Annotated in this window: 55 protein-coding genes (2 of these 55 cut by a window edge); 31 read left to right on the top strand and 24 right to left on the bottom strand. The window is 68.6% G+C overall.

Annotated elements, in window-relative coordinates:
- Window positions 1-632 carry the 5' portion of an acetyl-CoA carboxylase carboxyltransferase subunit alpha gene (locus tag QO015_RS15205; protein ID WP_266278417.1) on the bottom strand. The gene continues 322 nt to the left of window position 1, outside the view, so the window shows 632 of its 954 coding nt (coding positions 1-632); its start codon is at window positions 630-632; its stop codon lies beyond the left edge, outside the window.
- 469 nt (window positions 633-1101) lie between these two features.
- Here QO015_RS15205 and QO015_RS15200 point away from each other — a divergent pair, with 469 nt between their 5' ends.
- A complete protein-coding gene (locus QO015_RS15200; RefSeq protein ID WP_266278419.1) occupies window positions 1102-1515 on the top strand; it encodes a DUF2794 domain-containing protein in 414 nt (137 codons plus the stop codon).
- Between the two features lie 2 nt (window positions 1516-1517).
- On the opposite strand, the gene QO015_RS15195 is transcribed toward QO015_RS15200, so the two are convergent.
- From QO015_RS15195 to QO015_RS15180, 4 genes are all read right to left on the bottom strand, one after another.
- On the bottom strand, window positions 1518-2057 hold the full coding sequence (locus QO015_RS15195) for a GNAT family N-acetyltransferase (RefSeq protein ID WP_266282325.1): 540 nt from the start codon (window positions 2055-2057) through the stop codon (window positions 1518-1520).
- A 72-nt stretch (window positions 2058-2129) separates the two neighbouring features.
- Window positions 2130-2882: a Bax inhibitor-1/YccA family protein gene (locus QO015_RS15190; protein WP_266278421.1), complete on the bottom strand. Its 753-nt coding sequence runs from the start codon at window positions 2880-2882 to the stop codon at window positions 2130-2132.
- 182 nt (window positions 2883-3064) lie between these two features.
- Window positions 3065-5587: an ABC transporter permease gene (locus tag QO015_RS15185; RefSeq protein WP_266278423.1), complete on the bottom strand. Its 2523-nt coding sequence runs from the start codon at window positions 5585-5587 to the stop codon at window positions 3065-3067.
- A complete protein-coding gene (locus tag QO015_RS15180; protein ID WP_370877465.1) occupies window positions 5584-6315 on the bottom strand; it encodes an ABC transporter ATP-binding protein in 732 nt (243 codons plus the stop codon). The genes QO015_RS15185 and QO015_RS15180 overlap by 4 nt, the downstream gene beginning before the upstream one ends.
- A 60-nt stretch (window positions 6316-6375) precedes the next feature.
- On the opposite strand from QO015_RS15180, the gene QO015_RS15175 reads away from it, so the two are divergent.
- The 4 genes from QO015_RS15175 to QO015_RS15160 all read left to right on the top strand — a co-directional run bounded on the left by QO015_RS15175 (window position 6376) and on the right by QO015_RS15160 (window position 9098).
- Window positions 6376-7020 carry an arylesterase gene (locus tag QO015_RS15175; RefSeq protein WP_370877423.1) on the top strand — a complete coding sequence of 215 codons (645 nt, stop codon included), beginning with the start codon at window positions 6376-6378 and terminating at the stop codon, window positions 7018-7020.
- A 57-nt stretch (window positions 7021-7077) separates the two neighbouring features.
- Window positions 7078-8127 carry an aldo/keto reductase gene (locus QO015_RS15170; RefSeq protein ID WP_266278429.1) on the top strand — a complete coding sequence of 350 codons (1050 nt, stop codon included), beginning with the start codon at window positions 7078-7080 and terminating at the stop codon, window positions 8125-8127.
- A gap of 132 nt (window positions 8128-8259) precedes the next feature.
- A complete protein-coding gene (gene thpR, locus QO015_RS15165) occupies window positions 8260-8802 on the top strand; it encodes an RNA 2',3'-cyclic phosphodiesterase (RefSeq protein ID WP_266278431.1) in 543 nt (180 codons plus the stop codon).
- On the top strand, window positions 8799-9098 hold the full coding sequence (locus tag QO015_RS15160) for a 4a-hydroxytetrahydrobiopterin dehydratase (RefSeq protein ID WP_266278433.1): 300 nt from the start codon (window positions 8799-8801) through the stop codon (window positions 9096-9098). The genes thpR and QO015_RS15160 overlap by 4 nt, the downstream gene beginning before the upstream one ends.
- On the opposite strand, the gene QO015_RS15155 is transcribed toward QO015_RS15160, so the two are convergent.
- The 4 genes from QO015_RS15155 to QO015_RS15140 form a co-directional block, all read right to left on the bottom strand.
- On the bottom strand, window positions 9090-10772 hold the full coding sequence (locus QO015_RS15155) for a bifunctional diguanylate cyclase/phosphodiesterase (RefSeq protein ID WP_266278435.1): 1683 nt from the start codon (window positions 10770-10772) through the stop codon (window positions 9090-9092). The two genes, QO015_RS15160 and QO015_RS15155, sit on opposite strands and share 9 nt — an antisense overlap.
- Window positions 10773-10926: 154 nt before the next feature.
- Window positions 10927-11112 (bottom strand): 50S ribosomal protein L32, encoded by a 186-nt coding sequence (rpmF, locus tag QO015_RS15150; protein WP_266278437.1) that lies wholly within the window; start codon window positions 11110-11112, stop codon window positions 10927-10929.
- Window positions 11113-11253: 141 nt separating this feature from the next.
- A complete protein-coding gene (gene leuB, locus QO015_RS15145; protein ID WP_266278439.1) occupies window positions 11254-12366 on the bottom strand; it encodes a 3-isopropylmalate dehydrogenase in 1113 nt (370 codons plus the stop codon).
- A 101-nt stretch (window positions 12367-12467) separates the two neighbouring features.
- Window positions 12468-12848, bottom strand: coding sequence for a RidA family protein (locus QO015_RS15140; RefSeq protein ID WP_266278441.1), 381 nt, complete (start codon window positions 12846-12848; stop codon window positions 12468-12470).
- Window positions 12849-12979: 131 nt separating this feature from the next.
- Between QO015_RS15140 and sdhC the strand changes: the two genes are divergently transcribed.
- The 15 genes from sdhC to lpdA all read left to right on the top strand — a co-directional run bounded on the left by sdhC (window position 12980) and on the right by lpdA (window position 28880).
- The gene (gene sdhC / locus QO015_RS15135) at window positions 12980-13378 is read left to right on the top strand and encodes a succinate dehydrogenase, cytochrome b556 subunit (protein WP_266278443.1); all 399 of its coding nucleotides are present in this window, start codon (window positions 12980-12982) and stop codon (window positions 13376-13378) included.
- An 11-nt stretch (window positions 13379-13389) separates the two neighbouring features.
- A complete protein-coding gene (gene sdhD / locus QO015_RS15130; protein WP_266278445.1) occupies window positions 13390-13797 on the top strand; it encodes a succinate dehydrogenase, hydrophobic membrane anchor protein in 408 nt (135 codons plus the stop codon).
- A 2-nt stretch (window positions 13798-13799) separates the two neighbouring features.
- Window positions 13800-15623: a succinate dehydrogenase flavoprotein subunit gene (gene sdhA, locus QO015_RS15125; protein WP_266278446.1), complete on the top strand. Its 1824-nt coding sequence runs from the start codon at window positions 13800-13802 to the stop codon at window positions 15621-15623.
- A gap of 4 nt (window positions 15624-15627) precedes the next feature.
- Entirely contained in the window at window positions 15628-16074 is a 447-nt protein-coding gene (locus tag QO015_RS15120) for a DUF3052 domain-containing protein (RefSeq protein WP_266278447.1), read from the top strand.
- Window positions 16075-16099: 25 nt separating this feature from the next.
- The gene (locus QO015_RS15115) at window positions 16100-16879 is read left to right on the top strand and encodes a succinate dehydrogenase iron-sulfur subunit (RefSeq protein WP_266278448.1); all 780 of its coding nucleotides are present in this window, start codon (window positions 16100-16102) and stop codon (window positions 16877-16879) included.
- A gap of 90 nt (window positions 16880-16969) precedes the next feature.
- On the top strand, window positions 16970-17248 hold the full coding sequence (locus tag QO015_RS15110) for a hypothetical protein (RefSeq protein WP_266278449.1): 279 nt from the start codon (window positions 16970-16972) through the stop codon (window positions 17246-17248).
- Window positions 17249-17378: 130 nt separating this feature from the next.
- A complete protein-coding gene (locus QO015_RS15105; protein ID WP_266278450.1) occupies window positions 17379-17762 on the top strand; it encodes a VOC family protein in 384 nt (127 codons plus the stop codon).
- A gap of 198 nt (window positions 17763-17960) precedes the next feature.
- Entirely contained in the window at window positions 17961-18554 is a 594-nt protein-coding gene (locus QO015_RS15100) for an AprI/Inh family metalloprotease inhibitor (RefSeq protein ID WP_266278451.1), read from the top strand.
- A 30-nt stretch (window positions 18555-18584) separates the two neighbouring features.
- Window positions 18585-19751, top strand: a complete 1167-nt coding sequence (zapE, locus tag QO015_RS15095) for a cell division protein ZapE (RefSeq protein ID WP_266278452.1) — start codon at window positions 18585-18587, stop codon at window positions 19749-19751.
- Between the two features lie 158 nt (window positions 19752-19909).
- Window positions 19910-20875 carry a malate dehydrogenase gene (gene mdh, locus QO015_RS15090; protein ID WP_266278453.1) on the top strand — a complete coding sequence of 322 codons (966 nt, stop codon included), beginning with the start codon at window positions 19910-19912 and terminating at the stop codon, window positions 20873-20875.
- A gap of 28 nt (window positions 20876-20903) precedes the next feature.
- Window positions 20904-22103, top strand: coding sequence for an ADP-forming succinate--CoA ligase subunit beta (gene sucC / locus QO015_RS15085; protein ID WP_266278454.1), 1200 nt, complete (start codon window positions 20904-20906; stop codon window positions 22101-22103).
- Window positions 22103-22987, top strand: coding sequence for a succinate--CoA ligase subunit alpha (sucD, locus tag QO015_RS15080; RefSeq protein ID WP_266278455.1), 885 nt, complete (start codon window positions 22103-22105; stop codon window positions 22985-22987). Before sucC ends, sucD begins: the two co-directional genes overlap by 1 nt.
- A gap of 108 nt (window positions 22988-23095) precedes the next feature.
- Window positions 23096-26086 carry a 2-oxoglutarate dehydrogenase E1 component gene (locus QO015_RS15075; protein ID WP_266278456.1) on the top strand — a complete coding sequence of 997 codons (2991 nt, stop codon included), beginning with the start codon at window positions 23096-23098 and terminating at the stop codon, window positions 26084-26086.
- A 69-nt stretch (window positions 26087-26155) separates the two neighbouring features.
- The gene (gene odhB / locus QO015_RS15070) at window positions 26156-27406 is read left to right on the top strand and encodes a 2-oxoglutarate dehydrogenase complex dihydrolipoyllysine-residue succinyltransferase (RefSeq protein ID WP_266278457.1); all 1251 of its coding nucleotides are present in this window, start codon (window positions 26156-26158) and stop codon (window positions 27404-27406) included.
- A gap of 73 nt (window positions 27407-27479) precedes the next feature.
- Window positions 27480-28880, top strand: a complete 1401-nt coding sequence (gene lpdA / locus QO015_RS15065; RefSeq protein WP_266278458.1) for a dihydrolipoyl dehydrogenase — start codon at window positions 27480-27482, stop codon at window positions 28878-28880.
- 16 nt (window positions 28881-28896) lie between these two features.
- On the opposite strand, the gene QO015_RS15060 is transcribed toward lpdA, so the two are convergent.
- Window positions 28897-30231, bottom strand: a complete 1335-nt coding sequence (locus tag QO015_RS15060) for an MFS transporter (RefSeq protein ID WP_266278459.1) — start codon at window positions 30229-30231, stop codon at window positions 28897-28899.
- A gap of 230 nt (window positions 30232-30461) precedes the next feature.
- Here QO015_RS15060 and QO015_RS15055 point away from each other — a divergent pair, with 230 nt between their 5' ends.
- Window positions 30462-31712 (top strand): Hsp70 family protein, encoded by a 1251-nt coding sequence (locus tag QO015_RS15055; RefSeq protein WP_266278460.1) that lies wholly within the window; start codon window positions 30462-30464, stop codon window positions 31710-31712.
- Here the strand turns inward: QO015_RS15055 and QO015_RS15050 are convergent.
- Entirely contained in the window at window positions 31697-32503 is an 807-nt protein-coding gene (locus tag QO015_RS15050) for an MmyB family transcriptional regulator (protein WP_266278461.1), read from the bottom strand. The genes QO015_RS15055 and QO015_RS15050 overlap by 16 nt on opposite strands.
- A 108-nt stretch (window positions 32504-32611) precedes the next feature.
- Here QO015_RS15050 and QO015_RS15045 point away from each other — a divergent pair, with 108 nt between their 5' ends.
- Complete coding sequence (locus QO015_RS15045) at window positions 32612-33421, top strand: class I SAM-dependent methyltransferase (RefSeq protein WP_266278462.1); 810 nt, start codon at window positions 32612-32614, stop codon at window positions 33419-33421.
- A 6-nt stretch (window positions 33422-33427) separates the two neighbouring features.
- On the opposite strand, the gene QO015_RS15040 is transcribed toward QO015_RS15045, so the two are convergent.
- The 3 genes from QO015_RS15040 to QO015_RS15030 are packed head-to-tail and all read right to left on the bottom strand — an operon-like array spanning window position 33428 to window position 35484.
- Window positions 33428-34378: a tyrosine recombinase XerC gene (locus QO015_RS15040; RefSeq protein ID WP_266278463.1), complete on the bottom strand. Its 951-nt coding sequence runs from the start codon at window positions 34376-34378 to the stop codon at window positions 33428-33430.
- 42 nt (window positions 34379-34420) lie between these two features.
- Window positions 34421-35083: a CPBP family glutamic-type intramembrane protease gene (locus QO015_RS15035; protein WP_266278464.1), complete on the bottom strand. Its 663-nt coding sequence runs from the start codon at window positions 35081-35083 to the stop codon at window positions 34421-34423.
- Between the two features lie 14 nt (window positions 35084-35097).
- Window positions 35098-35484 carry a hypothetical protein gene (locus QO015_RS15030; RefSeq protein ID WP_266278465.1) on the bottom strand — a complete coding sequence of 129 codons (387 nt, stop codon included), beginning with the start codon at window positions 35482-35484 and terminating at the stop codon, window positions 35098-35100.
- Between the two features lie 153 nt (window positions 35485-35637).
- Here QO015_RS15030 and polA point away from each other — a divergent pair, with 153 nt between their 5' ends.
- Window positions 35638-38622 carry a DNA polymerase I gene (polA, locus tag QO015_RS15025; protein WP_266278466.1) on the top strand — a complete coding sequence of 995 codons (2985 nt, stop codon included), beginning with the start codon at window positions 35638-35640 and terminating at the stop codon, window positions 38620-38622.
- 6 nt (window positions 38623-38628) lie between these two features.
- Here polA and clcA read toward each other — a convergent pair whose 3' ends face one another.
- Complete coding sequence (gene clcA, locus QO015_RS15020) at window positions 38629-39972, bottom strand: H(+)/Cl(-) exchange transporter ClcA (RefSeq protein WP_266278467.1); 1344 nt, start codon at window positions 39970-39972, stop codon at window positions 38629-38631.
- Window positions 39973-40058: 86 nt separating this feature from the next.
- On the opposite strand from clcA, the gene QO015_RS15015 reads away from it, so the two are divergent.
- Entirely contained in the window at window positions 40059-40526 is a 468-nt protein-coding gene (locus QO015_RS15015) for a hypothetical protein (protein WP_266278468.1), read from the top strand.
- Between the two features lie 20 nt (window positions 40527-40546).
- Here the strand turns inward: QO015_RS15015 and QO015_RS15010 are convergent, their stop codons facing one another.
- The 3 genes from QO015_RS15010 to dps all read right to left on the bottom strand — a co-directional run bounded on the left by QO015_RS15010 (window position 40547) and on the right by dps (window position 42082).
- Window positions 40547-41035: a DUF992 domain-containing protein gene (locus QO015_RS15010; RefSeq protein ID WP_266278469.1), complete on the bottom strand. Its 489-nt coding sequence runs from the start codon at window positions 41033-41035 to the stop codon at window positions 40547-40549.
- Window positions 41036-41125: 90 nt separating this feature from the next.
- The gene (locus QO015_RS15005; RefSeq protein WP_266278470.1) at window positions 41126-41569 is read right to left on the bottom strand and encodes a hypothetical protein; all 444 of its coding nucleotides are present in this window, start codon (window positions 41567-41569) and stop codon (window positions 41126-41128) included.
- A 33-nt stretch (window positions 41570-41602) separates the two neighbouring features.
- Entirely contained in the window at window positions 41603-42082 is a 480-nt protein-coding gene (dps, locus tag QO015_RS15000; protein ID WP_370877422.1) for a DNA starvation/stationary phase protection protein Dps, read from the bottom strand.
- 209 nt (window positions 42083-42291) lie between these two features.
- Between dps and QO015_RS14995 the strand changes: the two genes are divergently transcribed.
- Together QO015_RS14995 and QO015_RS14990 are read left to right on the top strand one after the other, a co-directional pair.
- On the top strand, window positions 42292-42873 hold the full coding sequence (locus QO015_RS14995) for an AAA family ATPase (protein ID WP_266278471.1): 582 nt from the start codon (window positions 42292-42294) through the stop codon (window positions 42871-42873).
- 98 nt (window positions 42874-42971) lie between these two features.
- Window positions 42972-43478, top strand: a complete 507-nt coding sequence (locus QO015_RS14990; RefSeq protein WP_266278472.1) for a disulfide bond formation protein B — start codon at window positions 42972-42974, stop codon at window positions 43476-43478.
- 4 nt (window positions 43479-43482) lie between these two features.
- On the opposite strand, the gene QO015_RS14985 is transcribed toward QO015_RS14990, so the two are convergent.
- From QO015_RS14985 to QO015_RS14975, 3 genes are all read right to left on the bottom strand, one after another.
- Window positions 43483-44283 (bottom strand): TrmH family RNA methyltransferase, encoded by an 801-nt coding sequence (locus tag QO015_RS14985; RefSeq protein WP_266278473.1) that lies wholly within the window; start codon window positions 44281-44283, stop codon window positions 43483-43485.
- A 36-nt stretch (window positions 44284-44319) separates the two neighbouring features.
- The gene (locus QO015_RS14980) at window positions 44320-44877 is read right to left on the bottom strand and encodes an HNH endonuclease (protein WP_266278474.1); all 558 of its coding nucleotides are present in this window, start codon (window positions 44875-44877) and stop codon (window positions 44320-44322) included.
- A gap of 105 nt (window positions 44878-44982) precedes the next feature.
- The gene (locus tag QO015_RS14975; protein ID WP_266278475.1) at window positions 44983-45639 is read right to left on the bottom strand and encodes an alpha/beta hydrolase; all 657 of its coding nucleotides are present in this window, start codon (window positions 45637-45639) and stop codon (window positions 44983-44985) included.
- 167 nt (window positions 45640-45806) lie between these two features.
- Here QO015_RS14975 and gluQRS point away from each other — a divergent pair, with 167 nt between their 5' ends.
- Window positions 45807-46679, top strand: a complete 873-nt coding sequence (gene gluQRS / locus QO015_RS14970; protein ID WP_266278476.1) for a tRNA glutamyl-Q(34) synthetase GluQRS — start codon at window positions 45807-45809, stop codon at window positions 46677-46679.
- On the opposite strand, the gene QO015_RS14965 is transcribed toward gluQRS, so the two are convergent.
- Window positions 46658-47602 (bottom strand): AEC family transporter, encoded by a 945-nt coding sequence (locus QO015_RS14965; protein ID WP_266278477.1) that lies wholly within the window; start codon window positions 47600-47602, stop codon window positions 46658-46660. The two genes, gluQRS and QO015_RS14965, sit on opposite strands and share 22 nt — an antisense overlap.
- Window positions 47603-47834: 232 nt before the next feature.
- Here QO015_RS14965 and poxB point away from each other — a divergent pair, with 232 nt between their 5' ends.
- From poxB to cydB, 3 genes are read left to right on the top strand one after another with little or no spacing between them, the layout of a single operon-like run.
- Window positions 47835-49571, top strand: a complete 1737-nt coding sequence (gene poxB, locus QO015_RS14960; RefSeq protein ID WP_266278478.1) for a ubiquinone-dependent pyruvate dehydrogenase — start codon at window positions 47835-47837, stop codon at window positions 49569-49571.
- Between the two features lie 49 nt (window positions 49572-49620).
- Window positions 49621-51033 carry a cytochrome ubiquinol oxidase subunit I gene (locus QO015_RS14955; RefSeq protein ID WP_266278479.1) on the top strand — a complete coding sequence of 471 codons (1413 nt, stop codon included), beginning with the start codon at window positions 49621-49623 and terminating at the stop codon, window positions 51031-51033.
- 2 nt (window positions 51034-51035) lie between these two features.
- Window positions 51036-52019, top strand: coding sequence for a cytochrome d ubiquinol oxidase subunit II (cydB, locus tag QO015_RS14950; RefSeq protein WP_266278480.1), 984 nt, complete (start codon window positions 51036-51038; stop codon window positions 52017-52019).
- Window positions 52020-52099: 80 nt separating this feature from the next.
- On the opposite strand, the gene QO015_RS14945 is transcribed toward cydB, so the two are convergent.
- A complete protein-coding gene (locus QO015_RS14945; protein WP_307290368.1) occupies window positions 52100-52813 on the bottom strand; it encodes a sensor histidine kinase in 714 nt (237 codons plus the stop codon).
- Between the two features lie 211 nt (window positions 52814-53024).
- On the opposite strand from QO015_RS14945, the gene QO015_RS14940 reads away from it, so the two are divergent.
- Window positions 53025-53930 (top strand): helix-turn-helix domain-containing protein, encoded by a 906-nt coding sequence (locus QO015_RS14940; protein ID WP_266278482.1) that lies wholly within the window; start codon window positions 53025-53027, stop codon window positions 53928-53930.
- Between the two features lie 20 nt (window positions 53931-53950).
- On the opposite strand, the gene QO015_RS14935 is transcribed toward QO015_RS14940, so the two are convergent.
- Window positions 53951-54942 carry the 3' portion of an MFS transporter gene (locus QO015_RS14935; protein ID WP_370877464.1) on the bottom strand. The gene runs 205 nt beyond the window's last position, so only the last 992 of its 1197 coding nucleotides appear in the window; its start codon lies off the right edge, out of view; its stop codon occupies window positions 53951-53953.

Here is a 54942-nt window from a genome sequence, read left to right as displayed (position 1 = left end):
GCGGTCGCAATCGCGATCGCCCCGCCCGAGCCACCCTCGCCGATGATGACGGCGACGTTCGGCACGCCGAGTGCGAGGCCTGCCTCGGTCGAGCGGGCGATGGCCTCGGCCTGGCCGCGCTCCTCGGCGTCGATGCCGGGAAAGGCGCCGGCGGTGTCGACCAGCGAGACGACCGGCAGGCCGAAGCGCTCGGCCAGTTCCATGATGCGCACGGCCTTGCGGTAGCCCTCGGGGCGGGCCATGCCGAAATTGTGCCGAAGGCGCGTCTCGGTGTCGTGCCCCTTCTCCTGGCCGATGACCGCGACGGGCCGGCCGCGCAGGCGCCCGAAGCCGGCGATGATCGCCTGGTCGTCGCCGAACTTGCGGTCACCGGCGAGCGGGGTGAAATCGTCGATGATGGCCTTCACATAGGCCATGAAATGCGGCCTGTCCGGATGACGGGCGACCTGCGTCTTCTGCCAGGGCGTCAGCTTGGAATAGATGTCCGCGAGCGCCTGGCTGGCCTTGGCCTCGAGGCGCTGGATCTCCTCGCCGATGGCGACGGCATCCCCGCTCTCGCCCATGGCGCGGAGCTCCTGGACCTTCCCCTGGAGATCGGCGACGGGCTTCTCGAATTCCAGAAAGGTGCGCATTGAAACCTGAACGCCGGACCAAGATCACGGGACACCACGCGAATGCGCGGGGTCCGAAAGCGCGCGCACACTGGCGGCAAGGCCATGGGCTGTCAAGCCGAAGGCGGCGCGACGAGGAAGCGGAGCTTTTGGGGAAAGGTTCCTCTGCCGCCGCATCGGGCTGAGGAGGGGTGGTCCGGCTCGAACCTGGTACCCCGGGGGGCTGGGGGGCTGAGAAATTCCGAAGTCCCTGCCGAGCCGGACCGTCTGTATGGAGACAATACTACCCCGCAATGCGGCTGGTGGCAGGCCGAAAAAGGGCGAAAGCGTGAAAATCCTCGCCGCTGCATTCACGCCTTCGTGAGGCCGCGACACACGGGCGCGAGCGATCATTTCCGTTACAAGGACGCCTCCCGCCTTGCCAGCCCGACCGATCGGGGCGATCATGACAGGACTGCGACACGCGTCGCGCGACAGGCAGGAGGCGCTGTTGTCCGACAGCGAGGAGGAAGCGAAGAACCGCTCGGCGGCGACGCTGGTGCCCTTCACCGCTTCGCCGCCCGAACTGCACGCACCGCTCCATCACCAGCCGTCGCCAGGCCCCCGCCAGATCGCCTTCAACAGGCACGAGCTCAACCAGATCCTGCGCGTCTATGGCCGCATGGTCGCCGCCGGCGAGTGGCGTGACTATGCGATCGATCATCTGAAGGAAAAGGCCGTCTTCTCGATCTTTCGCCGAACGGCCGAGATGCCGCTCTACCGCGTCGAGAAGGACCCGAGCCTCGCCCGCCGCCAGGGTGCTTATGCCGTGATCGCAGCCGGCGGCTATGTCATGAAGCGTGGCCACGACCTGCATCAGGTGCTGTCGGTGCTCGACAAGAAACTGAAACTGGTCGACGGCTGAGGTCAGGCCGGCGGAGTCTCCGCGCCGGAACCGAGCACGCGCTGCATCAGAACCGTGTCGAGCCAGCGGCCATGCTTGAAGCCGACATCGGCGAAGGTGCCGACGAGGCGAAAGCCGAGGCCGAGATGCAGCGCGACCGAGGCCTTGTTGGCCGAGTCGCCGATGACGGCGATCATCTGCCGGAATCCGGCATCCGTCGCAGCTCCGATCAGGGCAACCAGCAGCTGGCGGCCGATGCCGCATCCGCGTGCCTCCGCAGCGATGTAGATCGAGTCCTCGACCGTGGCGGCATAGGCCGGTCGGGGCCTGTAGGGACCGGCATAGGCATAGCCAGCGACCGCGCCGGCGTCTGAGACGGCAACCAGATAGGGATGGCCGCCTCCGGCGAGCACGGCGTGGCGACGCGTCATCTCCTCCAGCGACGGTGGTTCGAGTTCGAAGCTCGACGTCCCCGCTTGGACCGCCGCGCCATAGATGGCGGTGATCGCGGGAAGATCGCCGATCGTCGCGGCGCGGATGAGGATGGAGGGCTTTCCGGTCATGGTCACGGGCGGCAGCGCGACGAAAAAGGGCGCGGCTTTCGCCGCGCCCTCGCATTCAACCAGTCGATCCGCTCAGCGGCGGTCGCCGAACAGGCGAAGCAGCATGAGGAACAGGTTGATGAAGTCGAGATAGAGCGTCAGGGCGCCCATGATCGCCTTGCGGCCGGCCACGGTGCCGTCGTCGCCCGCATAGTACATCTCCTTGATCTTCTGCGTGTCGTAGGCGGTGAGGCCCGTGAAGATCAGGACACCGAGGACCGAGATGGCGAAGCCGAGTCCCGAGGAGCCAAGGAAGATGTTGACGATCGACGCGATCACGATGCCGATCAGGCCCATGAACAGGAACGAGCCCATCCCCGTCAGGTCGCGCTTCGTCGTGTAGCCATAGAGGCTCATGGCGCCGAAGGTGGCGGCGCTGATGAAGAAGACCTGCGTGATCGACTGCGCCGTGTACATGACGAAGATCGTCGTCAGCGACACGCCCATCAGGGCCGAATAGACCCAGAAGGTGAACTGCGCCGCGCCGACCGACATCCTCTGGATGCCGAAGGACAGCACGAACACCAGCACGACCGGCGCGAAGACGATCACCCACATCAGCGGGCTGCCGAATAGCACCTGGCCGAGCGCGGTCGGCTGCAGCGCGCCACCGGTCTCCACGAAGGCCAGCTTGAACATGCCGATCGACGCCGCAGCGGTGATCAGCAGGCCGATCGCCATGTAGTTGTAGACCTGCAGCATATGCGTGCGCAGGCCCTGATCGATAACACCCGTTTCGGCACGCGCTGCGCCAAACGGTGAGACGCGATTGTCGAAATCTGCCATCGAATTCCCTCTCCCGTACAAAGTCCGCGTTCTCGCGCGACGCCCCGTCGGTCCGAACCTCCGAAAGGACCTCGGAACCGGCCGGCCGGAATGCAGTTTGCGATATGGCCCCTGCAAATCTCGCATGCAAGGGTCCCCGACGATAACGCGTGGCAAATGGTAGCTGATGCGTAAGGGAGCGCCTACAGGTTTCTGAGGACGGGCGCCGCCTTCTGGCCGAGCAGCCGCCATGTGCCGGCGAGGCCGAGCACCACTGTGACGACCACGGCGGCGACGGCAGCGCCGACCGCGCTTGCCGCGGCGAAGTAGAAGCTCTGCTTCATGACGCCGGCGACGACGCCGTATGCGGCCAGCGAGCCCGCGAGAACGCCGAAGATCGCCGTGGCGAGGCCGATCAGCCCGTATTCCAGCGAGAAGGCCGAGACGAGCTGCCGGCGCGTGGCGCCGAGCGTCTTCAGGATGACGGCGTCGTGCAGGCGGCGCCGATGTCCGGCCGCCAGCGCACCGGCCAGAACCAGGACGGACGCCGCCACCGCCACCGACGACGCGATGCGGATGGCGAGCATCAGCTGACCGAGAATGTCGGAGACGCGATCGAGCGCCTCGCGGACGCGGACGGCGGTGATCGCCGGGAAGGCGCGTCCGGCATCCTTCATCAGCGTCGCCTCGCGGGCCGGATCGCCGCCACCCGGATAGGCGAGCGTCGTCAGAACCGTGTAAGGCGCGCCGGCGAAGGCGTTGGGCGAGAACACCATCACGAAGTTGATGGCGAGGCTCTCCCAGTCGACCTGGCGGAGATTGGCGACCTTCGCCGTCACAGGCCTGCCGAGCACATTGACCTCGATGCTGTCGCCCAGCGAGACGCCTAGCCCCTCGGCGACGCGCGATTCGAGCGAGACGAGCGGCTCGCCGGAATAGTCGGCGAGCCACCATTCGCCGGCGACGAGGCGTGAATTGCGCGGAAGCGTCGCCGAGAAGGTCACGCCGCGATCGCCCTGCAGCACCCAGGCCTGGTCGGGCGCCGGCTTCAGGTCCGCCGCCCTGACCCCGGCGACGCTGACGATGCGCCCGCGCAGCATCGGCACGCTCTCAATCGTGCCGCCGGGCACCTCCTCGGCGAGGAAGTCCGTGAAGCGCGCCTGCTCGGCGCTCGGAACATCGAGGAAGAAGAAGCTCGGTCCATTGTCCGGCATCGCTCCGGTGAGCTGCCGGCGCAGGCTGCCGTCGATCAGCGCGATGGCGACGAGCAATGTGAGGCCGAGGCCGAGCGAAAGCACCACCGACGCCGTCAGCGCACCGGGACGATGGATGTTGCCGATCGCGAATCGCCATTCCGTCGAGCGCGCCCGCGGGGCCATGCGCGCGCCGCGCATCACCAGCCAGCCGACGAGGCGCAGCAGCAGGAAGGCACCGGCGATCGCGACGACGAACATCAGCGCGATCCGGCGGTCATAGGCGAAGAAGACGGCGAGACCGGCGGTGAGCGCGGCAGAGAGAATGGCGGCGGCGAGGTAGGGCCATCGGATCCGCGCCGGAAGCCCGGCTCCGATGTCGCGGAACAGCGCCGCCGGCTGAACGTCGCGGATCCGCCCGAGCGGCACCAGCGCGAAGGTCAGAGCCGTCATCAGTCCGAAGAGCGCGGCGATGGCGAGTTCGGCCGGATAGAAACCGGTTTCGGCTCCGACCGGTAGCACATCGGCGAGCAGGCGCACCGCGAGGAGCGGAACCACAGCACCGATCGCGAGGCCGATGACGACGCCGATCGCCGCGAGGGCCATGATCTGCATGAAATAGACGGCGACCACGAAGCGGGACGAGGCGCCGAGGGCGCGGAGCGTCGCGATCACCGGGCGCTTCATGTCGATGAACGAGCCGACGGCATTGGCGACGCCGACGCCGCCGACGATGAGCGCCGCCAGGCCGACGAGCGTCAGATATTGCGTGAACTGGTCGATGTTTCGCCGAAGGCCGGGCGATGCGTCGTCGCGTGTACGGATCTGCCAACCCGCCTCGGGAAACTGCTCCGTCGCGCGCTTCGAAACCGCGAGCGGATCGGCGTCGCCGGCGAGACGCACGCGATACGACCACTGCACGAGGCTGCCGGGCTGCAGGAGCTGCGCGGCGTCGAGCGCGGCACGGGTGACGAGCAGTCGCGGGCCGAAGCCGAGGCCGGTCGCGAGCTTGTCGGGCTCGCTGACGATCGTGCCCGCGATCGTGAGGCGCGCCGCGCCGAGATCAAGCGCGTCGCCGACCGCGAGGCCGAGCCGGGTGAGCAGCTCCGGATCTGCGAGTGCCTGCAAGGGTTTCGCCGCATCGAGGCTCTGCCCCCCGGGGGCGACCTCCAGGCTGCCGGTGAGCGGATAGGCGCCGTCGACCGCCTTGATCTCGACCAGGGCCTGATCGGCGCCGTCGGTGCGCCGCGCCATGCCGCGCAGCGACGCAATCTCGGAGACCGCGCCCTCGCCCTCCAGGAAGGCACGCTCCTCGGGCGTCGCCTGACGCTGGACGAGCGTCACCGCGCTGTCGCCGCCGAGAATGACGGCGCCTTCACGGGCGAGCCCTTCCGTCATGGCGCGCGAGACGGAGCCGACGGCGGCGATGGCTGCGACGCCGAGCGCAATCAGCGCCAGAAAGACGAAGAAGCCGGAGAGCCCGCCGCGAAGCTCGCGGAGCGCAAAACGGCCGGCACGGGCGAGCATGATCATTCGGCGGCGCTCCGCACCGGCTCCGCACCGTCGATGATGCCGGAATGGATGCGGACGACGCGGCCACATCGCGCGGCCAGCGCATTGTCATGCGTGACCAGCACCAGCGTCGTGCCGCGCCGCCGCACCGTTTCGAAGATGAGGTCCGCGATCTGCCGTCCCGTCGTCTCGTCGAGATTGCCGGTCGGCTCGTCGGCAAAGAGAACTGCCGGCTCCGCGACCAGCGCCCTGGCGATGGCGACGCGCTGCTGCTCGCCGCCCGAAAGGGCCGAGGGATAATGCGTCAGGCGATGGCCGAGCCCGACGAGGCCGAGCTCCTGCTCGGCCCGGGCGAAGGCGTCGCGCCGGCCCTGCAGCTCCAGCGGCACGGCAACGTTTTCGAGCGCCGTCATGTTGGGGATGAGGTGGAAGGACTGGAAGACGATGCCGACCGAGGCGCCGCGATAGCGCGCGAGCCCGTCCTCGTCCTGTTGGGCGAGATCGATGCCGCCGACCAAGAGGCGGCCGGAATCGATGCGCTCAAGACCTGCCATCGCCATCAGCAGCGTCGACTTGCCGGAGCCCGAAGGCCCGATCAACGCGACTGTCTCGCCGGGCCCCACATCGAGCGAGACTCTTCTGAGAATGTGGACGCGGGCGGGTCCCGATCCCAGCGACAGCTCCACGTCCGATAGCGAAATGAGGGCGGATGAAGCGGCGTCGCTGACGTTCAATGCTGCGCGTCCTATATGTCGCCCCGGAGGGAAGCCCGCTCGGCGAGCGGCACGAACCCCTGATATGGGAAGGGAATGGTGATGATAAAGACCCTGCTGCCGGCTCTGGCGCTCGGACTTGCGGCGCTTTTCGCGCCGGCTTCCACCTCCGCCGCGCCGGTCAGGATCCTCGCGCTCGGCGACAGTCTGACGGCCGGCTACGGCCTCGGTCCCGAGGACGGCTTCACGGTGCAGCTTGAAAAGGCGCTACGGGCGAAAGGGCTGGACGTCACGGTCATCAATGCAGGCGTGTCAGGTGACACCGCGTCCGGCGGCCTCGCGCGCCTCGACTGGGCGCTGGGCGACGGCGCCGACGCGGCAATCGTCGAACTCGGCGCCAACGACATGCTGCGCGGCATGGACGTAGCCGGTACCCGCGCGGCGCTCGACGCCATCCTGACGAAGCTCGGCAAGCGCGAAATTCCCGTCCTGCTCGCCGGCATGCTCGCCGCCCCGAATCTCGGGCCCGACTACCAGTCGCGGTTCGACGCCATGTATCCCGAGCTCGCGAAGGAACACGGCGCGATGCTCTATCCCTTCTTCCTTGACGGCGTCGCCGCGCAGCGGCAGCTCCTCCAGGGAGACGGCCTTCATCCGAACGCGGAAGGGGTCGCGCTGATCGTCGAACGGATGCTACCCTCCGTCGAACGCCTCGTAGCCGAAGCCTCCGCCCCCCGCTGAGGGAGGCGCGCTCGGCGCCCGCCCACCACCTACGCATCTCCCCACCGGAGTTTCTTCATGGAATACCGTTCGCTCGGTCGGACCGACCTTCGCGTGTCCGCCATCTGCCTCGGCACGATGACCTGGGGCCAGCAGAACACGGAGGCGGAAGGCCATCGGCAGATGGACTTCGCGCTCGACCGCGGCATCAACTTCCTCGATACCGCCGAACTCTACTCGATCCCGCCGCGCGCCGAGACCTCCGGCGCGACCGAACGGATCATCGGCTCGTGGCTGAAGGCGCGCGGCAACCGCGACAAGGTCGTCATCGCGTCCAAGGTGGTCGGTCGGACCGACATGGACTGGTTCCGCGGCGGCCGTTCCTCACGCCTCGTGCGCGCCGGCATCCAGCATGCCATCGACGGCAGCCTCGAGCGGCTCGGCACCGACTACATCGATCTCTACCAGCTGCACTGGCCCGACCGTACGGTGACGCAGTGGGGCAGCAATCCCGTCCGCTACAAGCACCCTGTCCCGGCCGCCGACGAGGTGCCGATCGAGGAGACGCTCGACGTGCTGGCCGATCTGGTCGCCGCCGGCAAGATTCGCCATGTCGGCCTTTCAAACGAGAGCAGCTGGGGCACGATGCGCTTCGTCGCCGCGGCCGAGGCCGGCAAGGGGCCTCGGGTGGTGTCGATCCAGAACGCCTACAACCTCCTCAACCGCACCTTCGAGGTGAACCTCGCGGAGGTCGCGCTTCGTGAGGATGTCGGCCTCCTCGCCTACTCGCCGCTCGCGCAGGGCTATCTCTCGGGCAAGTACCAGAACGGTGCCCGGCCTGCCGGTGCCCGGTCGACGCTCTTCAACCGCGGCCAGCGCTACGAGACGCCTGGTGCACATGAGGCGATCGACGATTATCTCGCCGTCGCGCGCGACTTCGGTCTCGACCCGTCGCAGATGGCCCTCGCCTTCGTCACCAGCCGCTCCTTCGTCACGTCGAACATCATCGGCGCCACGACGATGGCACAGCTCGAAGCGGATATCGCGAGCATCGACGTCGTCATCACGCCGGAGATCGAGGCGCGCCTCGACGCCGTGCACCAGCTGCGCGGCAATCCGTCCCCCTGAGGCCGGGAGGCGGTCGCCGGAAATCGGGCCATCGATCGGCCGGCGCCGCTGCTGGAGCGGCGAGGCGGCTTTACAGCCCTCCGGCAAACCGCAATGCTGTCGACATCCTCGTTTGCACCAGAGGAGATGCCGATGCCGCGCCTGTTCACTGCCCTCGAAGTTCCGGTGGAGGTGGGCGAGAGGCTGAGCCTTCTTCGCGGCGGCCTGCCCGGCGCACGGTGGATCGACGCGGACTTCTATCATGTGACGCTACGCTTCATCGGCGACATCGATTTCCGCACGGCGGACGAGGTCGCCGAGGCTCTGTCCCGCGTCCGCCGGCGGGAAATCCAGCTCCAACTCGACGGACTCAGCGCATTCGGGACGTCGAAACCGCATTCGATCGTCGCGCGAGTCACACCGAGCCGGGCGCTTGCCGAACTGCAGGCCGAGCACGAACGCATCATGCAGCGGATCGGGCTGCCGGCGGAGGGTCGGCGCTTCATGCCGCATGTGACGCTGGCGCGGCTGCGCGGGACCAGCGAGCGGGAGGTCGCGTCCTATCTGGCGTTGCGCGGCGGCTTCTATGCGCCGCCTTTCACGGCGAGCCGATTCGTTCTGTTCTCCTCGCGCGATTCGGTCGGCGGCGGCCCCTATCTCGTCGAGCACAGCTATCCGCTGGCGGTGGCGGCATGACCCGGCTCGAAGGCACCCTGCGCGACGAAGCCCTCGCGACACTCGAAGCCGCCTGGCACGAGGCCGACGGACGCGACGCGCTGACGCGGCGATTCGACTTCCGCGACTTTTCCGAAGCCTTCGCCTTCATGACGCGGGTCGCTCTGGCGGCGGAGGCTATGGGCCATCATCCCGAATGGTCGAATGTCTACCGTACCGTGACGATCACGCTCACGACGCATGATGCCGGCGGCCTGACGGACAAGGACATCGCCCTCGCCGCGGCCATCGACCGGATCGCGAGCCAGTCAGTCTGAGTTGGTCGCGGCCCATGGGGGATCGAGGCTCGCCTCGCCGGAGACATCCCCCTGGATCGCCTGCACGCCCCAGCCGGCGAGGAGCCGCACCGCCGCCTCGTCCTGAACCCATTCGGCCACGGTCTCGATGCCGAGGTCGCGCGCCAGCTCCGCGAGGCGCCGGACGAAGATCTGGTCGTCGCCGCTCGCCGTGATGGCGCGTACGAAATCGCCGTCGATCTTGACGACATCGACGGCAAGGCGGCGCAGGCTGCGGAACGACGTGTAACCGGCGCCGAAATCGTCGATCGCGACACGCGCGCCGAGCCGGTGCACGGCGTCGACGAACAGTTCCGTTTCCTTGATGTTGCGGATGGCGCTGGTCTCGGTGATCTCGACGATCAGACGGCGCCCGATATCGGGGCGGCGCTCCACCATTTCCGTGACGAGCGCCAGCCAGTCCGGCGCTGCGATGGTCTCCGGGGCGACATTGACCGAGAGCACCGCCTCCTGATGATCGGCGAGCGCCTTGAGCACGAGTTCGAGGATCGCGAGATCGAAAAGCCGCGCGAGGCCGAGCTGCTCGGCGAGGGGCATCACATGTCCGGCAGAGACGATCGATCCGTCGGGCTGCACGAGGCGCAGCAGCGCCTCATGGAACAGCGGCCGGCGCGTTGCGATATCGACCACCGGCTGGAAGGCGAGTCGCAGGCGACGCTCGGTCAGCGCCCCGACCAGCTGGCGCGACAGGGCGGCATTGGCGCGTCGCTGCTCGGCGCGCTCCGCCGACGGCGCGAAGGCGACGAAGCGGCCGCGGCCGGCGCCGCGCGCAAGGTCGAGGCTCTCCTGTGCCCGCTCAAGACACTCGGCCCGGTTTCGGCCATGGCGCGGAATGGCGACACCGCCGATCGAGACCGTGATGGCGAAGGCCGCCTCCGGCGTCACGATGACGTCCTCGCGCACGGCGGCGAGGAAGCGCTCGGCGGCGACCTGCATCTCCTGCTCGTCGCAATTCATGAGGAGGAGCGCGAGCTTGCCACCCGAATAGCGCGCGATCGCATCGCCCTCGCGCAGTCGACCACGAATGCGTTGCGCTACCGCCACGACCGCCCGGTCGCCGGCCTGAAGCCCGTAGGCGGCGTTGATGAGCGGCAGGTCGTCGATCGCGATCTGCAGGAAGGCGGCGGAGGTGCGGAACTTCCGGGCGTCCGCGATGGTGTTCGTCAGAAGATCGAGGAGATAGGCGCGGTTGAGGAGGCCCGTCTCGGTGTCGTAGCGCGTGAGAAAGGCGAGCCTCTGTTCGCGCGCGTGCCGTTCGTTGATGACGCGGACGAGCCCTTCGGCACGGACGGCGCGGCGCGATCCCTCCGCATACCAGCGGCCGATGTCCTCGATCCAGACGACCGGCCCATCCAGCCCCTCCGGGCGCAGGGCATATTCGATCCTGTAGGAAACGCCCTCGCCATTGTCGAAGCCGAGCCCCTTCAGCACCTGCTCGCGTCGCGACACCGGATTGCCGGTGTCGGAAAGCGCGTGATAGGCGGCGCCGGTCGCGATGGCGGCAGGGTCGGCGACACCGAGCAGCCGAGCGGCGCCGGCGCTCCAGGCAAGGCTGTCATCCCCGATCGTCCAGCGATAGACGGCCTCGCCGTTGCGGGCGAGAACCTGCTCGATCGAGGCGTCGTCCATCGGCATCGGCCGTCCCTGTTGCGCCGGCGAAGCGGCGGCGCGAGGCGCGACAGTGACACGCGCAATGCGCGTGGACAATGCGGCCGCCAGGCCCGCCCCCAAAAAGCAAAAGGCCGGCGCGAGGCCGGCCTTTCGAGCACTTGAGACCGGGCTGGCCGGATCAGCCTTCCGCCTTCGGCGTCAGGATCTGGCGGCCGCGATACATGCCGGTCTTGAGGTCGATGTGATGCGGACGGCGCAGCTCGCCCGAATTCTTGTCCTCGATATAGGTCGGCTGCGAAAGAGCGTCATGCGAGCGGCGCATGTTGCGCTTGGAGGGCGAAGTCTTTCGCTTCGGAACGGCCATTTCAATCTTCCTTCGTCACGTCGCCGCCTCGAGCGCGGCGTGCCGCCCGTCGGAACGGGCTGTCAATCTGGATGCGGCCGTATACAGGGTCTGCCCCGATATTGCCAGCGTCCACGCGCAAAAAACTGCCCCTCGCCCCCATCAGGTCGAGAGGATGTCGAGCTCGGCGATGATCGCGTCGCCCATGGCGGTGGTGCCACAGGGCGTAGTCCCGGCCGTGGCGATATCGGCGGTCCTGAGCCCCTTGGCGAGCACGCCGGCGATGGCCCGGTCGAGCAGGTCCGCCTCGGCGACGAGACCGAAGGAATAGCGCAGCGCCATGCCGAAGGACGCGATCATCGCGATCGGGTTGGCGATGCCCTTGCCGGCGATGTCCGGGGCCGAACCGTGCACCGGCTCGTAGAGCGCCTTGCGCCGGCCGGTCGTCGCGTCGGGCGCGCCGAGCGAGGCGGAGGGCAGCATGCCGAGCGAGCCGGTCAGCATGGCGGCGACGTCGGACAGGATGTCGCCGAAGAGATTGTCGGTGACGATGACATCATACTGCTTGGGACGGCGGACGAGCTGCATCGCGCAATTGTCGGCGAGCACATGCTCGAGCGCGACATCGGCATATTCCTCCTTGCCGACGCGCGTCACGATCTGGTTCCAGAGCACGCCCGACTTCATGACGTTGCGCTTCTCGGCCGAGGCGACGCGCTTGTTGCGGGCGCGGGCGAGATCGAACGCGACGCGGGCGATGCGCTCGATTTCCGGCGAGGTGTAGAGCTGGGTATCGACGGCGCGCTTCTGGCCGTTCTCCAGCGTCACGATCTCCTTCGGCTCGCCGAAATAGACGCCGCCGGTGAGCTCGCGCACGATGAGGATGTCGAGGCCCTCGACGAGTTCGCGCTTCAGCGAGGAGGCGTCGGCGAGCGCGGGATAGCAGATGGCAGGACGCAGATTGGCGAACAAAGCCAGATCCTTGCGCAGCCGCAGGAGCGCCGCCTCGGGGCGCACGTCATAGGGCACGCCATCCCATTTCGGACCGCCCACGGCGCCGAAGATCACGGCGTCGGCGGCGAGCGCCTTGGCCATCGTCGCCTCGGAGACCGCCTTGCCATGGGCGTCATAGGCCGAGCCGCCGACGAGGTCGTGCTCGTATTCGAAGGAGGCGACGCCGCGCGCGCCGAACCAGTCGATGACGCGCTTCACCTCGGCCATGATCTCGGTGCCGATCCCGTCGCCGGGCAGGAGCAGGAGGTTGAAGCTGGTCATGGCGCGGCTCTCCGGAAGGTTCTGGCCAAGGCTGGGCAGATGAGGCAGGGATCGGCGAGCGATAGCGAGGCGGCGCGGCCGATGCAAGCACCGCGTCCGCGTTAAGGCTTCAGCGCGGTTACCTCGATCTCGACCTTCATTTCCGGCCGGATCAGGCCCGCGACGACCATGGTGGCCGCCGGGCGGATCGTGCCGAAGACGCGGCCCGTCTCGGCGAAGACCGCGTCGGCATGCGCAGCGTCGGTGACGAAATAGTGGACGCGCACAACATCTTCGAGACAAAATCCGGCATCTTTCAACACCGCCTCGATGGTCGCGAGCGCGTTGCGCGCCTGCGCGCCGACATCGTCCGGCATCGTCATGGTGGCGTAGTCGTAGCCGGTCGTTCCGGCCACGAAACACCATGGTCCCTGCACGAGCGCGCGCGAATAGCCCGCTGCCCGCTCGAAAGGCGACCCGGTCGAAATCAGTCGTCGCTCCATGGCATTTCCCTTCCAGACGGATCGGCCAGATTGTCGCAGGGCTTTTGACCGGGCCGCACAATGGCGCTAGAACGACTCCAGCAAGCAGTGGTGAAGCTTACGTAAACGTAAGCTAGAGGAGGATCCAGCCCATGTCGAACGCCGAGGCGAAGGCGAGCCGGCCGCTCTCTCCGCACCTGCAGATCTATCGCTGGCCGATCACGATGACGATGTCGATCCTGCATCGGGCAACCGGCGTCGCGCTCTATGGCGGCACGCTGCTTCTGGCCTGGTGGCTGATCGCCGCCGCCGCCGGCCCCGGCCCGTTCGAATTCGCCAATGCCGTGTTCGGCTCGTGGATCGGGCGCATCGTGCTGTTCGGCTACACCTGGGTGCTGCTGCATCACCTCCTGGGCGGCCTGCGCCATTTCGTCTGGGATGTCGGCGCCGGCTTCTCCAAGAGCGCCCGCGACAATCTCGCCTGGGCGAACATCATCGGCTCGGCCGCGCTGACGATCCTGGTCTGGATCGTCGCCCTGGCGCTCTCCTGAGGTCATCCCGCATGTCGACGCCCAGTTCGTCCACGACCACGCCTTCGATGCGCACCCCGCTGTCCCGGGTCCGCGGCCTCGGCTCCGCCCGCGAGGGCACGGGTCATTTCTGGTATCAGCGCCTCACCGGCGCCGCCCTCGCCGTCCTCACCCTCGTCTTCGTTATCCTCGTCATCGCGCTGGCCGGCCGCCCGCATGGCGAGGTGGTCGCGGTGCTCGCTAATCCCTTCGTGGCGCTCCTGATGGTGCTGATGGTCGGCGCCGGCGCATGGCACATGAAGATCGGCATGCAGGTGATCATCGAGGACTACTTCCACGGCGCCGCCAAGGTCACGCTGCTGGTGGCCAACGCCTTCTTCTCGATCGCGGTCGGCGTCGCCGCCGCGCTCGCCCTCATCAAGATCACCTTCGGAGGCTGACGATGGCCGAGGCCAATGGCAGCGCGCCGGCCGTGAACGGCCGCGCATACACCTTCATCGATCACACCTTCGACGTCGTCGTCGTCGGAGCCGGCGGCGCAGGCCTTCGCGCGGCGCTCGGCGCCAGCGAGGGCGGACTGAAGACCGCCTGCATCTCCAAGGTGTTCCCGACCCGCAGCCACACCGTGGCGGCGCAGGGCGGCATCTCGGCTGCGCTCGGCAACATGGGCGAGGACGACTGGCGCTTCCACATGTACGACACCGTCAAGGGGTCGGACTGGCTGGGCGACCAGGACGCGATCGAATATCTCGTGCGCAACGCTCCGGCCGCCGTCTACGAGCTCGAGCATTTCGGCGTGCCCTTCTCGCGCACCGAGGCCGGCAAGATCTACCAGCGCCCGTTCGGCGGCATGACGACGAATTTCGGCAAGGGCATCGCCCAGCGCACCTGCGCCGCCGCCGACCGCACCGGCCACGCCATCCTGCACACGCTCTATGGCCAGTCGCTGCGTCACGCCTGCGAGTTCTTCATCGAATATTTCGCCATCGACCTGATCATGGAAGACGGCGTCTGCCGCGGCGTCGTCGCGCTGTCGATGGAAGACGGCTCGCTGCACCGCTTCCGTGCCGCCAAGACGATCCTGGCGACCGGCGGCTATGGCCGCGCCTATTTCTCGGCGACTTCCGCCCATACCTGCACCGGCGACGGCGGCGGCATGGTGCTCCGCGCCGGCCTGCCGCTGCAGGACATGGAATTCGTGCAGTTCCATCCGACCGGCATCTATGGCGCCGGCTGCCTCATCACCGAGGGCGCGCGCGGCGAGGGCGGCTATCTCACCAATTCCGAGGGCGAGCGCTTCATGGAGCGCTATGCGCCCTCCGCCAAGGACCTTGCCTCGCGCGACGTCGTCTCCCGCGCCATGACCATGGAGATCCGCGAGGGCCGCGGCGTGGGCAAGGGCAAGGACCACATCCACCTGCATCTCGACCATCTCGACCCCGCGCTCCTGCACGAGCGGCTGCCGGGCATTTCCGAGAGCGCCAAGATCTTCGCCGGCGTCGACGTCACCAAGGAGCCGATCCCGGTGCTGCCGACCGTCCATTACAATATGGGCGGCATCCCGACGAACTATCACGGCGAGGTGCTGACCAAGGTCGGCGGCGATCCCGACAAGGTCGTGCCCGGCCTGATGGCCGTCGGCGAGGCGGCCTGCGTCTCGGTGCACGGCGCCAACCGGCTCGGCTCCAATTCGCTCACCGATCTCGTTGTCTTCGGCCGCGCGGCGGCGCTGCGCGCCATCGAGACCGTCCGGCCCGGCGAGAAGCAGCGCGAACTGGCCAAGGGCGACGGCGAGGACGCCATCGCGCGCCTCGACCATCTGCGCCATGCGAACGGCGCCACGCCGACGGCGGCGCTGCGCCTGCGCATGCAGAAGGTGATGCAGTCGAACTGCGCCGTCTTCCGCACCGGCGAGGTGCTGGATGAAGGCCACGAGCTGATCCACCATGTCTGGCGCGACGCGTCGGACATCCGCGTCACCGACCGCTCGCTGATCTGGAACTCCGACCTCATCGAGACGCTGGAGTTCGAGAACCTGATCGTTCAGGCGGTGGCGACCATGGATTCGGCGCAGAACCGGACCGAGTCGCGCGGCGCCCATGCCCGCGAGGACTATCCGAACCGCGACGACGCGAACTGGATGAAGCACTCGCTCGCCTTCGTCGACACGGCGACGAAGTCCGTGCGCCTCGAGGACCGGCCGGTGCACACCTACACGATGTCGAACGACATCGCCTATATCGAGCCCAAGGCGCGAGTCTACTGAGGCGATGACGGTGACCGCCCCCGCTCCCGAGGCCGGCTATTCGAAGCGGCCGCTGCCCGAGAAGCTCGGCTTCCGGGACGGGATGACGGTCGCCTTCATCGGCCTGCCGGAGGCGCTGGAGCCGCTCGCCACGAGCGCCGATTTCGCCGAGGTCGTGCGGCTCGACACATGGTCCGCGCCGCTCGACTGGGGCCGTTTCGACGCGGTGCATGCGTTCACCGCCCGGCGGGCCGAGATCGAGGACCATCTCGCCGGCTTGCAGGGGGCGATCCGCCGCGACGGCATGATCTGGGTCTCCTGGCCCAAGAAGGCATCCAGGGTACCGACCGACGTGACCGAGGACGTCATCCGCGATGCCGCCCTCGCGCTCGACCTCGTCGACGTCAAGGTGGCGGCTGTCGATGCCGTCTGGTCCGGACTCAAATTGATGATCCGCAAGGATCGGCGCTGACAACAGCACTCAGCAAGGGACGATCATGGTCCAGCTCACGCTTCCCAAGAACTCGACGATCAACGAGGGCAAGGCCTGGCCGCGGCCGGCCGGCGCCAACAATGTGCGCGAGTTCCGCATCTATCGCTGGAACCCCGACGACGGCGCCAATCCGCATGTCGACAGCTATTTCGTCGATCTCGACGAATGCGGGCCGATGGTTCTCGATGCCCTCATCAAGATCAAGAACGAGATCGATCCGACGCTGACCTTCCGACGCTCCTGCCGCGAAGGCATCTGCGGCTCCTGCGCGATGAACATCGACGGCTCCAACACCCTCGCCTGCACCAAGGGCATCGAGGACGTGAAGGGCCCGGTGAAGATCTATCCGCTGCCGCATATGGCGGTGGTGAAGGACCTCGTTCCGGACCTGACCAATTTCTACGCCCAGCATCGCTCGATCGAGCCCTGGCTCAAGACGGCGACGCCGGAGCCGGAGAAGGAGTGGCTGCAGAGCCACGAGGACCGCGAGAAGCTCGACGGTCTCTACGAGTGCATCCTCTGCGCCTGCTGCTCGACCTCCTGCCCGAGCTACTGGTGGAACGGCGACCGCTATCTCGGCCCGGCCGTGCTGCTGCAGGCCTATCGCTGGCTGATCGACAGCCGCGACGAAGCGACGGGCGAACGGCTCGACAATCTCGAGGATCCGTTCCGCCTCTATCGCTGCCACACGATCATGAACTGCGCGCAGACCTGCCCCAAGGGCCTCAACCCGGCCAAGGCGATCGCCGAGATCAAGAAGATGATGGTCGAGCGGCGCGTCTGATCCGCCGCCGGGAACCTTGCCGCCTCCCCGGCGTTCGGCCCTGAGCCCTGCCTCTGCGCAGGGCGGGGGCTGGATGCGCAGGAGGATGCCATGTCGAACCCAACGGGGATGCCCGCGGAGCGCTCCGCGGCGGCCGAAGCAGGCCCGCAATCCACGACGTCCCTTCCGAACACCCATCTCGGCGCCTCGCATGCGGCCGAGGCCGGCCCGCGCTGGACGCTGGAGGCGGTGGACCGCCTCAGGGAACTCGCGATGGAAGACGTCTCGGCGGAGGTGATCGCGCAGGCGATGCACCGGCCGCTCTCCGAGATCGCGGCCAAGGCGGCTGAGTTCGGCCTGACGCTGCGCCCGGAAGACCGCTCGAGCTGACCGGGCCGACAGCCGGACGATGCGAAGAGCCGGCGACATGATGTGGGTCATGTCCGCCGCGCGCCGCCGGCGGCATTGTGAGCGCGGAAGGCGGGCCGCCCGGCCCCGCCAGAGCCTTGGGAGATGACCCATGTCCACGCTCGATCACATCGGCGTCCAGGTCGCCGATTTCGACGCATCCGTCGCCTTCTACGAGCGCGCGCTCGCCCCGCTCGGGATTGCGCTCGTCATGCGCATTCCCGAGGAGGCCGGCGTCAAGGGCGCGGGTTTCGGCGCCGGCAAGCCGGATTTCTGGATCTCCGAGGGCGGCCGCACGACGCCGCATCTCCACGTCGCCTTTGCCGCCCGCCGCCGGGCGGATGTCGATGCGTTCTATGCGGCGGCGATGGCCGCCGGCGGGATCGACAATGGAGCGCCGGGCATCCGCGCCCATTACCACCCGAACTACTACGGCGCCTTCGTCCTCGATCCTGACGGGCACAATATCGAGGCCTGCTGTCACGCCGCAGAATGAGGAACGCGCCCGTTTTTCGGTCCCTGTGTCTTTCGCGTGCCTTGTCGCTGCCTTGAAGATGCCGTATGCGCGAACCGAAGGGTGGATGTGCGACGCAGCGAAAGACTGCCGCGTCGCTTGGCGCCGCCCGCCAGGCCGGATGAAATGGTCCCTTTCCCCATGTGCGACCGGGTGCCCCGCCCGATGAAGGAGAATGCGATGCGAGTTGGCCGTCTTGCGCCGATCCTGCTCACTGCGGCGCTGGCCGGCTGCGGCTCGTTCGGCGCCGTCGGTCTCGGTCCGGTCGACCAGCAGCGCGTGGTCGACAACGACACGCTGCCGCCGGTCGCCGCCGTCCCCATCGAGAAGTCGGCCCTGCCGCCCCCGGCCGCCGACCCCAACGCGCCCGGCCTGCCGGCGACGCCGCCCGCTTCCGCGACGCTTCCGCCCGCCGACGCCGCCACGCTGCCGCCGGCCACCCCGGCCGCGCCCGCGCAGGTCACCGCCCCCAATACCAGCACGGCCCGCGCCGAACTCGGCCGCACCGACCTCCTCGGCGGCTGGTCGCTGAAGTCGGGCGGCGAGAGCTGCCAGCTCTTCATGACGCTGACCTCCTGGACCGGCGGCTATCGCGCCTCGACCCGCGGCTGCACCTCGCCGACGCTGAAGGGCATCTCGGCCTGGAGCCTTTCCGGCTCGCAGGTCGTGCTCGCCGGTTCCGGCGGCTCGCCGGTGGCCCGCCTCAGCCCGGCCGGCACCAACCGCTTCGAAGGCTCGGCCGATTCGGGCCAGCCGGTCTCCTTCTCGCGCTGATCGCGCCGCCAGCATCCGGAGGACCGCCGCGTGCGCGAGGGGCTGCCGGTTCGCGGCGCGGTCGCCGACGCCTATGAACGTCTGGTCGCGGACGGCGCCATCGAGGGGGATCCGGCGCAGCGCGCGCTGGTCGCCCGGCTCGACGCGCTGAACAGCGACCTCGCCGGCCGAAGGCTCGCCTCGAAATCGAGCGCGCTCGGCTGGCTGTTCGGCAAGCGGCAGAAGGAACGCGAGGCCGTGCGCGGCCTCTATGTCCATGGCGCCGTCGGCCGCGGCAAGACCATGCTGATGGACCTCTTCTTCGCGGCGGCCGTGCCGGAGAAGAAGCGCCGCGCCCATTTCAACGACTTCATGGCCGACGTGCATGCGCGGGTGTTCCGCGCCCGCGAGGCCATCAAGGCCGGCACCATCAAGGGCGACGACCCGATCGCGCCGGTCGCCGACGCCATCGCCGCCGAGACCGAGCTCATCTGCTTCGACGAATTCACGGTCACCGACATCGCCGATGCGATGATCCTCGGGCGGCTGTTCACCCGCCTCTTCGCCGCCGATGTCGTCATGGTCGCGACCTCGAACGTCGCCCCCGACGATCTCTATCGCGGCGGCCTCAACCGCGATCACTTCATGCCCTTCGTGGCGCTGCTCAAGCAGCGCTGCGAGGTGGTGGAGCTGGGCGCGCGCACCGACTATCGCCGCGAGAAGCTCGACGCGCTGCCGCTCTACCTGACGCCGCTCGGGCCGGAGGCGGATGCCGCGCTCGACGCCGCCTTCGCAAAGCTCACCGCCGGTGGCGATCCCGGCCCGACGACGCTGTCGGTGCTCGGCCGCGACGTCGCGGTGCCGGCCGCCGCGAAGGGTGTGGCGCGCTTCGACTTCGCCGATCTCTGCGGCCGCCCGCTCGGGCCGAGCGACTATCTCGCCGTCGCGCATGCCTTCCACACGGTGGTCATCGATCACATCCCGGTGATGGACGAGACGCGGCGCAACGAGGCCAAGCGCTTCATCACATTGATCGACGCGCTCTATGACGGCCATGTCCGCATCATCGTCTCGGCCGCCGCGGAGCCGGACGATCTCTATCGCGCCGAGACCGGAACCGAGGCTTTCGAGTTCGCGCGGACCGCCTCGCGCCTCACCGAAATGCGCTCGCGCGACTATCAGCAGGGCGCCCACAAGGGCTTCATCGCCGAGACCTGACGCAAACGTAAGCTGACCGCGAGATGGCGGATTTCCTTGCCTCGCGGGATTTGTTCGACTTGCGCCGTTCAGCTAATCGCGCTATGGCGACCCCGTTCCGGCAGCCATCCGACTGTGGACCTTACGTTTAGGTAAACCTCTCGCGGGAGACCTTTCACATGGCTCGAGCCAAGATTGCCCTGATCGGTTCCGGTCAGATCGGCGGCACGCTCGCCCTTCTCGCCGGCCTCAAGGAGCTCGGCGACATCGTCCTGTTCGACATCGCCGACGGCGTTCCGCAGGGCAAGGCGCTGGACATCGCCGAGGCCGCGCCGGTCCTCGGCTTCGATTCGGCCATCTCGGGCGCCTCGTCCTACGAGGCGATCGCCGGCGCCGACGTCGTGATCGTCACGGCCGGCGTGCCGCGCAAGCCCGGCATGAGCCGCGACGACCTGCTCGGCATCAATCTCGGCGTCATGGAGCAGGTGGGGGCCGGCATCCGGACCCATGCGCCCGATGCCTTCGTCATCTGCATCACCAATCCGCTCGACGCGATGGTCTGGGCGCTGCAGAAGTTCTCCGGCCTCTCGCCGAAGAAGGTGGTCGGCATGGCCGGCGTGCTCGACAGCGCGCGCTTCCGCCACTTCATCGCCGACGAGTTCAAGGTCTCGGTCGAGGACGTCACCGCCTTCGTGCTCGGCGGCCATGGCGACACCATGGTGCCGCTGACCCGCTACTCGACGGTCGCCGGCATCCCGCTGACCGACCTCGTCAAGATGGGCTGGCTGACCGAGGCGCGCCTCGAGGAGATCGTCCAGCGCACCCGTGACGGCGGCGCGGAGATCGTGAACCTCCTGAAGACCGGCTCGGCCTTCTACGCCCCCGCCGCCTCGGCGATCGCGATGGCCGAGAGCTATCTCAGGGACAAGAAGCGCGTCCTGCCGGCCGCCGCCCAGCTCGACGGCCAGTATGGCGTCTCGGGCCGCTATATCGGCGTGCCGATCGTCATCGGCGCCGAGGGCGTGGAGCGGATCATCGAGATCGAGCTCGACGCCAGGGAGCAGGCGATGCTCGACAAGTCGATCAGCGCGGTCGAGGGCCTCGTCGAGGCCTGCGTCAAGATCGTCCCGGCGCTCGGCGCCTGATCCCGGCAGAGCCAGCGGAGCGCATCCCATGAATATCCATGAATACCAGGCCAAGGCAGTGCTGAAGGAATTCGGTGCGCCGGTGTCGAACGGCGTCGCCATCTTCTCGGCCGCCGAGGCGGAGGCCGCGGCGCGCACGCTCGGCGGCCCCCTCTGGGTGGTGAAGTCGCAGATCCATGCCGGCGGTCGCGGCAAGGGCAAGTTCAAGGAAGCGAGCGCCGGCGAGAAGGGCGGCGTCCGCCTCGCCCGCTCGATCGACGAGGTGAAGCAGTTCGCCACCGAGATGCTCGGCGCGACGCTCGTCACCGTGCAGACCGGCCCGGCCGGCAAGCAGGTGAACCGCCTCTATGTCGAGGACGGCTCGGACATCGAGAAGGAGTTCTACCTCTCGCTCCTGGTCGACCGCGAGACCTCGCGCATCGCCTTCGTCGTCTCGACGGAAGGCGGCATGGACATCGAGGAAGTCGCCCATTCGACCCCCGAGAAGATCAAGACCTTCTCCGTCGACCCCGCGACCGGCATCATGCCGCATCACGGCCTGACGGTCGCCAAGGCGCTCGGCCTTTCCGGCCCGCTCGCCAAGGAAGCCTTCGACGTCGTCTCGAAGCTCTACGCGGCCTTCGTCGCCAAGGACATGGCGATGCTCGAGGTCAACCCGCTCATCGTCACCAAGGACGGCCACCTCAAGGTGCTCGACGCCAAGGTGTCGTTCGATTCGAACTCGCTCTACCGCCATCCGGACGTCGTCGCGTTGCGCGACGAGACCGAGGAGGACCAGAAGGAGATCGAGGCCTCGAAGTTCGATCTCGCCTATATCGCGCTCGACGGCACGATCGGCTGCATGGTCAACGGCGCCGGCCTCGCGATGGCGACGCTCGACATCATCCAGCTCTATGGCGAGAGCCCGGCCAACTTCCTCGATGTCGGCGGCGGCGCCAGCGAGGAGAAGGTGACGGCGGCCTTCAAGATCATCACCTCCGACCCGAAGGTGAAGGGCATCCTCGTCAACATCTTCGGCGGCATCATGAAATGCGACGTCATCGCGCGCGGCGTGCTCGCCGCGGTGAAGGCGGTCGGCCTCGAAGTGCCGCTGGTCGTGCGCCTCGAGGGCACCAATGTCGAACTCGGCAAGCAGATCATCCGCGAGAGCGGTCTCAACGTCATTCCCGCGGACGATCTCGACGATGCGGCCCAGAAGATCGTCAAGGCCGTGAAGGAAGCTGCCTGATGTCCATCCTGATCGACAAGAACACGAAGCTCATCACCCAGGGCTTCACCGGCAAGAACGGCACCTTCCATTCCGAGCAGGCGCTCGCCTATGGCACGCAGCTCGTCGGCGGCACCTCGCCCGGCAAGGGCGGCCAGACCCATCTCGGCCTGCCGGTGTTCGACACTGTCGCCGAGGCGCGCGTGGCGACCGGCGCCGATGCCTCCGTCATCTATGTGCCCCCGCCCGGCGCCGCCGACGCCATCTGCGAGGCGATCGACGCCGAGATCCCGCTCATCGTCTGCATCACCGAGGGCATTCCCGTCCTCGACATGGTGAAGGTGAAGCGCTCGCTCTCCGGCTCGAAGTCGCGGCTGATCGGGCCGAACTGCCCGGGCGTCGTCACGGCCGGCGAATCCAAGATCGGCATCATGCCCGCCAACATCTTCAGGAAGGGCAGCGTCGGCATCGTCTCGCGCTCCGGCACGCTGACCTACGAGGCGGTGTTCCAGACCTCGAACGAGGGCCTCGGCCAGACGACGGCCGTCGGCATCGGCGGCGATCCGGTCAAGGGCACCGAATTCATCGACATTTTGGAAATGTTCCTGGCCGATGATGCGACGGAGTCGATCGTGATGATCGGCGAGATCGGCGGCTCGGCCGAGGAAGACGCGGCGCAGTTCATCAAGGACGAGGCCAAGCGCGGCCGCAAGAAGCCGATGGTCGGCTTCATCGCGGGCCGCACGGCGCCTCCCGGCCGCCGCATGGGCCATGCCGGCGCCATCATCTCGGGCGGCAAGGGCGGCGCCGAGGACAAGATCGCGGCCATGGAATCGGCGGGCATTCGTGTCTCGCCTTCTCCGGCCCGCCTTGGAAAGACCTTGGTCGAGGTCTTGAAGGGTTAGTGGTAAGGACCGACATCAGCGGGGCAGCTTATGTCGGACAACGAAACGGCGCGGCCACCGGCGGCCGCGCGATCAGGGAGAGAGGAGCGGCGGCTCCTCGCTTGAACAATGGCACGCGAACAAGCCAACGCGGCGTTCCAATCCTCGTCTTTCCTCTATGGCGGCAACGCCGCCTATATCGAGGACCTGTACGGGCGGTACGAGAAGGATCCCGCCTCGGTGGATGCCGAGTGGCGGGATTTCTTTTCCGCGCTCAAGGATGACCCGCGCACGGTCGCGGCCGAAGCCCGCGGCGCGACCTGGCAGCGGCCCGACTGGCCGATCCACGCCAATGGCGAGCTCGTCTCGGCCATGGACGGCAACTGGGGCCAGATCGAGAAGATCGTCACCGACAAGCTGAAGGCGAAGGCCGAGGCCGCGGCGAAGACGGCGCCCGCGCCGGCCAACGGCGCCGCGCCCGCCCCCGCCGTCTCCGAGGCGGCGCTGCAGCAGGCGGCGCGCGACAGCGTGCGCGCCATCATGATGATCCGCGCCTACCGCATGCGCGGCCACCTGCATGCCGATCTCGACCCGCTGCATCTCGCGACGGTCGGCGACCACGAGGAACTGCACCCCTCGAGCTACGGCTTCACCGAGGCCGACTACGACCGCAAGATCTTCATCGACCACGTGCTCGGGCTCGAATTCGCCACCATCCCCGAGATGCTGGCGATCCTGAAGCGCACCTATTGCTCGACGCTCGGCGTCGAGTTCATGCACATCTCCGATCCGGCCGAGAAGGCCTGGATCCAGGCGCGCATCGAGGGTCCCGACAAGGCCATCTCCTTCACCAACGAAGGCAAGAAGGCGATCCTCAACAAGCTGGTCGAGGCCGAGGGCTTCGAGAAGTTCCTCGATGTCAAGTTCACCGGCACCAAGCGGTTCGGGCTCGACGGCGGCGAGGCGCTGATCCCGGCGCTCGAGCAGATCATCAAGCGCGGCGGCAATCTCGGCGTGCGCGAGATCGTGCTCGGCATGGCCCATCGCGGCCGCCTCAACGTTCTGACGCAGGTGCTGGCCAAGCCGCATCGCGCCCTGTTCCACGAGTTCAAGGGCGGCTCCTACGCCCCCGACGACGTCGAGGGCTCGGGCGACGTCAAGTATCACCTCGGCGCCTCGTCGGACCGCGAGTTCGACGGCAACAAGGTGCATCTGTCGCTGACCGCCAATCCCTCGCATCTCGAGATCGTCGATCCGGTGGTGCTCGGCAAGGCGCGCGCCAAGCAGGACCAGCGCAAGGACTATGTGCGCTCCGAGGTGCTGCCGCTGCTGATCCACGGCGACGCGGCCTTCGCCGGCCAGGGCGTCGTCGCGGAGTGCTTCGGCCTTTCGGGCCTCAAGGGCCACCGCACCGGCGGCTCGGTGCACTTCATCGTCAACAACCAGATCGGCTTCACGACCAATCCGCGCTTCTCGCGCTCGTCGCCCTATCCCTCCGACGTCGCCAAGATGATCGAGGCGCCGATCTTCCATGTGAACGGCGACGATCCGGAAGCCGTGGTCTATGCGGCCAAGGTGGCGATCGAGTTCCGCCAGCGCTTCCACAAGCCTGTCGTCATCGACATGTTCTGCTATCGCCGCTTCGGTCACAACGAAGGCGACGAGCCGGGCTTCACGCAGCCGCTGATGTACCGGACGATCCGCAGCCATCCGGCGATCGTCGATCTCTATGCCGGCAAGCTGATCGCCGAGGGCCTCGTCACGGCCGAGGAGGTCGAGGAGCTGAAGGCCGCCTGGCGCGCCAAGCTCGAGACCGAGTTCGAGGCCGGCCAGGCCTACAAGCCCAACAAGGCCGACTGGCTGGACGGCGCCTGGTCGGGCCTGAAGGCCGCGCAGGCGGACGATGATCCGCGCCGCGGCAAGACCGGCCTCGAGATCGACGAGCTGAAGCGCATCGGCGCGCGGCTGACCGACATCCCGGCCGATTTCCGCATCCACCGCACGGTCCAGCGCTTCATCGACAATCGCAGGAAGGCGATCGAGACGGGCGTCGGCATCGACTGGGCGACGGCCGAGGCGCTGGCGTTCGCGACCCTCGCCATCGAGGGCCACCATATCCGCCTGTCCGGACAGGACGTGGAGCGCGGCACCTTCTCGCAGCGCCACTCGGTGCTCTACGACCAGGAGACCGAGGAGCGGTTCATCCCGCTCAACAACATCCAGGAAGGCCAGGGCAATTACGAGGTCATCAATTCGATGCTCTCGGAAGAGGCCGTGCTCGGCTTCGAATACGGCTACTCGCTGTCCGATCCGAACACGCTGACCCTGTGGGAAGCGCAGTTCGGCGACTTCGCGAACGGCGCGCAGGTCGTCTTCGACCAGTTCGTCTCGTCGGGCGAGCGCAAGTGGCTGCGCATGTCGGGCCTCGTCTGCCTGCTGCCGCATGGCTATGAGGGCCAGGGTCCCGAGCATTCCTCGGCGCGGCTCGAGCGCTTCCTGCAGATGTGCGCCGAGGACAACATGCAGGTGGCGAACGTCACCACGCCGTCCAACTACTTCCACATCCTGCGCCGCCAGCTGAAGCGCGACATCCGCAAGCCGCTGATCCTGATGACGCCGAAGTCGCTGCTCCGCCACAAGCGGGCGGTGTCGCATATCGCGCAGTTCGGCCCGATCTCGTCCTTCCATCGTCTCCTGTGGGACGATGCCGAGTTCCTGAAGGACCAGGTCATCAAGCTCGCGCCCGACGACAAGATCCGCCGCGTCGTGGTCTGCACCGGCAAGGTCTATTACGATCTCTACGAGGAGCGCGAGAAGCGCGGCATCGACGACGTCTATCTGATGCGCGTCGAGCAGCTCTATCCGTTCCCGCTCAAGGCGCTGGTCGGCGAGTTCGGCCGCTTCAAGAATGCCGAGGTCGTCTGGTGCCAGGAAGAGCCCAAGAACATGGGCGCCTGGTCCTTCGTCGAGCCCAATCTCGAATGGGTGCTCGGCCAGGCCGGCGGCGCTGCGAAGCGCGCCCGCTATGTCGGCCGCCCCGCCTCGGCGGCGACCGCGACCGGGCTCATGTCGAAGCATCTCGCCCAACTCGCGTCCTTCCTCGACGAAGCCTTCGCCTGACGGAGGGCGGCGCAGCGCCGCCCTTCAGACAACCCCATCAACGACGATCCGAACGGCAGAGACCTGGTCATGGCAACCGAAATCCGCGTACCCACCCTCGGCGAATCCGTGACCGAGGCGACGATCGGGCGCTGGTTCAAGAAGGTGGGCGACACCGTCGCTGCCGATGAGCCGCTGGTCGAGCTCGAGACGGACAAGGTCACGATCGAGGTTCCCGCGCCGAGCGCCGGCGTGCTCGAGGCGCAGGAGGCCAAGGACGGCGATACCGTCGGCGTCGGCGCGCTGCTCGGCTCGATCGCCGAGGGCGGTGCCGGTGCTGCCGCGAAGCCCGCGGCCAAGCCCGCGGAGCCTGCGAAGGCTGCCGAGCCGGCCAAGGCCGCCGAGCCCGTCAAGGCGGCGCCCGCCGCCGCGCCGGCAAAGCCCGTCACGGCCGACGCGAACGGCCCGGCCGTCGCCAAGCTCGCCGCCGAGAGCGGCGTCGATGTCGGCGGCGTCGCCGGTTCCGGCAAGGACGGCCGCGTCACCAAGGGCGACCTGATCGCCGCCATCGAGCGCGGCCCGGCGCCAGCCGCCGCGCCGGCGCCCGCCGCTCCGCGCGCGCCCTCGCCGGCCGACGACGCCTCGCGCGAGGAGCGCGTGCGCATGACCAAGCTGCGCCAGACGATCGCGCGCCGCCTCAAGGACGCACAGAACACCGCTGCCATGCTGACGACCTTCAACGAGGTCGACATGGGCGCGGTCATGGCGCTGCGTTCGCAGTACAAGGACGTGTTCGAGAAGAAGCACGGCGCCAAGCTCGGCTTCATGGGCTTCTTCGTGAAGGCGGTGATCCAGGCGCTGAAGGACATCCCGGCGGTGAACGCCGAGATCGACGGCTCCGATCTCGTCTACAAGAACTACTACCACATCGGCATCGCGGTCGGGACCGACAAGGGCCTCGTCGTTCCGGTGGTGCGCGATGCCGACCAGCTCTCGCTCGCCGGCATCGAGAAGACCATCGCCGGCTATGGCAAGCGCGCCCGTGACGGGCAGCTGAAGATCGAGGAGATGCAGGGTGGCACCTTCACGATCACCAATGGCGGCATCTACGGCTCGCTGATGTCGACGCCGATCCTCAACGCGCCGCAGTCCGGCATCCTCGGCATGCACAAGATCCAGGAGCGGCCGATGGTGGTCGGCGGCAAGATCGAGATCCGCCCGATGATGTATCTGGCGCTCTCCTACGATCACCGCGTCGTCGACGGCAAGGAAGCCGTGACCTTCCTCGTCCGCGTCAAGGAGAGCCTGGAAGACCCGCAGCGCCTGATCCTCGATCTTTAAGCGCCGCCTTTCGGACGCCGCCCCGGCGGCACGCCGGATGTCAGCCAGCCGCTGAGCCAAGAGTCAGAAACGAATGTCCTACGACCTCATCGTCATCGGTTCCGGTCCGGGCGGCTATGTCTGCGCGGTCAAGGCGGCGCAGCTCGGCCTCAAGGTCGCGGTCGTCGAGAAGCGCGCCACCTATGGCGGAACCTGCCTCAATATCGGCTGCATCCCGTCGAAGGCGCTGCTGCATGCCTCGGAGCGGTTCGACGAGGTCGGCCATCTCGGCGCGCTCGGCGTGAAGGTCGGCCCGGCCGAGCTCGACCTGCCGGCGATGCTCGCCCACAAGGACGCGACTGTGAAGTCGAATGTCGACGGCGTCGCCTATCTCTTCAAGAAGAACAAGATCGACGGCATCATCGGCACGGGCAGGATCCTCGCGACGGGCAAGGTCGAAGTGACCAAGGCCGATGGCGCGACCGAGGTGCTGGAGACGAAGGCGATCGTCATCGCCACCGGCTCCGACTCCGCGCCGCTCCCCGGCGTCACGATCGACGAGACGCGCGTCGTCACCTCGACCGGCGCGCTGGAGCTTTCCAGCGTCCCGAAGAAGCTGATCGTCGTCGGCGCCGGCGTGATCGGCCTCGAGCTCGGCTCGGTGTGGCGGCGCCTCGGCGCCGAGGTCACGGTCGTCGAGTTCCTCGACCGCATCCTGCCGGGCATGGACGGCGAGGTGGTGAAGCAGTTCCAGCGCATGTTGCAGAAGCAGGGCATCGCCTTCCGCCTCGGCACCAAGGTCACCTCCGTCGACGCCAGCGGCGAGTCCCTCAAGGTCTCGGTCGAGCCGGTGAAGGAAGGCGGGAGCGCCGAGGTTCTGGACGCCGACGTCGTGCTCGTCGCGATCGGACGCCGTCCCTATACCGAAGGTCTCGGCCTCGCCGAGGCCGGCGTCGCGCTCGACGAGCGCCGCCGCGTCAAGGTCGACGCGCATTACCAGACGAATGTGCCGGGCATCTATGCGATCGGCGACGTCATCGCCGGCCCTATGCTCGCCCACAAGGCCGAGGACGAGGGCGTGGCGCTGGCCGAGATCCTGGCCGGCCAGGCGGGGCATGTGAACTACGGGGCCATTCCCGCCGTCGTCTACACCAATCCCGAGATCGCCTCGGTGGGCGCCACCGAGGAAGAGCTGAAGGCGGCCGGCATCGACTACAAGATCGGCAAGTTCCCCTTCTCGGCCAATGGCCGCGCCCGCGCGATGCTGCAGACCGAGGGCTTCGTCAAGATCCTCTCGGACGCCAAGACGGACCGCGTGCTCGGCGGCCATATCGTCGGCACGGGCGCCGGCGAGATGATCCACGAGATCGTGGTGCTGATGGAATTCGCCGGATCGGCCGAGGATCTCGGCCGCACGACGCACGCGCATCCGACCATGTCGGAAAGCGTCAAGGAAGCGGCGCTTGCCGCCTGGACCAAGCCGATCCACATGTGATCGGCCTTGGCCCCGCTCATTCGAGCGGGACCCCGCGTGTCTCCACATCGATGAGGCTCGCCGCCATGGCGCCGAGCGCGAGCATGGCGGCGAACATCGCCAGCGCCGCCGTGAAGCTGAAGCCGACGACGAGCCCAACGGCCGTCGGCGCCAGCAGGCCGCCGAGGCGCGCCATGGCCCCGGCCGCCCCCATGCCGCTGGCGCGCAGCGATGTCGGGTAGAGTTCCGGCGTGAAGGCATAGAGCGCGCCCCATGTGCCGAGCAGCGCGAAGCTCATGAGCAGCATCGCCGCCGCGATCGGGCCGGGATCCGACAAAACGGCATAGAGGAAGCAGCCGACCGCCGAGAGCAGCATGAAGGCGATCAGCGTCGGCTTGCGGCCGAAGCGCTCGACGCCATAGGCCGCCAGCGCATAGCCGGGCAATTGCGCCAGCGCGAGCAGCACGAGAAAGCCGTAGCCGCGCACGAAGCCGTGCCCCTCGCTGACCAGCCGGCCCGGCAGCCAGGTGAAGACGCCGTAATAGGCGACGGAGACGAGCAGCCACACCGCGAGGATGAGGCTGCTGCGCCGGCCGAGCGGCGCGACGAACAGCGCCGAAAAAGGCGGGTTGGGCGTCGGCGGCGGCACGAGGAGCGGCCCCTCCGGCGGCCGGCCGACATTCTCGTCGGCGATGCGGGCGATCACGGCCCGCGCTTCCTCCACCCGCCCGCTCCGCGCCAGGAAATAGGGCGACTCGGGGACGAGCAGGCGGAGCCCGATGCCGATCGCCGCCGGGATGGCGGTCATGATGAAGACGAAGCGCCAGGGCTCGGCGAAGCCGGAGGCGGAGGCGTACCAGGCGGCGAGCGCCACGGCGAGCGTGCCGACCGCCCAGAAGCCCTCGAGCGCCACCAGCCAGCGGCCGCGGCGGCTCGGCGGCAGGAACTCGGCCATCAGCGCATAGTCGACGGGAAGCGTGCCGCCGACGGCGATGCCGGTGAGAAGACGCAGCACGATCAGGATGGGAAAGCTCGGCGCGAAGGCGGAGGCGAGGCCGAAGACGGCATCGGCCAGCACCGTGAAGACGAGAAGGTTGCGGCGGCCGATGCGGTCGGCAAGCCGGCCGAGCAGCGCCGCGCCGAGCAGCATGCCGACGAAGAACGCCGTGCCGACCTGCAGCGCCGCCGGAACCGTGAGGCCGAAACTCGCCGCGATCGACGGCGCGGTGAAGCCGATGGCGATGACCTGCATCGCATCCGCCGCCCAGACGAGACCGAAGATGCCGATGAGCTTCAGGTGGAACGGACCGGTGCCCGCCGCTTCCAGCGCGGCCTCGATCCCCATGCCGCGCGTGCGCGCACCAGACGCCATGCCCCTGCCCTCTTCGCTTGAATGGACCGCAGTCTCGCCGCTTCGCCGCGCCGAGGCAACCGCGGAAGAAACGCTCCGGGCTACGCATCGGTTCGCGCGAAAAGCACGGGATCGGACCGCTGGGAATGGCTCGGGGCGGCCGCCCGGACCGCGCGGGCTTGATCTTCGCGCCGGATGCCACTAACCAGACCGCCCCTCCCGTCAACCCGCCCCCAATCCGGAGCAGCGTCATGACCGCCTGCGGCCTCGATTTCGGCACGTCCAACTCGACGCTCGGGCTCGCCGCCGCCGAGCCGGCGCTCGTCGCGCTCGAAGGCGACTCGGTGACACTGCCGAGCGCCATCTTCTATTCGAAGGAAGCGGCGCCCCGCGTCGGCCGGGCGGCGATCCGCGCCTATGTCGACGGCGAGGACGGACGGCTGATGCGCAGCCTCAAATCCGTGCTCGGCAATCCGCTGATCGACGAGACGACGCAGGTCGGCCGGAGCCGCGTCGGCTTCCGCTCGGTCATCGCCCATTTCGTCGCCGTCATGAAGCGGCGGGCGGAGGCCGTGGCCGACCGCTCGCTGGATGCGGTCGTGCATGGGCGGCCGGTGCATTTCGTCGACGACGACGCGGCCGGAGACCGCAAGGCGGAGGAGGTGCTCGGCGCCATCGCCCGCGAAGTCGGCTTCGGCGAGGTCTCGTTCCAGTACGAGCCGATCGCCGCGGCGCTCGACTATGAGCGGCAGGTGAACGGCGAGGAGATCGCGCTCATCGCCGATATCGGCGGCGGCACCTCGGACTTCTCGATCGTCCGCATCGGCCCGGAGCGGCGCGGCAGGGCGGATCGCGGCGACGACATCCTCGCCAATGACGGCGTCCGGATCGGCGGCACGGACTTCGACCGCCAGCTCAGCCTCGGCACGGTGATGCCGCTGCTCGGCTATCGCAGCGCCATGAAGCGCGAGGGATTGCCCGTCCCCTCCGGCTATTTCCACGACCTCGCGACCTGGTCGACGATCAACCGGCTCTATGAGCGCGGCGTGACGAAGTCGTTGCAGGAAGTGCGCCGCGAGGCACGCCATCCCGAACTCATCGAGCGGCTGCAGCATGTGATCGCCGAACGCGGCGGCCACCGCCTTGCCATCGAGGTCGAGGCGGCGAAGATCGTCCTCTCCGATGTCGCGACCGCCGATATCCCGCTCGACTGGATCGAGAGCTCGCTGGCGGCGCGGATGACCCGCGATACGCTGGTCGCCGAGACGGCGAACCTCGCCGACGGCATCGCCCGCCGCGTCGGGATCTGCCTGGCGATGGCCGGGCTGAAGCCGGAAGCCGTCGATGCCGTCTTCCTCACCGGCGGCTCGACGCGGCTCGCCCATGTCCGCAAGGCGATCCTCGCCGCCCTGCCGGAGGCGCGTCCCGTCGACGGCGACACTTTCGGATCGGTCGGCATGGGGCTCACCATCGAGGCGGCGCGCCGCTACGGCACCGCCTGAGCCTCGGAGCCGAGCGGCTCCAGCACCACGAGCTTCAGTTCGGGGTGCAGCGCCGGCTGGAGGGTCGTCTGGCGAAAGGCGAGATGGCCCCGGACCGGATGGTCGAAGAGGCGCAGCCCGCCTTCCCGGTCGACCACCGCCTGCTCGTCCCAGGCCTCGGCGAAGAGCGGGCTTTGCGCGGCGAGGTCGGCCACGAGCGCCTTCATTTCCGGCGCAGCCAGATGACGGCGATAATCGGCGCGGAATTCGGCCGCGACGCGCCGCGCGCGCGTCTCGAAATCGCGGATCAGCCGCCGGGCCGCCGGATCGAGGAAGATGAAGCGCAGCAGGTTGCGCTCGGTGCCGTCGAGCCAGCCGGCGAAGAGCCGTGCGGCGGCGGCGTTGAAGGCGCGCGCCGTCCATGTGCGGTCGATGAGATAGGCGGGGAAGGCGATGGCACCGACGATCGCCGCCAGCCCCTCGGCGAGTTCGCCGCCCTCGCCCGGCTGTTCCTCGGGATCGGCGCGGCCGCCGAGACCGAAGAGATAGGCCCGCTCGGCCACGGTCAGCCGCATGGCGCGCGCGAGCCGCGCCAGCGCCGGGGCGGAGATCGAGACGTCGCGCCCCTGTTCGATCCAGGCGAGCCACGTGGCGCTGACGCCGGCGAGCTGCGCCAGCTCCTCCCGGCGAAGGCCCGGCGTGCGCCGCCGCCGGCCGGGATCGAGCCCGAAGGAAAGCGGTTGCAGCCGCGCGCGATGGGCCCGTACGAAATCCCCCAGCGCGTGCCGCCTCGTCGCGATCGATCCGTCCATGGTGGCGCTTATAACAGGATAAACTCGCATCTGGTAACAGGGTAAGCGCCGCAGTACCGATAGCAGGCAGCGCGGAACGCCGCGCGCTCCACCACGGAACCGACCATCATGACCGAGAAGACCCAAGCAGCCGTGCCGCCGGCGCGCCAGGCGGCGAGCCAGTCCACGAGCCAGGCCGAGCTGGCCGCGCGGCAGTTCGGCAGCCAGGCGGACGCCTATGTCGCGAGCCGCGTCCACGCCGAAGGCGGCGACATCGCCGAGCTCGCGGCGCTGGTCCAGCCGGGAGCGCGCGTCCTCGACCTCGGCTGCGGCGGCGGTCATGTCTCCTATGCCGCGGCGGCAAGCGCCGGCGCGGTGACCGCCTACGACCTCTCGGGCGACATGCTGGCCGCGGTAAGGCGCGAGGCGGCGGCCCGCGGGCTCGCCAATATCGAGACGGCGCAGGGCCCCGCCGAGCGGCTGCCCTTTGCCGACGAGAGCTTCGACGTCGTGCTCTGCCGCTTCACCGCCCATCACTGGCAGGATGTCCGGGCCGGGTTGCGCGAGGCGCGGCGCGTGCTGAAGAAGGGCGGCGTCGCCGGATTCGCCGATGTCGTGGCGCCGGAGCAGCCGGTGTTCGACACCTTCCTGCAGACCTTCGAGATGCTGCGCGACCCCTCCCACGTCCGCGACTATTCCAGCGCGGAATGGGTGAGCTTCGCCGCCGAGGCCGGGTTCAGCACGACGGCGCTGACCCGCCGGCGCCTGCCGCTCGATTATGCCGCCTGGATCGCCCGCATGCGCACGCCGCCGGTGCTCGCCGACGCGATCCGCGCCCTGCAGGCGGCCGTCTCCGACGATGTCCGGCGCTATTTCGAGGTGGCGGATGACGGCAGCTTCGTCATCGACACCGCCGTCTTCACGCTGCGGCCGCTCTGAGGACGGTCAGCGCCGTGCGCGGGGATGCGTCTCCTCGAAGACCGCGAGGAGACGCTCGGTGTCGACGCCGGTATAGATCTGCGTCGTGGAGAGGCTGGCATGGCCGAGCAGCTCCTGGATGGCACGCAGATCGCCGCCGCCCGCGAGAAGATGCGTCGCGAAGGAATGGCGCAGCGCATGCGGCGTCGCGCTGTCGGGGAGCCCGAGCGCGCCGCGCATGCGGGCCATCGCCAGCTGGATGATGCGCGGCGAAAGGGGCCCGCCGCGCACCCCGAGGAAGAGCGGCCCGTCAGCCTTTGGCGCGAAGGGCGAGAGCCGCAGATAGGTGGCGATCGCCTCGGCGACGACCGGCAGCACCGGCACGAGCCGCGTCTTGCCGCCCTTGCCGGTGACGCGCAGCACGCCCTCTCCGGCGAGCGGCGCATCGGCCCGGCGGATGCCGAGCGCTTCCGAGATGCGCAGCCCCGAGCCATAACAGAGCGCCAGCACCGCCGCGTTGCGCGCCGCGACCCAGGGCGTCTCGTCGAGCTGCTCATCGGCCTCGGTGACCCGCACCGCCTGGTCGGCGGTGAGCGGCTTCGGCAGCGTCTTCGGCTGGCGCGGGGTGCGCATGGCGCGGAAGGCGGCGCCGTTGGCGAGGCCGTCGCGTTCCAGAAAGGCGATGAAGGACCGGATTCCGGCAAGACCGCGCGCCAGCGTCCGCGCGCCGGCCCCCTCGCGCCGCCGGCTGGCCATGAAGCCGCGGATATCGGCCATGCGCAGATCGGCGAGATCGGCAATCCCCGGCGGATTGCCGATATGCAGCGTCACGAAGGAAAGGAACTGCCGCAGGTCGCGGCCATAGGCTTCCAGCGTCTTTCCCGACAGCCGCCGCTCGCCGCGCAGATGTTCCTCCCACGCATCGATCCGCTCGAGCGTGTCAGGGGCGGCGAAGACGAGAGGCGGCGCGTCGGGCATCCGCCGATCATGTGGCCCGCGATCCTTAACCGCGGCTTAAGCCTAAAGCAGCGTGCCGAAGGCGTTGCCGGCAGCCAGCGCCATGGCCGGCCAGAGGCTTCGGCTGCGGTCACGCAAAATGGCGGCGATCAGGGCGATGAAGAAGATGATGACGAGCATGCCGGGCTCGACGCCAAAGCCGCCGCCGATGAAGAAGCTGGGTACCCGGAAGAGGGTCACGGCGATGCCGGTGACCCCGATGGCGAGGCGCGATCCGGCGAGTTCCGTCAGCCGGGTCTGCAGGACGCCGTGGAAGAGCAGCGCGTTCACCACGACGCCGGCGACGATCCAGATATGGATTTCCGGCGGAAGCTCGTAGAGCAGGCCGCTCGCGGGCCGGCCGACCTGGATGCGGATCGCGTGCCAGGCGAAGACGCCGACGAAGGCGGCGAGTGTGATGGCGACGCGCGGCGGATCGATCGGAAGAAGGCCGAGCCAGCGGGCCGGCTGCGGCGGCCTCTGCCAGACGATGTAGAGCGCGATGGCGCCGATCCACAGCAGGATCGGCCAGAGCTGGCGCGCCCACTGATCGCCGGGCGGCAGGGTGCGCATCCAGACGACGGAGAGGCACCAGACGAGAAAGAGCCCTCCGAACAACGCCGCGAGCGGCAGCGCGGCGGCGAAAGGCGGCGTGGCAGGCGGTTTGGGTGACGTCGAATCGGCCATGCGAGCACGCTAGCTCATTTCGGCGCCGGGTCATCGCTCCCGGCGGCAGGATCCGGCGGCTCGGGCACCGGCGCGCCGGTCGCCGCGAGCGCGACGATGCCCGCGATCCGGCCTGCGCGGGCCAGCCGGCCGGCGGACGGTCCGCCGGCCTCGGGCGCCGCGCCAGCGACACGATTGGCGAAGGCGACGAGATGGCCGAGCCACAACAGGACGCCGACGACGGCCAGCGCCGCCGTGAACGGGACGGAGATGCGATCTCCCCCGACCGGCAGCAGGCAGGCGAGCGCGAAGGCGGCGAGCCCGGCGATGGCGATGACGAAGGCCTGCTGAATGAGCCGGGCGCTCGCCCCGAAGCGAATCAGGACATCGGGGATGCCGGGGACCGGCCGCTTCGGGCGCATGCAGACTCCGTCGAGGTCGACATCGTTTTCCCAGGACCGGCTCGTGCGGCCATGTCCTGCGATCGTCTCCCCCTCGGGAGGCCGCCGCCCCTGCGGGCGCCCGCCTCTCGCATCATATAGCCAAAGCCGGCCGCGAGAGGCATAGTCCCGGCCATGTCCGAGACACCCACGCCTCCCTCCGCCGGCACTTTGCAGCGCCCCGTCGCCGCCGGCGATCACGTCTTCCTCGTGGACGGATCGTCATACATCTTCCGCGCCTATCATGCGCTGCCGCCGCTGACGCGCAAGTCCGACGGCCTGCCTGTCGGTGCGGTTTCCGGCTTCTGCAACATGCTTTGGAAGCTTCTGAAGGAAGCCAACGAGGTCGGCGTCCGCCCGACGCATCTTGCGGTCGTCCTCGACCACTCCGCCACAACCTTCCGCAATGCGATCTACCCACTCTACAAGGCGCAGCGGCCCGATCCGCCGGAGGACCTGCGGCCGCAGTTCTCGCTGATTCGCCACGCGGTGCAGGCCTTCAACGTCGCCTGCGTCGAGCAGGAAGGCTTCGAGGCCGACGATCTCATCGCCACTTATGCGGACCAGGCCGTCGCGGCCGGCGCCGACGTCACGATCGTTTCGTCCGACAAGGACCTGATGCAGCTGATCCGGCCCGGCGTCGTGATGCTCGACACCATGAAGGGCAAGACGATCGGCCGCGACGAGGTGATCGAGAAGTTCGGCGTGCCGCCCGAGAAGGTCGTCGACGTCCAGTCGCTCGCCGGCGACAGCATCGACAACGTGCCCGGCGTTCCCGGCATCGGCATCAAGACCGCCGCGCAGCTGATCGAGACCTATGGCGACCTGGAAAGCCTGCTCGCCGCGGCGGGCGAGATCAAGCAGCCGAAGCGGCGCGAGGCGCTGATCGCCAATGCCGAGCAGGCCCGCATCTCGATGCGGCTGGTGACGCTCGACACCGCCGTGCCGCTGACGGTGCCGATCGACCAGCTGGTCGTGCGCGCGGTGGACGGGGCGCGGCTCATCCGCTTCCTCAAGGCGATGGAGTTCTCGACGCTGACCGGCCGCGTCGCCGCGGCGACCGGCGTCGAACAGTCGAAGGTCGATCCCGATTTCGCCCTCGCCGCCGCTTCCGCGCGGACCGGCGAGGCCGAGGCCGGCTCTTCGCCGGGCGGCGAACCCTTGCCTGAGGGAAGCCTGGCGGCGGCCTCCGTGGCGCTCGCCGAGACCGTGGCTGGGCTCACGCCCTCGGCGCTCGCCGCCGCCCGCGCCGACGCGGCCCGTGCGTCACCCGTCGACCGCTCTACCTACGAGACCGTGACCAGCCTCGAGCAGCTCGTCGGCTGGGTCCGGCGCGCGAGCGAACGGGGCGTCGTCGCCGTCGACACGGAGACGACCTCGCTCGATCCGATGCAGGCCGAGCTCGTGGGCGTCTCGCTGGCCGTCGGGCCCGGCGAGGCCTGCTACATCCCGCTCGCCCATCGCGGCGCCGGCGACGGTCTCTTCAACGAAGGCATTCTCGAAGGGCAGATCCCGCTTCGGGCGGCGCTCGACGCGCTTAAGCCGATGCTCGAGGACCGCGCGGTCCTCAAGGTGGCGCAGAACCTCAAATATGACTGGCTGATCCTCGCCCGCTACGGCATCGAGATCGCGCCCTATGACGACACGATGCTGATCTCCTACGTGCTCGATGCCGGCCGCGGGCCGCACGGCATGGACCCGCTCTCGGAGAAGTGGCTCGGCCATACGCCGATCACCTTCGACGACGTGACCGGCAAGGGCAAGGCGCGCATTACCTTCGACCGCGTGGCGATCGACCGCGCCACGGCCTATGCCGCCGAGGACGCCGACGTGACGCTGCGCCTGTGGCAGGTGCTGAAGCCACGCCTTGCCGCCGAGGGCATGGCGAACGTCTACGAGACGCTGGAGCGGCCGATGATCCCGGTCCTCTCGGCCATGGAGCGGCGCGGCATCTCGATCGACCGCGGCATGCTCTCGCGCCTTTCGGGCGACTTCGCGCAGGCCGCGGCGGGGCTCGAGGACGAGATCCACAAGCTGGCCGGCCAGCCCTTCAACATCGGATCGCCGAAGCAGCTCGGCGATATCCTGTTCGGCGTCATGGGCCTGCCCGGCGCGACTAAGACGGCGACCGGCGCCTGGGCAACTGGGGCCAGCATCCTCGAGGAACTCGCCGAGCAGGGCTACGAGCTGCCGCAGCGGATCCTGGAATGGCGCCAGCTGACCAAGCTGCGCTCGACCTATACCGACGCCCTCCCCTCCTACCAGCATCCGGAGACGGACCGCGTCCACACCTCCTACGCGCTGGCGGCGACGACGACCGGACGCCTGTCGTCGTCGGAGCCCAACCTGCAGAACATTCCCGTCCGCACCGAGGCCGGCCGCAAGATCCGCCGCGCCTTCGTCGCCGCGCCGGGCACGAAGCTCGTTTCGGCCGACTATTCGCAGATCGAACTGCGGCTGCTCGCCGAGATCGCCGACATCCCGGCGCTGCGCCAGGCTTTCCGCGACGGCCTCGACATCCATGCGCTCACCGCGTCCGAGATGTTCGGCGTGCCGGTGGAAGGCATGCCGTCGGAGGTTCGGCGGCGCGCCAAGGCGATCAATTTCGGCATCATCTACGGCATCTCGGCCTTCGGCCTCGCCAACCAACTCGGCATCGGCCGCGAGGAAGCGGGCGCCTATATCAAGCGCTATTTCGAGCGCTTCCCCGGCATCCGCGCCTATATGGACGAGACGCGGCGCTTCTGCCGCGAGCACGGCTTCGTCACCACGCTGTTCGGCCGCCGCTGCCACTACCCCGAGATCAATTCGAAGAACCCGTCGGTCCGCGCCTTCAACGAGCGCGCCTCGATCAATGCAAGGCTTCAGGGAACGGCTGCCGACATCATCCGCCGCGCCATGATCCGCGTCGCGCCGGCGCTGGAGGCGGCGCGGCTCAATGCCCGCATGCTGTTGCAGGTGCATGACGAGCTGATCTTCGAGGTGCCCGAGGACGAGGTCGACGCGACGGTGCCGCTGGTCACCCAGATCATGGAGAAGGCCCCGGAACCGGCCGTGGCGCTGCATGTCCCGCTCAAGGTCGACGCCCGCGCCGCCGACAACTGGGACGAGGCGCACTGAGGCGCCTCAGCCCGATTTCCTCGCCGCCCGCTCGCGCAGCGTGTCGTAGATCGGCGGATCGCCGGCGAGGGTCGGCACCAGCATGGCCGCGAAGGTCGCCGCCAGCATCGGCACCAGAAGGGCCGTGTTGGCCGTCATCTCGACGGCGAGCACGAGGCCGGTGAGCGGCGCCCGCACCACACCGGCAAAGAAGGCCGACATGCCGACCAGCGCGAAGCCGCGCGGGTCGAGCCCGAGCGCCGGCAGCAGGCGCGACGCCAGGAGGCCGAAGCCGAGGCCCATCTCGGCCCCGAGAACGAGGATCGGCGCGAAGAGCCCGCCGGGTGTCCCGGCGGCATAGGACACCGCGCCGAGGACGAAGCGGATGGCGAAATAGAGCGCCAGCAGCTGCAGCGTCCCGTTGCCGGCGAGCGCCTGCTCGGTCAGCGGATCGCCACCGCCCACCAGCGACGGGACGACGAAGGCGATGGCACCCACCGCGGCACCGACCAGCATCGCCTTGAAGGTGGCCGGGAGCACCGTGATCCGTTCAAAGACGTCCATCGCGCCGAGGATGCTGCGGTTGTAGGCGATGGCGACGAGACCCGCGACGGCTCCGAACAGCACATAGGCGGGCAGGCCGGCGATGCCTGGCGCCGCGATCGGCGCCACCGTGAAGTCGAGGCTGTCGCCGAGGATGGCGCGCGCCACCGCGATCGCCGTTGCCGAGGCGCCGAGCGCCGCGATGGCGATCCGCGTCTCGAAACGGCGAACCAGTTCCTCGAGGACGAAGATGGCGCCGGCGATCGGCGCGTTGAAGGCGGTGGCGAGACCGGCGCCGGCACCGGCGGCGAGCAGCATGCGGCAATCGTCCCAGTCGCAGCGGAACCACTTGCCGACGAGATGGGCGAGCGTCGCGCCCATCTGGACGCTGGGACCCTCGCGGCCGAGGGCGAGACCGCCGCCGATGGCGAGCGTGCCGCCGACGAACTTGACCGGGATGAGACGGAACGTGGCCTGCTTCGCCTCACCCGCCAGCACGGCCTCGACATGGGGGATGCCGCTGCCCGACGCCTCGCGCGCGAAACGCCGCACCAGCCAGGCTGCGATGCCGGCAGAGGCCGCCGCGAGCACGACGACGGCGAGGAAGCCGACGATCGGAAACCCCTGCGCCGCCGAGACGACGTCGCCGCGCAGTGTCTCCGCGCGATCGAGGGCGTAGCGGAACCCCGCGCCGAGCGCGCCGGCCAGCGCACCCGCCAGCGGAGCGAGAATCCCGATCGCGAACAGGCTGCCTTTGCCGCCCGCCGGTTCGCCCGAGGCTTCAGATCCGCCGCCCTGCACATCCCGCATCGCTGTATCGCCCCTCATGCATTGCATCTTTGACGCGAAAGGTATGGATTGCGAGGGACTTCGCGCGCTAATGTCAAATCCGCGCAGCAACGCAAGCGAAGCGGATGTCGATCACCACAGAGCACAGCGGCTACCAGATCGTCTATGGCGAGGCAGACAACCTTTGGCGTTGCCCGCAGCTTGGCATATCGGCCGCATCACTCTCTCGAATGCGCAGCGAAATTGACCAGATCGACGGCGCATCGCGGCAACTGAACATTCCCGCCTTCCTGCTCGATCACTCGGGCTTCTCCATCACACCCGTTCTGGTTGTGCGCGCCGATCGCGACGGCGAGCATGTCTGGGTGATCAACAAGGTCGAGGATCCGCGCAGCGAACGGCGCGAGAAGGTCAGCCTGCAGCGGCTCGTCGAGGATACGCCGGAAAACCGGCGCCTGCTGCTGGACTGGCGGGATGCCTCGCGCGCCGTCTACGAGGAGGGCCAGCGCGTCTCCCAGCTCCGCGACTCGATCCCGCGCATGGGCCGCGCGCGCGTCGCCCCGGACGATGCCGCCCCCTCGGGCGGCATCTGAGCGGAAAGCCTGTCTCCGCCCTACTGCGCGGGGGCGGGAGCAACCTCGAGCGTGACCGTCGTAACGCCGGCGGCGAGGTTGAAGCCCGTCTCGCCTTCCACGCTGACCGGCTGCAGGGCGATCGAGCTGTCGCCGCCGCCGACCAGAACATTGGCACCGAGGCCCTTGACGAAGGCGACGTCCGCGCCGGCGCCGGCGAAGGTGCCGGCCAGCGTCCCGGCGCTCGGAACCGTGTTGGTCGCGGTGATGACACCCCAGATCAGGACGCCCTTCTTCACCTCGCCGAGAGCGACGCCGTATTCGGCGATCTTGCCCGTGTAGTAGTCGAGCGGGCCGCCGTTCTGCGGCGTGAACACGCATTTCATCGTCTGCTTCTCGACGACGAAGAAGCCGACGCCCGACGAGACATCGCATTCGAGCTTGCCGACCGCCGCCTGCTGGGCAAAAGCGGGCGTGGCGAGCGGCAGGCCGGCGACGAGCGCGGCAAGGGCGAGAGTTTTGGCGTTCATGTGCAGGCTCCCTGGCGAGAAAGGCGGCGAATCGCGGCCTCTTGCAGACGAAAACGCTATCAGACATCGCACAGGCTGGTGAACCGGAGGTCAATCGGTCCGGCGCATGACCTGCTGCATCGTCAGGAAGAGGAAGGCGACGGTGAGGCCCGCCATCATGACGCCGACCAGCGCCTCCAGCGCGCCCAGCATGTGCCAGCGGGCCGAGAGCATGATCGGCGTGTGGCCGTAGCTCGTCTGCGCCTCCATCGAATAGAGCATCGCGTCATGGGCATTGTCGAGCGCGCCAAGCTGGACATAGGCGAAGGCCCAGAGCCCGGCGGCGAGCGCATGGATGCAGACGGAGATGAGCACCGCGGCGCTGATCAGCACCGTGGCGCGCAACAGCGGATGCCACTTGAACGATGGTGACCGCGCGGCCGAGACGACCACGCGGTTCAGAAGCGCGAGCGCGGAAACGTGCAGCACGAGGGTGACGACGGTGAGCGGCACGCCCCAGAGCCAGTCATAGCCCCAACCACCGAGATCCTGCATGCCGCCCGCGTCTCCTCCCCGATCCGCCGCCGCTTACTCGCGATGCGACTCGAGGAACCACAGCGCCTTGTCGAGCGAGCGCGAGGCGGCGGTGAAGATGTCGGCGGTGTCGGCGTCGCCCGCCTCGTCGGCGGTGTCGATCGCTTCGCGCACGGCGTTCGCCGTCACCGCATAGCGCTCGATCAGGGCGTCGAGGTGATCGGGGATCTTGCTGATGTCGGTCGGATAGGGCTTCAGCGTCGTCGCGGAGCCGACCGTCTGCGTGGTGCCGAGGGCGATGCCGCCGAGCTGCGCCACGCGCTCGGCGATCGTGTCCGTATGGACGTCGAGATCGGCGCGGAAGGTGTCGAGCATCTCGTGGATCGCGATGAACTGGATGCCCTTGAGGTTCCAGTGCGCCTGCTTGGTCGCGAGCGACAGGTCGATGGCATCGGCGAGCCGCGCATTGAGCAGCGCGATCATCGCTGCCTTGGTGTTGGAGGCGAGATCGATGCGCGAAGAGAGCTTGGTCACGATGGTCGTCCTTCTCTTTCCAGGTCCCCGGGGGCGGGGCCGCAAAATCGCAGCACCGTCATAGGCGATGCGCGCGGCCTGCGCCACCGCACGGGCAACGAAGCTTGAGCCTTGCCGTTCCACGCGACCCCTCGCCGCAGTCCCACAGCGCCGCACTGGACATGCAGAGCCCGGCAGCCGAGACTCGCCGCGATCGCAAGGAGCCATCGATGACCAAAGTCGAACTGCCGCCGGACCCCTGGCAGCGCACCACCACCGAACACGGCTTCGCGGCCGACGAGGTCATCTCGGCGCTGCAAAAGTCGCTGCGCCGCGGCCTGCTCGACAATGCACTGCTGCTCGGCTGGGAGATGTTCGTCACCAGCCCCGAGCTCGAGGAGAAGCTCTGGGCGCGCCTCTGCGTCATCTCGGTCGAGGATGTCGGCTTCGGCAACCGCGACTGCCCCGTGCTGGTCGAGACGCTCTACCAGATGCATCACCGCTATCCGCGGCCGGCTGGCGACCGCTTCCTGTTCGCCGCCCACGCGATCCGCGTCATCGCAACCAGCCCGAAGGAGCGCTCGAGCGACGACATGGTCAACTGGGCGATGCGCGGCACCGCGCTCGGCGACCTGAAGCCCGAGATCATCGACGTCGCGCTCGACATGCACACGCGCCGGGGCGCGGAAATGGGCCGCGGCTACCGCTTCTTCATGGAAGAGGCCTCGAAGGTCGTGCCCGAGAGCAACGAGCGCGAGGCGAAGTATCGCGAATGGATCATGGCCGCGCTCGACGAAGGCCGGCTCAGCTGACGCCCACGCGCTTGTGAGCGCCCGCGGGGCGTCCACGCATCGACAGCACCGGAGCCTCCCGCTAGAAGCGGGCGGCTCCTCGAAGACGGGAACATCCGATGGCCGACGGCAAGCGCCTCTTTCTCGCAGGTCTGGCGTTCCTGCTCGGCCTCGCGGCCATCGCCGGCGCCTGGGCCTTCCAGATCTTCGGCGGCTATGCGCCCTGCAAGCTCTGCCTCGAACAGCGCATCCCCTATTATGCCGGCCTGCCACTGCTCTTCGTCGCGATCCTCTTCCTGATCGCCGACCGCCATCTGCCGCTCGCGCGGACTCTGGCGCTCCTTGCCGGCCTCGCCTTCCTGATAGGGACGGGCCTCGGCGTCTATCACGCCGGCGTCGAGTGGCACTGGTGGATCGGCCCGGCGGATTGCGGTGGCGGCGTCGCGACCACGGCCGATGCCGGCGATCTCCTGACGCAGATCGGCAAGACCAAGGTCGTGAGCTGCACGGACGCGGCGCTGCGGGTCGCCGGCCTCTCCTTCGCCGGCTGGAACGCGCTCGTCTCGGCGCTCGTCGCGCTGCTGGCGCTCGCCGCCGCGCTCGGCCGGTCGGACCGCGGGGCCTGAGCCCTCAGCGGCCCGCCGTCAGGTGATGCAGCACGATGCCGCTCGTCGTTGCGACATTGAGCGAATCGACGCCGGCCGCCATCGCGATCCGCACCGTTTCCGTGCGCTCCATGAGGCCGCGGTCGAGGCCCGGCCCCTCGGCGCCGAGGATCAGTGCCGTGCGGCCGCCGCGAGTGACCCGGTGAAGGTCGTGCGCGCCGGCGGGTGACAGCGACAGGACGCGGAACCCGGCATCCTTCAGCATCGCCACCGCATCCTCGCCGCGCGACAGGCGGGCGAAGGGCAGTGTCAGCGCCGTCCCGACCGAGACGCGGATCGCCTTGCGATAGAGTGGATCGCAGCATGCGGCGTCGATCAGGACCGCATGGGCCCCGAAGGCGGCCGCGTTGCGGAAGATGCCGCCCATATTGTCGTGATTGGCGATCGCCGAAAGCAGCACGACCACCGCGTCGGCAGGCGCCTCCGCGAGGAGGGCCGCCGGATCGAGCGGCGGGGCGGCGATGCCGTGTGCGAGGATGCCCCGGTGGAGCGGGAAGCCGGCGACGGCATCGAGCACGGCCTGGCGCGCGGCGTAGAGCGGGACGTCGGCCGGGAAGCCCGCGAGCAGGGGTGCGAGCGCATCGATCCGCCGCTCGTCGATCAGCAGCGAGGCGGCTCGATGGCGCGGCGCCCTGGCGAGCATGGCGAGCACCACCTCGCCCTCGGCGATGAAGGCGCCTTGCCGGCCGACGAGATCGCGCTCGCGGATGTCGCGATAGGCGGCGATGCGCGGATCGGCGGGGTCGGAGATAGGGATCGGGTTCATGCGGCGCGGGGCAACGGCGCCGTGAAGGAGGCGGCGCTAGGGATCGAGTTCGGTGTCCCAATAGAGATAGTCGAGCCAGCTGTCGTGCAGATAGTTCGGCGGGAAGGCACGGCCGTTGTTGTGGAGGTCCGAGACGGTCGGCTGGAACGGCATCTGGTGCGGCCACATGCCCGTGTCGCGCGGATGCGTGCTGCCCTTCTTGAGATTGCAGGGCGAGCAGGCCGCGACGACGTTTTCCCATGTCGTCTGGCCGCCGCGCGAGCGCGGGATCACATGATCGAAGGTCAGTTCCTCGCGCGCGCCGCAATACTGGCACTGGAAGCGGTCGCGCAGGAAGACGTTGAACCGGGTGAAGGCGGGATGGCGCGCCGGCTTCACATAGCTCTTGAGGCAGACGACGCTCGGCAGCTTCATGTTGAAGGACGGGCTGCGGACCGCGACGTCATATTCCGACAGGATCGTGACGCGATCGAGGAACACCGCCTTGATCGTATCCTGCCAGGACCAGAGCGACAGCGGGTAATAGCTCAGCGGCCGGTAGTCCGCGTTGAGCACAAGGGCGGGATGCGTTCCGGGCGACAGGGCTATCGTCAAGACTGGCTTCTCCGTGAGCCGACCTCGAGATAAGTCCGATTAATCTATAGGCTCTGTGTCACCCTTGTGAAGCCATCGGGAGAGGTTCCAACGTTCGTCGGCGTCTCAGGCGGACGGCGCCCCGAAGGCCTCATGCAGAAATGCCGCGCCCGCCTGGAGGCCGACCGCGTCGATGCCGTGGCCGAGGCCGGGCCGCACGAGCGTCTCCACGGAATAGCCGGCATCGCGCAGCGCCGCGGCCGTCTCCTGCATCGCCTCGACGGGAATGACCTCGTCCAGCGCGCCATGCACCAGCAGCACCGGCGCATGCCCGATCGTCTCGGGCGCGAGATGGGACTGCCCGGCGATGCGGCCGGAATAGCCGATGATGGCGGCCGGCGGCTTCAGGCGGCGCGGCGCGACCTGCAGTACCATCATTGTGCCCTGGCTGAAGCCGACCAGCGCGAGATCCGAATCGGAAAGGCCATGCGCCGCGAGCTCGGCATCGAGGAAGGCGTCGAGCTTCGGCGCCGCGGCGCTGGCGCCGGTCCAGTACTCGTGCGGATCGCGCACCGTGAGGCGGAACCACTGGTAGCGCGTCGGGTCCCAGTCGCACGGGTCGGGCGCGTTGGGGGCCACGAAGGCGACATCGGGAAAGAGCGGCGCCCATTGCCGCCCGATCTCGATCAGATCGGCCCCGTCCGCGCCGACGCCATGCAGCAGGACGACCAGTTTCCTGGCGGGACCGCCGGAGAGCGGGGCGATACGGGGACCGTCGAGCATGGTTTGGCGTCCAGTTTCTTGTGGCGAATCGCCTTCATCCTAGATGTTTTCGCTTCGCCGGGTCAGGAGACGATCAGTGCTCGAAGTGGCGGGCGGGATGGACGACAATCGACCCGCTGCCGTCCGCGCGCCGGCTTTGCCGCGGGAACGACCATGACAGCGACACCATGACGCCGACCTTCCGATTCGCGCCGAGCCCGAACGGGCCGCTCCATCTCGGCCATGCCCTCTCGGCCCTGCTGAACGCCGACATGGCCCGCGCGGCGGGAGGACGACTGCTGCTCCGGATCGAGGATATCGACCGCGAGCGCTGCCGGCCGGAATTCGAACGGGCGATCGCCGACGACCTCGCCTTTCTCGGCTTCATTCCGAGCGAGCCGCCGCGCCGACAGTCCGAGCATTTCGGCACCTATCGCGCGGCCCTGGACCGCCTCGCGGCCATGGGCCTCGTCTATCCGGCCTTCCTGTCGCGCGCCGAGATCCGCGCCCTGACGGCCGATCCCGCCTGGCCGCGCGATCCGGACGGAGCGCCGCTCTATCCGGTCGGGGAACGGACACTCTCGACCGCCGAGCGGGAGGCCCGCATGGCGCGTGGCGACCCCTATGCGCTGCGCCTCGACATGGCCGCGGCGGTCGCCGCCGCCGGGCCGCTGACCTTCGAGGAGAGCGGCGCGGGCCCCGAGGGAGAGAGCGGCCGCCTCACCGCCGATCCCGAGCGCTGGGGCGACGTCGTCCTCGCAAGGCGCGACACGCCGACCAGCTATCATCTCTCGGTCGTCGTCGACGACGCGCTCCAGGGCGTCACCGATGTCGTGCGCGGCGTCGATCTCTTCCATGCGACCGGCGTGCACCGCCTGTTGCAGGCACTGCTCGGCCTCGCCGCCCCGCGCTACCACCATCACCGGCTGATCCGCGACGCGGCCGGGCGCAAGCTCTCGAAATCGGACGGCGACACCGGCCTCGCGGAACTGCGCGCGGCCGGCGCCAGCGCCGGGGATATCCGCCGCCTCGTCGGGCTTCAGCCGACGCCGAGCACGTAGAGCCAGGCGGTGATGGTGAAGAGGCTGATCAGCGTCGACAGCGAGACGGCGCTGGCCGCGCTGGCGACGCCGGCGCGGTAGTGGGTGGCGAGCAGATAGGCGTTGACGCCGCAGGGCATGGCGGCAAACACGACGGCAACCCCGGCCCAGACGGGCGGCATCGGCAGGACGCGGGTCAGCCCGAATACCAGCAGCGGATGCACCACGAGCTTCAGCAGGCTGATGGTGAGCGACGCCGCGATGTCGCCCGCGAAGCCGTAGCGGCGGAGCGCGAGGCCCATCGAGACCAGCGCGCAGGGGACCGACGAGGCGGCGATCATGTCGACCGCCTGTCCGGCGACGCCGGTCGCCTCGATGCCGGCGATCTTGGCGATCGCGCCGGCATAAATGCCGATCAGGATCGGATTGCGGGCCAGCGCCTTGGCGAGGCGGATCAGCGTCGCCCGCGAGACGCCCGATTCGACGCCTTCGGCGAGGATCGTCGCCGCCGTCGTCATGATCGGCAGATGGATGGCGATGAGCAGGAACAGCGGCACCGCCCCCTCCTCGCCGAAGGCCTTGAGGATGATGGGCACGCCGACGAAGACGGTGTTGGCCTGGCCGCTGGCGAAGCCCTGCATGACCGCCTCGAGATGTCCGCGGCGGAAGATGCGCAGGGCGATGACGAAGCCGATGCCGAACACGATGAAGGCGCCGGTGAAATAGGCGATCCAGTAGCCCCAGGGCTGGCCGCCTTCCGGCAGCTTCGCTTCCGAGAGCGTCTTGAAGATCAGCACCGGCACCGCGAGGCCGAAGACATATTCCGACAGCCCGTCGGCGGCACGATCGCCGAGATGGCGCGTCCATCCGGCGACGTAGCCGACGCCGATCAACGCGAAGATCGGCAGCACGATCAGGGCGATCTCGGCGAGCCGCGCAGTCATTTCGGCACGCCGGGTGGCAGAATGGCGGGAAGCGGCATCGGACGGGCCCTGTGGGAGCGCCCGCGACCATAGACGAGGCCGACGCCAGAGCAAGGCCGCACCAGAGCAAAGCCGCGCCGCCCGTCATCCCAATGTATGAGCGCTCGACCTGCACGGGTGACTGCGCCGCTTTCGCCCCCCTCCTAAGCTTTCCCTCAGCCATCCACACGAACAGCAGTTGAAGGAGATCCCCATGTCTTCGCGGAACGTCGCCCGACTCATCGTCGATACGCTGGAACAGGCCGGAGTGGAGCGCATCTTCGGCGTCGTCGGCGACAGTCTCAACGGGCTGACCGAGGCGCTGCGCGAGACCGGGCGCATCCGCTGGGTGCATGTCCGCCACGAGGAAGCCGCTGCCTTCGCGGCGGCCGGCGAGGCGCAGATCACCGGCGCCCTCGCCGTCTGCGCCGGCTCCTGCGGCCCCGGCAACCTGCATCTCATCAACGGCCTGTTCGACGCGCAGCGCAGCCGGACGCCGGTGCTGGCGATCGCCGCGCAGGTGCCCTCCTCCGAGATCGGCGGCGGCTATTTCCAGGAGACGCATCCACAGAACCTGTTCCAGGAATGCAGCGTCTATTGCGAGATGGTGTCCGATCCGAGCCAGATGCCCTTCGTGCTCGAGAACGCCATCCGCGCCGCCGTCGGCAAGCGCGGCGTCGCGGTCGTCGTCATCCCCGGCGATGTCGCGCTGAAGGAGGCGCCCGACCGCGCGATCTCGTCGCTGCAGGGCCTGCTCCCGCCGGCACCGGTCGTGACGCCCGCCGCAAGCGAGCTCGATGCGCTCGCGGAGCTCCTCAACGGTGCAGAGCGGGTGACGCTCTTCTGCGGCCGCGGATGCGCCGGCGCCCATGCCGAACTCATGGAACTCGCCGAGACGCTGAAGAGCCCGATCGTCCATGCCCTCGGCGGCAAGGAATATGTCGAATACGACAATCCCTACGATGTCGGCATGACCGGCTTCATCGGCTTTTCCTCGGGCTACGAGGCGATGCATGCCTGCGACGTCCTGCTGATGCTGGGCACCGATTTCCCCTACAAGCAGTTCCTGCCGACCGCCGTGAAGATCGCCCAGGTCGATATCCGCGCCGAGAATCTCGGACGGCGCTGCACGCTCGATCTCGGCGTCGTCGGCGATGTCGGCGCGACGATCGCCGGCCTGCTGCCCCGCCTCGACGTCAAGGAGGACCGTCTCCACCTCGACGACAGCCTGACGCGCTACCGCCATGCGCGGTCGGGACTCGACGCGCTCGCCGAGGGAACGCCCGGCACGCTCCCAATCCACCCGCAATATCTCGCGCGGATGATCAGCGAGCGCGCCGACGACGATGCGGTGTTCACCTTCGATGTCGGCACGCCGACCATCTGGGCCGCGCGATATCTGAAGATGAATGGCCGCCGCCGTCTCGTCGGCTCGCTGGTGCACGGCTCCATGGCCAATGCCCTGCCGCAGGCGATCGGCATCCAGGCCGCGCAGCCGGGACGGCAGGTCGTCTCGATGTCCGGCGACGGCGGCTTCTCGATGCTGATGGGCGATCTCATCACGCTGACGCAGGAGAAGCTGCCGGTGAAGGTCGTGATCTTCAACAACGGCGTTCTCGGCTTCGTGGCGCTCGAGATGAAGGCGGCGGGCTTCGTCGAACTCGGCACCGACCTCGAGAATCCCGACTTCGCCGCGATGGCGACCGCGATGGGCATTCTCGGCATCCGCGTCGAGGATCCGGGCGAGCTGCCGCAGGCGCTCGACCGTGTCTTCGCCCATGACGGGCCAGCGGTGCTCGATGTCGTCACCGCGACGCAGGAGCTGTCGATGCCGCCGACCATCGGGATCGAGCAGGCGACGGGCTTCAGCCTCTGGATGCTGCGCGCCGTGCTCTCGGGCCGCGGCGACGAGGTCATCGACCTCGCCGAGACCAACCTCCTGCCGCGCTGAGCCGGTCCGCCTCGTCCGACCGCCGTCGCAAAGAACGCGAGATGCTCCCATGGACCTCACCCCGCTTCTGCTTTCGCGGATCCAGTTCGCCTTCACGATCTCGTTCCACATCATCTTCCCGGCCTTCACCATCGGTCTCGCCGCCTGGCTGACCTTTCTGGAGGCCTGTGGACTGATCACGGGCGAGCGGATCTATCGGCGGCTGTCGGACTTCTGGCTGAAGATCTTCGCCGTCACCTTCGGGCTCGGCGTGGTCTCCGGCATCGTCATGGCCTTCCAGTTCGGCACCAACTGGAGCGAGCTGGCACGGCGGACGGGCCCGATCCAGGGCCCGCTCCTCGGCTATGAGAGCTTCACCGGCTTCGCACTGGAAGCGACCTTCTTCGGCGTGCTGATGTTCGGCCGCGACCGCGTCCCGCGCTGGGCCTATTTCCTCGCCTGCCTGATGGTCTCGATCGGCACGAGCCTCTCCGCCTACTGGATCATGGTCAACAACAGCTGGATGCAGTACCCGACCGGGTACAGCCTCACGGCGAACGGCGTCTTCGTGCCGGACGACTGGCCGGCGATCCTCTTCAGCGAGGCGGTGCGGACGCGTTTCCCGCACATGGTGCTCGCGGCCTATGTCACCTCCGCCTTCTGCGTGGCGGCGACGGGCGCCTGGTACATGCTGCGCGGCACGGCCGTGCAGGAAGGCCGGGCCATGGCCGTGATGGGCCTGCGGCTCGCCGCCATCCTGGTGCCCCTGCAGCTCCTGTTCGGCCATCTCGTCGGCGACTATGTGCACGACCGCCAGCCGGCGAAGTTCGCCGCCATCGAGGGCCGCTGGAACGACCAGCAGCCGGCGAGCGAGATCCTCATCGCCTGGCCCGATCCGAAGAACGAGCGCAACCTCTTCGAGATCGCCGTTCCCTATCTCGGCAGCATCATCGGCTCGATGAGCCTGACCTCCAAGGAGATCGGCCTCAAGAGCTTCGCGGCCGAGGACCGGCCGCCAGTCGCCATCCCCTTCTTCTCGTTCCGCATCATGGTCGGCTGCGGCCTGCTGATGCTGGCCATCGCCTGGGTCGGGACGTGGCTGAGCTTCGGGGAAGGCCTGCTGAAGGCCCGTCTCTTCCTCGTGGCGACGTCGCTCTCGTTCCCGCTCGGCTTCGTCGCCACCATCACGGGCTGGTACACCGCCGAAGTGGGGCGCCAGCCCTGGTCCGTCTACGGCCAGCTGAGGACAGCCGACGCCGTGACGCCGGTGCTCACCTCGGGCGAGGTCGCGACCACGCTGACGCTGATCGCCCTGATCTATGCGCTGATCTTCGGCTTCGGCGCCCTCTACATCTACCGCCTGCTGCGCGCGGGTCCGATCCCCACGGCGGAGATTTCCCTCTACGGCACCAACCCCAAGCGTCCCCTGTCCCTGCCGGGCGCCAGCCCCGGCGTGACCGGCGCCGCCGGCATCGGAGACTGATCATGGTCGAGTTCTGGGCCTTCGCCCTCGGGTTCTCCATCCTGCTCTACATCCTGCTCGACGGCTTCGATCTGGGCGTCGGCATGCTGTTTCCCTTCGCATCCAGCGAGGACGAACGACGGCGGATGCTCGCCGCCATCTCGCCCGTCTGGGACGGCAACGAGACCTGGCTCATCGTTTCCGCCGCGACGCTGTTCGGCGCGTTCCCGCCGGTCTTCGCCATCGTGCTGTCGGCGTTCTACATCCCGCTATTCCTGATGCTCGCCGGCCTCATCCTGCGCGGCGTCGCCTTCGAGTTCCGCTACAAGGCGACGCGCAGCCGGCCGCTCTGGGACGCGGGCTTCGTGGCGGGGTCCTATGCGGCGGCCTTCGTGCAGGGCGCCGCGGTCGGTGCCATCGTCGAGGGCCTGCCGATCGAGAACGGCGTCTTCGTCGGCAACGGCCTCAGCTGGATCAGCCCGTTCGCGATCTTCTGCGGCATCGGCCTGTGCATCGGCTACGCGCTGCTCGGCGCCTGCTGGATCACGCAGAAATCGAGCGGCCCGCTGCGGGCCTTCGGCTTCGCGGCCCTGCCGAAGCTGATGGCCGCGCTCCTCGCCTTCCTCGTCGTCGTCTTCGCCTGGTCGATGGCGATCCGCCTGCCGGTGCTCGAGCGCTGGACGGAGCGTCCGCTGCTCTTCATCTGCCCGCTCGTCGGCCTCGTCGCCTTCGCTGCGCTGGCCGAGGGACTTCGGCGGGGGAACGACCGCTTCCTCTTCCTGAGCGGCGCCGCGATCTTCCTCGCCGCCTTCGCCACGCTGGCCGGGTCGTTCCTGCCCTACATGCTCCCCTTCTCGCTCACGCTCTGGGAGGCGGCGTCGCCGGCCGCCTCGCTGGAGTTCCTGTTCTGGGGGGCAGGTATCTTCGTGCTGCCGCTCACGCTGGCCTATACGCTGATCGTGTATTTCGTCTTCCGCGGCAAGATCGCCGAGGAGCGCAGCTATTGACCCTCCACGGCGCCGATCGATCGCAAAGGAAGGCGGGCGGGACAATATCCCGCCCGCCTTCCTGCCATGCACTCGCCGCTTCAGCCGGGGTCGATGCCGGACGGCGACAGGGGGGCCGCGATCCGGATCGGCTGCGGTCTCAGCTGCCGCAGGCGCTGGACGAGGTCGCTGGCGCGGCGCGCCGAGGCGATCGAATACTCGATCGCCGCATGCGCCTCGCGGATATCGGGCGAGGGACGCTCCAGCCAGTTGCGGCAGGCCGCATTGCCGAGGATCGTGGCGGTGAGCTGCTGCACGACTTCGTCGGCGATCGCAACGGACGCGGCGGAGGCGCCGACCGGCAGCGCGACGCGCTCGGCATCGCTTTCGGTCTCGTCCCGCTCCTTCGCCGTGCGGCGCCCCTGGAAGAACCCGCGGGTGCCGCCGCGCAGGCTGACGATGAGGACCGCGGTCAGGACCAGGGCGGCGAGATTGATGAAGAGCCGCGCAATGTCCGCCCCGGTCGCCGCCCTGCCCTCGCCGATCATGAAGCCCAGCGCCGACAGCGCGATGAAGGAGCCGGTCATCCACGCGACCTGCCGCCGGGACGCACACGGAATCATGGCGATCAGGAGCACGATATAGAGGACGTTGAGCCCGTAGGCTGGGGCGACAAAGGCGTCGGCGGCGAAGATCAGCAGCCCCGCCACCGCGGCGATGGACGGCGACGCGCCTCTCGACAGGCGGCGCAGCGCACGCAGGCGCAATCTCGTCAGCATTGCATAGGAACTGGTGGACGGTGGAATCCGACCCATCTTCATGCTCCGCTTCACGACGTTCGGCGCGGCTCCGTTTCGCGAAGCCGCCCATGTCAGTGTGAGGGAACCATAGCGAGCGGACCTCCGCGCGGCTTGAACGCCCTGCGACGGTTTTGAACAATCAGGGAGTGCCGCGACCGTATTCGCGCGTGACAACCTGCCCACGAAGCGACTACGGCAATCAGCCAGAGAGACGGGAAGCACGGCCATGGACACCGGATCTTACGGCGAGCGCCTCGACGAGCACTGGCACAGCAAGACGATCGTCACGGCTCTCTCGGTCGGCGGGCCGCTGGCGCCCGATGTCACCATCGCGCGCATCGCCGGCGGACCAGGCTACGGCTTCGTCGCGCCCGTCCCCGCGCAGGAAGGCTACGCGCTCTCGCTCGAGCTCATGGATTACGACAAGGGCGAACTCTGGCTCGACGGCCGCAGCACGCCGCAGACCGAGCTGCTGCGCAACAACAGCGTCTTCTTCGACCTGCGCAGCAGTGTCGAGGCGAAGCTCGATGATCCCTTCGACACGCTGCATTTCCACATTCCGCGCCAGTATTTCGACAATCTCGCGCTCGCCGGCGGCCGCCCGCCGATGGCGGATCTCCGGGTCGTCTCGGGCCAGGGCTTCCACGATCCCGTGATCGCCCATCTCGGGCTCGCCATGACCGCCGCGCTCGAGCGGTCCGGCGAACTCAGCCAGCTCTTCCTCGACCAGGCGATGGTGGCGCTCTGCACCCATATCGCTGCCGCCTACGGCACCGAGCTCGAACCGCGCGCTGTCGCACGCGGCCTCGCCACCTGGCAGCTCAAGCGGGCGCGCGACATGATCGCGAGCCGGCTGGACGGCAATCTCACGATCACCGAGATCGCGGTTGCCTGCGGCCTGACGCCGAGCTATTTCGCCAAGCAGTTCGCCCGCGCCACGGGCATGACGCCGCATCGCTGGCTGCTGAAGATGCGTGTCGACCGGGGCCGGCAGCTGCTGCTCGAAGGCCGGCTGACGATCGCGGAGGTCGCGGTCGCCTGCGGCTTCGCGGACCAGAGCCATTTCACGCGGATCTTCTCGCGCGAGGTCGGGACATCGCCCAAGGCGTGGCGGGATGCGCAGCGCCGCTGAGCATCCCGGTCCATGTTGGCCTAGCGCCGCCGCCAGCCGGCGACCTGCAGGACGGTCGCGAGCACCGCGAAGGCGATCCCGAGCGCGCTGACCAGCGTCCAGCCGCCGAACTGCCAGGCGAATGTCGCGCCGGCCGAGCCGAGCGCGCCGCCGAGGAACATGGTGCCCATCAGCACCGTGTTCAGCCGGGCCCGCGCCTCGGGATGAAGGGCGAAGACGATGTGCTGGTTGGAGACCAGCGCCGTCTGGATGCCGAAATCGAGCAGCACGACGCCGACGACGAGCCCTGCCAGCGACGTCCAGAAGCCGAACACCAGCCACGCGACCAGCGTCACCGCGACGCCGAGCGCGACCGCCTCGGAGGCACCGCGCCAATCCGCGAAGCGCCCGGCAAGGGGCGCGGCGAGAATGCCGACGGCGCCGACGAGGCCGAACAGTCCCGCCATCTCGGCGCCATAGCCGAAGCGAGGCTCGGCGAGTCGGAAGGCGAGGATTGTCCAGAACACCGTGAACGCCGCGAACAGGGCCGACTGCGTCAGCGCGGCGAGGCGCAGCGCCGGATAAAGGCGCCAGAGATGCCAGATCGACTGGAGCAGCCGCGGATAGGGCAGCGTGGAATCGGGGCTGCTCGAGGGCAGGACGGCACGCATCAGCACCGCGGCGGCGATCGCCAGCGGCACGGAAAGCCAGAACATCTCGCGCCAGCCGCCATGCGCGGCGACGAAGCCGGCCAGCGTGCGGCTGAGCAGGATGCCGGCCAGAAGCCCGGCCATCACCGTCCCCACCGTCGCCCCGCGCCGCTCGGGCGCCGCGAGATGCGCGGCGAGCGGCACGATCTGCTGCGCGACCGTCGCCAGAAGGCCGACGCAGAGCGACGCCGCGACCAGCATGGCGGCATTCGGGGCGATGGCGGCGAGCGCGAGGGCGATCGCCAGCAGCGCGAATTGCAGCACGATCAGCCGCCGCCGCTCGACGAGATCGCCGAGCGGCACCAGCAGGAAGAGACCCAGCG

Source organism: Kaistia geumhonensis (assembly GCF_030815145.1).
Lineage (GTDB): Bacteria > Pseudomonadota > Alphaproteobacteria > Rhizobiales > Kaistiaceae > Kaistia > Kaistia geumhonensis.
This window is presented reverse-complemented; position numbering and strand designations above follow the sequence as displayed.

What these genes read in the sequence shown, in the direction of transcription:
- cydB (WP_266278480.1), top strand. Translation starts at nt 51,036, where the DNA reads ATGGTCGAGTTCTGGGCCTTCGCCCTCGGGTTCTCCATCCTGCTCTAC.
- QO015_RS15140 (WP_266278441.1), bottom strand. Translation starts at nt 12,848, where the DNA reads ATGGAGCGACGACTGATTTCGACCGGGTCGCCTTTCGAGCGGGCAGCG.
- poxB (WP_266278478.1), top strand. Translation starts at nt 47,835, where the DNA reads ATGTCTTCGCGGAACGTCGCCCGACTCATCGTCGATACGCTGGAACAG.
- QO015_RS15035 (WP_266278464.1), bottom strand. Translation starts at nt 35,083, where the DNA reads ATGGCCGATTCGACGTCACCCAAACCGCCTGCCACGCCGCCTTTCGCC.
- QO015_RS14955 (WP_266278479.1), top strand. Translation starts at nt 49,621, where the DNA reads ATGGACCTCACCCCGCTTCTGCTTTCGCGGATCCAGTTCGCCTTCACG.
- QO015_RS15005 (WP_266278470.1), bottom strand. Translation starts at nt 41,569, where the DNA reads ATGCAGGATCTCGGTGGTTGGGGCTATGACTGGCTCTGGGGCGTGCCG.
- mdh (WP_266278453.1), top strand. Translation starts at nt 19,910, where the DNA reads ATGGCTCGAGCCAAGATTGCCCTGATCGGTTCCGGTCAGATCGGCGGC.
- QO015_RS15190 (WP_266278421.1), bottom strand. Translation starts at nt 2,882, where the DNA reads ATGGCAGATTTCGACAATCGCGTCTCACCGTTTGGCGCAGCGCGTGCC.
- QO015_RS15045 (WP_266278462.1), top strand. Translation starts at nt 32,612, where the DNA reads ATGACCGAGAAGACCCAAGCAGCCGTGCCGCCGGCGCGCCAGGCGGCG.
- sdhA (WP_266278446.1), top strand. Translation starts at nt 13,800, where the DNA reads ATGGCCGAGGCCAATGGCAGCGCGCCGGCCGTGAACGGCCGCGCATAC.
- QO015_RS15100 (WP_266278451.1), top strand. Translation starts at nt 17,961, where the DNA reads ATGCGAGTTGGCCGTCTTGCGCCGATCCTGCTCACTGCGGCGCTGGCC.
- polA (WP_266278466.1), top strand. Translation starts at nt 35,638, where the DNA reads ATGTCCGAGACACCCACGCCTCCCTCCGCCGGCACTTTGCAGCGCCCC.
- QO015_RS14945 (WP_307290368.1), bottom strand. Translation starts at nt 52,813, where the DNA reads ATGGGTCGGATTCCACCGTCCACCAGTTCCTATGCAATGCTGACGAGA.
- sdhD (WP_266278445.1), top strand. Translation starts at nt 13,390, where the DNA reads ATGTCGACGCCCAGTTCGTCCACGACCACGCCTTCGATGCGCACCCCG.
- QO015_RS15170 (WP_266278429.1), top strand. Translation starts at nt 7,078, where the DNA reads ATGGAATACCGTTCGCTCGGTCGGACCGACCTTCGCGTGTCCGCCATC.
- odhB (WP_266278457.1), top strand. Translation starts at nt 26,156, where the DNA reads ATGGCAACCGAAATCCGCGTACCCACCCTCGGCGAATCCGTGACCGAG.
- QO015_RS15175 (WP_370877423.1), top strand. Translation starts at nt 6,376, where the DNA reads ATGGTGATGATAAAGACCCTGCTGCCGGCTCTGGCGCTCGGACTTGCG.
- QO015_RS15040 (WP_266278463.1), bottom strand. Translation starts at nt 34,378, where the DNA reads ATGCCCGACGCGCCGCCTCTCGTCTTCGCCGCCCCTGACACGCTCGAG.
- QO015_RS15115 (WP_266278448.1), top strand. Translation starts at nt 16,100, where the DNA reads ATGGTCCAGCTCACGCTTCCCAAGAACTCGACGATCAACGAGGGCAAG.
- QO015_RS15195 (WP_266282325.1), bottom strand. Translation starts at nt 2,057, where the DNA reads ATGACCGGAAAGCCCTCCATCCTCATCCGCGCCGCGACGATCGGCGAT.
- QO015_RS15055 (WP_266278460.1), top strand. Translation starts at nt 30,462, where the DNA reads ATGACCGCCTGCGGCCTCGATTTCGGCACGTCCAACTCGACGCTCGGG.
- QO015_RS15075 (WP_266278456.1), top strand. Translation starts at nt 23,096, where the DNA reads ATGGCACGCGAACAAGCCAACGCGGCGTTCCAATCCTCGTCTTTCCTC.
- QO015_RS15105 (WP_266278450.1), top strand. Translation starts at nt 17,379, where the DNA reads ATGTCCACGCTCGATCACATCGGCGTCCAGGTCGCCGATTTCGACGCA.
- leuB (WP_266278439.1), bottom strand. Translation starts at nt 12,366, where the DNA reads ATGACCAGCTTCAACCTCCTGCTCCTGCCCGGCGACGGGATCGGCACC.
- thpR (WP_266278431.1), top strand. Translation starts at nt 8,260, where the DNA reads ATGCCGCGCCTGTTCACTGCCCTCGAAGTTCCGGTGGAGGTGGGCGAG.
- lpdA (WP_266278458.1), top strand. Translation starts at nt 27,480, where the DNA reads ATGTCCTACGACCTCATCGTCATCGGTTCCGGTCCGGGCGGCTATGTC.
- QO015_RS15160 (WP_266278433.1), top strand. Translation starts at nt 8,799, where the DNA reads ATGACCCGGCTCGAAGGCACCCTGCGCGACGAAGCCCTCGCGACACTC.
- QO015_RS14995 (WP_266278471.1), top strand. Translation starts at nt 42,292, where the DNA reads ATGACCAAAGTCGAACTGCCGCCGGACCCCTGGCAGCGCACCACCACC.
- QO015_RS15120 (WP_266278447.1), top strand. Translation starts at nt 15,628, where the DNA reads ATGACGGTGACCGCCCCCGCTCCCGAGGCCGGCTATTCGAAGCGGCCG.
- QO015_RS15185 (WP_266278423.1), bottom strand. Translation starts at nt 5,587, where the DNA reads ATGATCATGCTCGCCCGTGCCGGCCGTTTTGCGCTCCGCGAGCTTCGC.
- QO015_RS14965 (WP_266278477.1), bottom strand. Translation starts at nt 47,602, where the DNA reads ATGACTGCGCGGCTCGCCGAGATCGCCCTGATCGTGCTGCCGATCTTC.
- QO015_RS15015 (WP_266278468.1), top strand. Translation starts at nt 40,059, where the DNA reads ATGTCGATCACCACAGAGCACAGCGGCTACCAGATCGTCTATGGCGAG.
- sucD (WP_266278455.1), top strand. Translation starts at nt 22,103, where the DNA reads ATGTCCATCCTGATCGACAAGAACACGAAGCTCATCACCCAGGGCTTC.
- clcA (WP_266278467.1), bottom strand. Translation starts at nt 39,972, where the DNA reads ATGAGGGGCGATACAGCGATGCGGGATGTGCAGGGCGGCGGATCTGAA.
- QO015_RS14985 (WP_266278473.1), bottom strand. Translation starts at nt 44,283, where the DNA reads ATGAACCCGATCCCTATCTCCGACCCCGCCGATCCGCGCATCGCCGCC.
- rpmF (WP_266278437.1), bottom strand. Translation starts at nt 11,112, where the DNA reads ATGGCCGTTCCGAAGCGAAAGACTTCGCCCTCCAAGCGCAACATGCGC.
- QO015_RS15010 (WP_266278469.1), bottom strand. Translation starts at nt 41,035, where the DNA reads ATGAACGCCAAAACTCTCGCCCTTGCCGCGCTCGTCGCCGGCCTGCCG.
- sdhC (WP_266278443.1), top strand. Translation starts at nt 12,980, where the DNA reads ATGTCGAACGCCGAGGCGAAGGCGAGCCGGCCGCTCTCTCCGCACCTG.
- QO015_RS14975 (WP_266278475.1), bottom strand. Translation starts at nt 45,639, where the DNA reads ATGCTCGACGGTCCCCGTATCGCCCCGCTCTCCGGCGGTCCCGCCAGG.
- QO015_RS15030 (WP_266278465.1), bottom strand. Translation starts at nt 35,484, where the DNA reads ATGCGCCCGAAGCGGCCGGTCCCCGGCATCCCCGATGTCCTGATTCGC.
- QO015_RS15110 (WP_266278449.1), top strand. Translation starts at nt 16,970, where the DNA reads ATGTCGAACCCAACGGGGATGCCCGCGGAGCGCTCCGCGGCGGCCGAA.
- sucC (WP_266278454.1), top strand. Translation starts at nt 20,904, where the DNA reads ATGAATATCCATGAATACCAGGCCAAGGCAGTGCTGAAGGAATTCGGT.
- QO015_RS15050 (WP_266278461.1), bottom strand. Translation starts at nt 32,503, where the DNA reads ATGGACGGATCGATCGCGACGAGGCGGCACGCGCTGGGGGATTTCGTA.
- gluQRS (WP_266278476.1), top strand. Translation starts at nt 45,807, where the DNA reads ATGACGCCGACCTTCCGATTCGCGCCGAGCCCGAACGGGCCGCTCCAT.
- QO015_RS15155 (WP_266278435.1), bottom strand. Translation starts at nt 10,772, where the DNA reads ATGCCGATGGACGACGCCTCGATCGAGCAGGTTCTCGCCCGCAACGGC.
- QO015_RS14940 (WP_266278482.1), top strand. Translation starts at nt 53,025, where the DNA reads ATGGACACCGGATCTTACGGCGAGCGCCTCGACGAGCACTGGCACAGC.
- QO015_RS14990 (WP_266278472.1), top strand. Translation starts at nt 42,972, where the DNA reads ATGGCCGACGGCAAGCGCCTCTTTCTCGCAGGTCTGGCGTTCCTGCTC.
- QO015_RS15060 (WP_266278459.1), bottom strand. Translation starts at nt 30,231, where the DNA reads ATGGCGTCTGGTGCGCGCACGCGCGGCATGGGGATCGAGGCCGCGCTG.